The 54,847-nt window shown below is 71.9% G+C and carries 55 protein-coding genes and 1 riboswitch (2 of these 56 only partly in view); of the genes, 14 read left to right on the top strand and 41 right to left on the bottom strand.

The genetic code is table 11. The features are described from left to right. Positions 1-311, top strand: the end of a protein-coding gene (locus KHU32_RS22635; protein WP_213672458.1) for an NAD-dependent succinate-semialdehyde dehydrogenase. Its footprint begins 1,123 nt before the window's first position; only the last 311 of its 1,434 coding nucleotides appear in the window; its start codon lies off the left edge, out of view; the stop codon is at positions 309-311. Next, on the top strand, positions 308-1,585 hold the full coding sequence (locus KHU32_RS22630) for a DUF2325 domain-containing protein (RefSeq protein WP_213672457.1): 1,278 nt from the start codon (positions 308-310) through the stop codon (positions 1,583-1,585). Before KHU32_RS22635 ends, KHU32_RS22630 begins: the two co-directional genes overlap by 4 nt. A gap of 4 nt (positions 1,586-1,589) precedes the next feature. Here the strand turns inward: KHU32_RS22630 and KHU32_RS22625 are convergent, their stop codons facing one another. The 6 genes from KHU32_RS22625 to KHU32_RS22600 all read right to left on the bottom strand — a co-directional run bounded on the left by KHU32_RS22625 (position 1,590) and on the right by KHU32_RS22600 (position 9,363). Continuing rightward, a complete protein-coding gene (locus KHU32_RS22625) occupies positions 1,590-4,067 on the bottom strand; it encodes a PepSY domain-containing protein (RefSeq protein ID WP_213672456.1) in 2,478 nt (825 codons plus the stop codon). 217 nt (positions 4,068-4,284) lie between these two features. Beyond that, positions 4,285-4,533, bottom strand: a complete 249-nt coding sequence (locus KHU32_RS22620; RefSeq protein ID WP_213672455.1) for a hypothetical protein — start codon at positions 4,531-4,533, stop codon at positions 4,285-4,287. A gap of 163 nt (positions 4,534-4,696) precedes the next feature. Next, on the bottom strand, positions 4,697-5,455 hold the full coding sequence (locus tag KHU32_RS22615) for an SDR family NAD(P)-dependent oxidoreductase (RefSeq protein WP_213672454.1): 759 nt from the start codon (positions 5,453-5,455) through the stop codon (positions 4,697-4,699). Between the two features lie 41 nt (positions 5,456-5,496). Then, complete coding sequence (locus tag KHU32_RS22610; RefSeq protein WP_213672453.1) at positions 5,497-6,507, bottom strand: Bug family tripartite tricarboxylate transporter substrate binding protein; 1,011 nt, start codon at positions 6,505-6,507, stop codon at positions 5,497-5,499. A gap of 94 nt (positions 6,508-6,601) precedes the next feature. Further along, the gene (locus KHU32_RS22605; protein ID WP_213672452.1) at positions 6,602-7,633 is read right to left on the bottom strand and encodes a zinc-dependent alcohol dehydrogenase; all 1,032 of its coding nucleotides are present in this window, start codon (positions 7,631-7,633) and stop codon (positions 6,602-6,604) included. 2 nt (positions 7,634-7,635) lie between these two features. Next, entirely contained in the window at positions 7,636-9,363 is a 1,728-nt protein-coding gene (locus KHU32_RS22600; protein WP_213672451.1) for an acetolactate synthase catalytic subunit, read from the bottom strand. Between the two features lie 87 nt (positions 9,364-9,450). On the opposite strand from KHU32_RS22600, the gene KHU32_RS22595 reads away from it, so the two are divergent. The 3 genes from KHU32_RS22595 to KHU32_RS22585 all read left to right on the top strand — a co-directional run bounded on the left by KHU32_RS22595 (position 9,451) and on the right by KHU32_RS22585 (position 12,844). Next, entirely contained in the window at positions 9,451-10,158 is a 708-nt protein-coding gene (locus KHU32_RS22595) for a GntR family transcriptional regulator (RefSeq protein ID WP_213672450.1), read from the top strand. A gap of 70 nt (positions 10,159-10,228) precedes the next feature. Beyond that, positions 10,229-12,016, top strand: a complete 1,788-nt coding sequence (locus KHU32_RS22590) for a flavin-containing monooxygenase (protein ID WP_213672449.1) — start codon at positions 10,229-10,231, stop codon at positions 12,014-12,016. Positions 12,017-12,151: 135 nt separating this feature from the next. After that, entirely contained in the window at positions 12,152-12,844 is a 693-nt protein-coding gene (locus KHU32_RS22585) for a Crp/Fnr family transcriptional regulator (protein ID WP_347265590.1), read from the top strand. A gap of 13 nt (positions 12,845-12,857) precedes the next feature. On the opposite strand, the gene KHU32_RS22580 is transcribed toward KHU32_RS22585, so the two are convergent. The 13 genes from KHU32_RS22580 to KHU32_RS22520 all read right to left on the bottom strand — a co-directional run bounded on the left by KHU32_RS22580 (position 12,858) and on the right by KHU32_RS22520 (position 23,976). Beyond that, positions 12,858-13,361: a hypothetical protein gene (locus KHU32_RS22580; RefSeq protein WP_213672447.1), complete on the bottom strand. Its 504-nt coding sequence runs from the start codon at positions 13,359-13,361 to the stop codon at positions 12,858-12,860. An 80-nt stretch (positions 13,362-13,441) separates the two neighbouring features. Next, on the bottom strand, positions 13,442-13,639 hold the full coding sequence (locus KHU32_RS22575; protein ID WP_213672446.1) for a hypothetical protein: 198 nt from the start codon (positions 13,637-13,639) through the stop codon (positions 13,442-13,444). Continuing rightward, the gene (ccoS, locus tag KHU32_RS22570; protein WP_213672445.1) at positions 13,615-13,791 is read right to left on the bottom strand and encodes a cbb3-type cytochrome oxidase assembly protein CcoS; all 177 of its coding nucleotides are present in this window, start codon (positions 13,789-13,791) and stop codon (positions 13,615-13,617) included. The genes KHU32_RS22575 and ccoS overlap by 25 nt, the downstream gene beginning before the upstream one ends. Continuing rightward, positions 13,788-16,148: a heavy metal translocating P-type ATPase gene (locus KHU32_RS22565; RefSeq protein ID WP_213672444.1), complete on the bottom strand. Its 2,361-nt coding sequence runs from the start codon at positions 16,146-16,148 to the stop codon at positions 13,788-13,790. Before KHU32_RS22565 ends, ccoS begins: the two co-directional genes overlap by 4 nt. Next, positions 16,145-16,621 (bottom strand): FixH family protein, encoded by a 477-nt coding sequence (locus KHU32_RS22560; RefSeq protein ID WP_213672443.1) that lies wholly within the window; start codon positions 16,619-16,621, stop codon positions 16,145-16,147. The genes KHU32_RS22565 and KHU32_RS22560 overlap by 4 nt, the downstream gene beginning before the upstream one ends. Beyond that, a complete protein-coding gene (gene ccoG, locus KHU32_RS22555) occupies positions 16,618-18,111 on the bottom strand; it encodes a cytochrome c oxidase accessory protein CcoG (RefSeq protein ID WP_213672486.1) in 1,494 nt (497 codons plus the stop codon). Before ccoG ends, KHU32_RS22560 begins: the two co-directional genes overlap by 4 nt. A gap of 19 nt (positions 18,112-18,130) precedes the next feature. Continuing rightward, positions 18,131-19,009, bottom strand: a complete 879-nt coding sequence (gene ccoP / locus KHU32_RS22550) for a cytochrome-c oxidase, cbb3-type subunit III (protein ID WP_213672442.1) — start codon at positions 19,007-19,009, stop codon at positions 18,131-18,133. Between the two features lie 12 nt (positions 19,010-19,021). Continuing rightward, complete coding sequence (locus tag KHU32_RS22545; RefSeq protein ID WP_213672441.1) at positions 19,022-19,174, bottom strand: cbb3-type cytochrome oxidase subunit 3; 153 nt, start codon at positions 19,172-19,174, stop codon at positions 19,022-19,024. An 11-nt stretch (positions 19,175-19,185) separates the two neighbouring features. Then, the gene (gene ccoO / locus KHU32_RS22540; protein ID WP_213672440.1) at positions 19,186-19,920 is read right to left on the bottom strand and encodes a cytochrome-c oxidase, cbb3-type subunit II; all 735 of its coding nucleotides are present in this window, start codon (positions 19,918-19,920) and stop codon (positions 19,186-19,188) included. Between the two features lie 13 nt (positions 19,921-19,933). Beyond that, on the bottom strand, positions 19,934-21,424 hold the full coding sequence (gene ccoN / locus KHU32_RS22535; protein ID WP_213672439.1) for a cytochrome-c oxidase, cbb3-type subunit I: 1,491 nt from the start codon (positions 21,422-21,424) through the stop codon (positions 19,934-19,936). Positions 21,425-21,484: 60 nt separating this feature from the next. Further along, on the bottom strand, positions 21,485-22,198 hold the full coding sequence (locus KHU32_RS22530; RefSeq protein ID WP_213672438.1) for an urease accessory protein UreH domain-containing protein: 714 nt from the start codon (positions 22,196-22,198) through the stop codon (positions 21,485-21,487). Positions 22,199-22,331: 133 nt separating this feature from the next. Continuing rightward, a complete protein-coding gene (locus KHU32_RS22525; RefSeq protein WP_213672437.1) occupies positions 22,332-23,093 on the bottom strand; it encodes an ABC transporter ATP-binding protein in 762 nt (253 codons plus the stop codon). 4 nt (positions 23,094-23,097) lie between these two features. After that, positions 23,098-23,976 carry an ABC transporter permease gene (locus KHU32_RS22520; protein WP_249681537.1) on the bottom strand — a complete coding sequence of 293 codons (879 nt, stop codon included), beginning with the start codon at positions 23,974-23,976 and terminating at the stop codon, positions 23,098-23,100. Between the two features lie 291 nt (positions 23,977-24,267). On the opposite strand from KHU32_RS22520, the gene KHU32_RS22515 reads away from it, so the two are divergent. After that, positions 24,268-24,465: a 2-hydroxymuconate tautomerase gene (locus KHU32_RS22515; RefSeq protein ID WP_213672436.1), complete on the top strand. Its 198-nt coding sequence runs from the start codon at positions 24,268-24,270 to the stop codon at positions 24,463-24,465. Between the two features lie 20 nt (positions 24,466-24,485). Here the strand turns inward: KHU32_RS22515 and KHU32_RS22510 are convergent, their stop codons facing one another. Next, the gene (locus tag KHU32_RS22510; RefSeq protein ID WP_213672435.1) at positions 24,486-25,007 is read right to left on the bottom strand and encodes a Dps family protein; all 522 of its coding nucleotides are present in this window, start codon (positions 25,005-25,007) and stop codon (positions 24,486-24,488) included. Between the two features lie 197 nt (positions 25,008-25,204). Between KHU32_RS22510 and KHU32_RS22505 the strand changes: the two genes are divergently transcribed. From KHU32_RS22505 to KHU32_RS22495, 3 genes are all read left to right on the top strand, one after another. Continuing rightward, positions 25,205-26,461 carry an aminopeptidase gene (locus KHU32_RS22505; protein WP_213672434.1) on the top strand — a complete coding sequence of 419 codons (1,257 nt, stop codon included), beginning with the start codon at positions 25,205-25,207 and terminating at the stop codon, positions 26,459-26,461. 93 nt (positions 26,462-26,554) lie between these two features. Then, positions 26,555-27,862, top strand: coding sequence for a dicarboxylate/amino acid:cation symporter (locus KHU32_RS22500; protein WP_213672433.1), 1,308 nt, complete (start codon positions 26,555-26,557; stop codon positions 27,860-27,862). Continuing rightward, a complete protein-coding gene (locus tag KHU32_RS22495; RefSeq protein ID WP_213672432.1) occupies positions 27,859-28,752 on the top strand; it encodes an amino acid ABC transporter substrate-binding protein in 894 nt (297 codons plus the stop codon). Before KHU32_RS22500 ends, KHU32_RS22495 begins: the two co-directional genes overlap by 4 nt. A 58-nt stretch (positions 28,753-28,810) precedes the next feature. On the opposite strand, the gene KHU32_RS22490 is transcribed toward KHU32_RS22495, so the two are convergent. Genes KHU32_RS22490 through KHU32_RS22470 form a run of 5 tightly spaced genes read right to left on the bottom strand, consistent with a single transcriptional unit; the run spans position 28,811 to position 33,113 of the window. Beyond that, positions 28,811-29,635 carry a CmcJ/NvfI family oxidoreductase gene (locus KHU32_RS22490; protein ID WP_213672431.1) on the bottom strand — a complete coding sequence of 275 codons (825 nt, stop codon included), beginning with the start codon at positions 29,633-29,635 and terminating at the stop codon, positions 28,811-28,813. Further along, positions 29,628-30,734 carry an LLM class flavin-dependent oxidoreductase gene (locus tag KHU32_RS22485; RefSeq protein ID WP_213672430.1) on the bottom strand — a complete coding sequence of 369 codons (1,107 nt, stop codon included), beginning with the start codon at positions 30,732-30,734 and terminating at the stop codon, positions 29,628-29,630. The genes KHU32_RS22490 and KHU32_RS22485 overlap by 8 nt, the downstream gene beginning before the upstream one ends. Before the next feature lie 14 nt (positions 30,735-30,748). Then, positions 30,749-31,720 carry a Bug family tripartite tricarboxylate transporter substrate binding protein gene (locus KHU32_RS22480; protein ID WP_213672429.1) on the bottom strand — a complete coding sequence of 324 codons (972 nt, stop codon included), beginning with the start codon at positions 31,718-31,720 and terminating at the stop codon, positions 30,749-30,751. Next, positions 31,717-32,910: an acyl-CoA dehydrogenase family protein gene (locus tag KHU32_RS22475; protein WP_213672428.1), complete on the bottom strand. Its 1,194-nt coding sequence runs from the start codon at positions 32,908-32,910 to the stop codon at positions 31,717-31,719. The genes KHU32_RS22480 and KHU32_RS22475 overlap by 4 nt, the downstream gene beginning before the upstream one ends. Continuing rightward, positions 32,901-33,113, bottom strand: coding sequence for a hypothetical protein (locus KHU32_RS22470; RefSeq protein ID WP_213672427.1), 213 nt, complete (start codon positions 33,111-33,113; stop codon positions 32,901-32,903). Before KHU32_RS22470 ends, KHU32_RS22475 begins: the two co-directional genes overlap by 10 nt. A gap of 751 nt (positions 33,114-33,864) precedes the next feature. On the opposite strand from KHU32_RS22470, the gene KHU32_RS22465 reads away from it, so the two are divergent. Both KHU32_RS22465 and htpG read left to right on the top strand, forming a co-directional pair. Continuing rightward, positions 33,865-34,863, top strand: coding sequence for a Bug family tripartite tricarboxylate transporter substrate binding protein (locus KHU32_RS22465; protein WP_213672426.1), 999 nt, complete (start codon positions 33,865-33,867; stop codon positions 34,861-34,863). A gap of 106 nt (positions 34,864-34,969) precedes the next feature. After that, positions 34,970-36,796: a molecular chaperone HtpG gene (htpG, locus tag KHU32_RS22460; RefSeq protein ID WP_213672484.1), complete on the top strand. Its 1,827-nt coding sequence runs from the start codon at positions 34,970-34,972 to the stop codon at positions 36,794-36,796. A gap of 34 nt (positions 36,797-36,830) precedes the next feature. On the opposite strand, the gene ilvD is transcribed toward htpG, so the two are convergent. From ilvD to KHU32_RS22430, 6 genes are all read right to left on the bottom strand, one after another. Beyond that, complete coding sequence (gene ilvD, locus KHU32_RS22455) at positions 36,831-38,687, bottom strand: dihydroxy-acid dehydratase (RefSeq protein WP_213672425.1); 1,857 nt, start codon at positions 38,685-38,687, stop codon at positions 36,831-36,833. A 69-nt stretch (positions 38,688-38,756) separates the two neighbouring features. Then, positions 38,757-39,509, bottom strand: a complete 753-nt coding sequence (locus tag KHU32_RS22450) for an ABC transporter ATP-binding protein (RefSeq protein WP_213672424.1) — start codon at positions 39,507-39,509, stop codon at positions 38,757-38,759. Further along, entirely contained in the window at positions 39,502-40,470 is a 969-nt protein-coding gene (locus KHU32_RS22445) for a FecCD family ABC transporter permease (RefSeq protein ID WP_347265589.1), read from the bottom strand. Before KHU32_RS22445 ends, KHU32_RS22450 begins: the two co-directional genes overlap by 8 nt. Beyond that, complete coding sequence (locus KHU32_RS22440; protein WP_213672423.1) at positions 40,467-41,366, bottom strand: ABC transporter substrate-binding protein; 900 nt, start codon at positions 41,364-41,366, stop codon at positions 40,467-40,469. Before KHU32_RS22440 ends, KHU32_RS22445 begins: the two co-directional genes overlap by 4 nt. A gap of 1 nt (position 41,367) precedes the next feature. Continuing rightward, entirely contained in the window at positions 41,368-43,557 is a 2,190-nt protein-coding gene (locus KHU32_RS22435) for a TonB-dependent receptor (RefSeq protein WP_213672422.1), read from the bottom strand. Continuing rightward, positions 43,557-44,336, bottom strand: coding sequence for a hypothetical protein (locus KHU32_RS22430; protein ID WP_213672421.1), 780 nt, complete (start codon positions 44,334-44,336; stop codon positions 43,557-43,559). Before KHU32_RS22430 ends, KHU32_RS22435 begins: the two co-directional genes overlap by 1 nt. Before the next feature lie 55 nt (positions 44,337-44,391). Beyond that, positions 44,392-44,630: riboswitch (cobalamin riboswitch) on the bottom strand. 106 nt (positions 44,631-44,736) lie between these two features. Between KHU32_RS22430 and KHU32_RS22425 the strand changes: the two genes are divergently transcribed. Continuing rightward, the gene (locus KHU32_RS22425) at positions 44,737-45,153 is read left to right on the top strand and encodes a DUF1636 family protein (protein ID WP_213672420.1); all 417 of its coding nucleotides are present in this window, start codon (positions 44,737-44,739) and stop codon (positions 45,151-45,153) included. Here KHU32_RS22425 and KHU32_RS22420 read toward each other — a convergent pair. Genes KHU32_RS22420 through KHU32_RS22405 form a run of 4 tightly spaced genes read right to left on the bottom strand, consistent with a single transcriptional unit; the run spans position 45,125 to position 48,769 of the window. Then, positions 45,125-45,694 carry a histidine phosphatase family protein gene (locus KHU32_RS22420; protein WP_213672419.1) on the bottom strand — a complete coding sequence of 190 codons (570 nt, stop codon included), beginning with the start codon at positions 45,692-45,694 and terminating at the stop codon, positions 45,125-45,127. The genes KHU32_RS22425 and KHU32_RS22420 overlap by 29 nt on opposite strands. After that, the gene (gene cobS, locus KHU32_RS22415; protein ID WP_213672418.1) at positions 45,691-46,452 is read right to left on the bottom strand and encodes an adenosylcobinamide-GDP ribazoletransferase; all 762 of its coding nucleotides are present in this window, start codon (positions 46,450-46,452) and stop codon (positions 45,691-45,693) included. The genes KHU32_RS22420 and cobS overlap by 4 nt, the downstream gene beginning before the upstream one ends. Then, positions 46,449-47,447 (bottom strand): nicotinate-nucleotide--dimethylbenzimidazole phosphoribosyltransferase, encoded by a 999-nt coding sequence (cobT, locus tag KHU32_RS22410; protein WP_213672417.1) that lies wholly within the window; start codon positions 47,445-47,447, stop codon positions 46,449-46,451. Before cobT ends, cobS begins: the two co-directional genes overlap by 4 nt. Continuing rightward, positions 47,444-48,769, bottom strand: coding sequence for a cobyrinate a,c-diamide synthase (locus tag KHU32_RS22405; protein ID WP_213672416.1), 1,326 nt, complete (start codon positions 48,767-48,769; stop codon positions 47,444-47,446). The genes cobT and KHU32_RS22405 overlap by 4 nt, the downstream gene beginning before the upstream one ends. 47 nt (positions 48,770-48,816) lie before the next feature. Between KHU32_RS22405 and KHU32_RS22400 the strand changes: the two genes are divergently transcribed. Further along, complete coding sequence (locus KHU32_RS22400) at positions 48,817-49,881, top strand: cobalt-precorrin-5B (C(1))-methyltransferase (RefSeq protein ID WP_213672482.1); 1,065 nt, start codon at positions 48,817-48,819, stop codon at positions 49,879-49,881. On the opposite strand, the gene cobM is transcribed toward KHU32_RS22400, so the two are convergent. From cobM to cbiE, 3 genes are read right to left on the bottom strand one after another with little or no spacing between them, the layout of a single operon-like run. Then, positions 49,851-50,603 carry a precorrin-4 C(11)-methyltransferase gene (gene cobM / locus KHU32_RS22395; protein ID WP_213672415.1) on the bottom strand — a complete coding sequence of 251 codons (753 nt, stop codon included), beginning with the start codon at positions 50,601-50,603 and terminating at the stop codon, positions 49,851-49,853. The two genes, KHU32_RS22400 and cobM, sit on opposite strands and share 31 nt — an antisense overlap. Next, positions 50,600-50,971, bottom strand: coding sequence for a cobalamin biosynthesis protein (locus KHU32_RS22390; RefSeq protein WP_213672414.1), 372 nt, complete (start codon positions 50,969-50,971; stop codon positions 50,600-50,602). The genes cobM and KHU32_RS22390 overlap by 4 nt, the downstream gene beginning before the upstream one ends. Beyond that, entirely contained in the window at positions 50,968-52,185 is a 1,218-nt protein-coding gene (gene cbiE, locus KHU32_RS22385) for a precorrin-6y C5,15-methyltransferase (decarboxylating) subunit CbiE (protein WP_213672413.1), read from the bottom strand. The genes KHU32_RS22390 and cbiE overlap by 4 nt, the downstream gene beginning before the upstream one ends. Between cbiE and KHU32_RS22380 the strand changes: the two genes are divergently transcribed. Continuing rightward, positions 52,184-52,939, top strand: coding sequence for a cobalt-precorrin-6A reductase (locus KHU32_RS22380; protein ID WP_213672412.1), 756 nt, complete (start codon positions 52,184-52,186; stop codon positions 52,937-52,939). The genes cbiE and KHU32_RS22380 overlap by 2 nt on opposite strands. On the opposite strand, the gene KHU32_RS22375 is transcribed toward KHU32_RS22380, so the two are convergent. The 3 genes in view from KHU32_RS22375 to KHU32_RS22365 are tightly spaced (each overlapping or abutting the next) and all read right to left on the bottom strand, a layout consistent with a single transcriptional unit that may run on beyond the window. Continuing rightward, positions 52,912-53,664 carry a precorrin-3B C(17)-methyltransferase gene (locus KHU32_RS22375; protein ID WP_213672411.1) on the bottom strand — a complete coding sequence of 251 codons (753 nt, stop codon included), beginning with the start codon at positions 53,662-53,664 and terminating at the stop codon, positions 52,912-52,914. The genes KHU32_RS22380 and KHU32_RS22375 overlap by 28 nt on opposite strands. Further along, a complete protein-coding gene (locus tag KHU32_RS22370; RefSeq protein ID WP_213672410.1) occupies positions 53,661-54,383 on the bottom strand; it encodes a precorrin-2 C(20)-methyltransferase in 723 nt (240 codons plus the stop codon). The genes KHU32_RS22375 and KHU32_RS22370 overlap by 4 nt, the downstream gene beginning before the upstream one ends. Beyond that, positions 54,380-54,847: the 3' portion of a precorrin-8X methylmutase gene (locus KHU32_RS22365; protein WP_213672409.1), read on the bottom strand. Its footprint extends 159 nt past the window's final position; 468 of the gene's 627 nt are visible here — the last part of the coding sequence; its start codon lies beyond the right edge, outside the window; its stop codon occupies positions 54,380-54,382. The genes KHU32_RS22370 and KHU32_RS22365 overlap by 4 nt, the downstream gene beginning before the upstream one ends.

The raw sequence follows: 54,847 nt of genomic DNA, 5'->3' as shown, positions 1-54,847 counted from the left end.
TGCAGGAGGAGCCCTTCGGCCCGCTCGCCCTCATCAGCCGGACGCAAAGCATCGGCCAGGCCATCGAGAAGGCGAATTCCCTGCCCTTCGGCCTCGCCGCCTATGCCTTCACCAACTCCGCGCCGAATGTCGAAGCTCTGTCGGACGGGGTGGAGGTCGGCAATCTCTCCATCAACCACCTCACCGCCTCCATCGCGGAGACGCCCTTCGGCGGCGTGAAGGACAGCGGCTACGGCCGCGAGGGCGGCTCCGAGGGCCTTGCCTGCTACACCGTCACGAAGAACGTCTCCCACCTGGTGGCCGCCGCATGAGCGGCGCGGGCGCCCGGCGGGTCGTGCAGGAGGCGTGCGACTGCGCGATCCGAATGCCCGGCCAGCCGGCGCCCGCGCTCCCCGGCCTCGCGGCCTTCATGGCGAGCGCCCCGCCACCCGCCAAGGCCGCGCTCCCGCCGGCGCCCGCCGTGCCGCGCCGCCGCCGGATCTGGGACCTCGACGGCACCTTCCACTGCTCCATCATCGGCACCTGCCTCTCGTCGGACGAGCTGCGCCGGCTGCTGCGCAAACTCGACCTCGCGCCGGCCGATGCCACCGACCATGACCTGCATGGCCGCGGCGTGGGCCTGGCCGGGCGGGACGACCATCGCGGCAAGCTGCTGAACAAGGCGCTGGACGACCGCCACGCCGCGCCCATCCACCGCTTCAGCGCCGCACGCGACGTGGAGGCCTTGCGCGCCCTCTGGCGCGAGGCGCTCGAGGCCGGGGACATCCCCGGCGCCTACTGGGCGGTGCTGACCCATCCCGCCCTGGACAGGGTGCTGATGCGCGAGGCCTTCGGGGCCGTGCACATGCTCTCGCACCTCGTCGGCGCGGCCAATCGCGCCGATATCCGCCGGCTCGTCGCGCAGGACCGCGAGCTCGCCGAGCAGCGCGAGACGATCGACCGCCAGCGCGCCCGCCTGCAGGAGCTGGTGGAGGAGCGGACCGCGGCCCAGGAGGCCCTGGCCGCCCAGCGCCTCGCCCAGGTCGCGGCGCCCGCGCCTTCCCCTCCCCCTGTCGCGGAGCTTCAGCGCCGGCTGGAGGCGGCCGAGCAGCGCGCCGCCGCGCTGGAGGAGCGACGGGCCGAGGCCGAAGCCGCCGCCCTCCGCGCCGAGGACCGGGCCGCCGCGGCGGAGGCCAGCGCGGAAGCTGCCCTCGCCCGCGTCGCGGAGGCCGAGGCGAGCCTGGCCCTCCTGGCGCCCGAGACCGCGGCGCTGGCAGCAGAAGCCGCTGCCCTTCCCGGGACCGTCCTCTATGTCGGCGGCCGCGCCCACCAGGTGCCGGCCCTGCGCGAGGGCGCCGCGCGGCTCGGCGTCGCGCTGCTGCACCATGACGGGGGGCTGGAGGCGAATGGCAGCCAGCTGCCGGGGCTGATCGGCCGCGCGGAGCTCGTGGTCTTCCCGGTCGATTGCGTGAGCCACGAGGCGGCGCTGGCCGTGAAGCGCCTTTGCAGGGCGGCCGGACGGCCTTTCCGGCCGCTCCGCTCCTCGGGCGTGACGAGCTTCCTCGCCGCGCTGGCCCAGCCGGACGGCGCGGTCGCGCCCGGCTGACGCCTCAGTAGATATCCCGCCGGTAGCGTTCCTCGGCGGCCAGCTCGTCCAGGCGATCCTCGCCCAGCGCCTCGGCCAGCACGGCGTGCACGGCCGGGGCCATGCCCTCGGCGCTGCCGCAGACGAGGATGGCCGCCCCTGCCTCCACCCAGGCCCGCAGCAGGGGCGCGGCCTCGCGCAGGCGGTCCTGCACATAGACGCGCTGCTCCTGGTCGCGGGAGAAGGCGAGGTCCAGCCGCAGCAGCACGCCCTGGGCCCGCCAGCCCTCCACCTCGGCGCGATGGTGGAAGTCGTGCGCCGCGTTGCGCTCCCCGAAGATGAGCCAGTTGCGGCGGTGCCCGAGCTTCGCGCGGCGGCGCAGATGCGCCCGCAGCCCGGCAAGGCCCGTGCCGTTGCCGATCAGGATCAGCGGCCGGTCGTCCTCCGGGCCGTGGAAGCCCGGATTGCCGCGAAGCCGGAAGTCGAGACGGTCGCCGATCGCCGCACCGGTCCCGAGCCAGCCCGAGGCCAGGCCGGGCCGGCCGTCCGGATAGCGCATGCCGCGCACCAGCAGGTGAAGGCGGCCATCCTCCTGCACGGAGGCGATGGAATAGTCGCGCGGCGCGAGGCCGGTGACGGCGGGGCGCGTCGCGAGTTCCGCATCCCCCTCGGCCTCGGCCTCGCGCGCCTGATCCTGCGCCGCCACGGCCTCCGCCGGGACGTGGAACTCGGCGATGTCGCCAGCCTCCCACTGGGCCGAGGTGCCGGGCTCCGGCTCGAATTCCAGGTGATAGACGGGCCAGCCCACGCTGCCCGGGTTGAGATGCCGCCTTGCCGCGAGCCTCCAGGCCTCAGGCCTGGCTTCCGTCCAAGCCAGGGCGGCCTCGCGCGCCGCACCGAGGGTGGACAGGGCCTCCTGCCAGCGGGCGAGAGCCTCGGCATCCTCGCGCCCGGCCTCGACGGTGCCGAAAAGCGGCTTGGCGCCGCGCCGCTGCAGCGCGGCTTCCAGCGTCCGGCCGAAGCCGCAGAAATGGGCGTAACTGCGGTCGCCCAGGCTCAGCAGCCCGTATTCGACGCCTTCCAGCGCGCGGTCCTCCGCCGCCATCCGGCGCGCGAAGGCGCGGGCGGCGTCCGGCGGCTCGCCCTCGCCGAAGGTGCTGACGACGAAGAGCACGCGCCCGGCCGCCACGAGGTCGGGCGCGCCCAACGTCGCGACGGAGGAGACCTGCACCGGCACGCCGGCGGCGCGCAGCGAGGCCGCGCTCCGCCAGGCCAGGGCCTGCGCCGTGCCGCCCTGGGTCGCGAAGGCGATCAGCAGCGGCGGTGCCGTGGCATCGGCCAGGACGGGGAACTGCTTCGCCAGCGCCTTGGCCGCCCGCTTCTGCCGCCGCCGGCCCAGATAAAGCAACCAGCCCGTCACGCCGAAAAGCGGCATGAGGAGGGAGGCGACCATCATGGCGATGCGCCCGCCGAGGCCGAAATATTCGCCCGTGTGCAACGCCAGCCGGCTGAAGACGAGGCGGTGCCCGGCAGGCAGGGCCTCGAAGCGGGTATGCTCGGCCACGCGGCCGTCGGTGCCGATGGTGATCTGGTTCATCGCCACGCTGTTGGGCGGATGGGGATCGAGATAGCTGACGCGCAGCGGCTGGCCCGGCTGGGCAGGGAGCCGCAGGATCGCCCGGCTGTAGCCATGCGGCGCAGCCTCGACGAAGGCCGTCCAGGCGGCGCCGAGGTCGAGGGCCTGGCCCTGCGGCCGTGCCCGGGGCACGCCACCCGCAGCGCCGCCACCACCGCCGGCAGGCGGTGCGCCGGCCCGCTGGGGGATCGGCACGCCGGCCAGGGCCCAGACCGCGTCGCGATACCAGTTGTAGGACCAGGTGAGCCCGGTCAGAGCGGCGAGCAGGTAGAGCGGCAGCACCCAGGTGCCCAGCACCGAATGCAGCTCCCAGAAGAGGGCCCGCCCCCGCAGGGCGAGGCGCATCGCGAACCAGTTGCGCCAGTCCAGCGGCCGGCGCGGCCAGCGCAGATAGAGGCCGGTCGCGGCCAGGATGACGAGGCAGATGGCCGAGCCGCCGGTGATCGCCCGGCCGATGTCGCCCCAGGCGAGCCAACGATGGATCTCGCGGATGAAGCGGAAGGTGGCTTCGCCCCGCGCCGCACCCAGGAGCGTGCCGTCATAGGGATCCAGATAGATGGCGCCGCCCCGCCGCGCCGAGGTCTCGCCCGGCGGCACGACGAAGGCGCGCGCCGCGCGGCCCGGCTCGGCCTGGACCATGAGGAAGGCGGGGCGGCCCGGCACCTGCCGGGTCAGCGCCGCGACCAGCGCATCCGGCGCCAGGGCCGGCTCGGCCCGCGCCTCGACCGTCATGACCCCGCGGTTGAGCTGCAGCAGGATCTCGTCCTCGAAGGACATGAGGGCGCCGGTGACGCCCACCACCATGAGCACCGTGCCCGCGGTGATGCCGATGAGCCAGTGCAGCGTGAAGAGGATGGAACGGATCATGGCATCCAGCGGATGATGGCGAAGGGCTCGGCCTTACTAAGAATGATTCTTAGTTGCTGCATCGCAGCACGGCAAGCCGGATCGCCTTCCCTGGATCATCCCATCGCGCACAGCTCCGCATACCCGGAAGCATGCCTCCCAGGGCTGGCGCGATGGGTCATCTGCCGGGCCCGGACCGGCGGCTCGGGCTCCCGCCCGTCCGCCCGTGGCGCGCTCGTCAGTCCTCTTCGGGTGGAACCGCGACCAGGGTGGCCGGCCCCTCCTCGGGCTCCGGCGCTTCCTTCTCGATATCGGTGCCCGAGACGCCGGTCGGATTGCTGGTGGTGATCGGCCCCGTCCCGACGCCCGGCGGGTTCTCCGGCGCCGACAGCGGCGAGTCGTCGTGCGGCGCGGATTTGTCCTTGTGCGGTTCCGTCCCCGACGGCTTGGGCGACGGCGCGACGGTCCTGGATTCGGGATTCGCCATGTCTTAGGCCTCCCTCCTTGCTGATGCCGCTCCCGATGCGGGACGGCTCCGCTTCAACCCTCCAGCCGCGCCGGAAGTTGCCGCCCCCGATGCCGGCGCCGGAAACGAAAAAGGCCCGGCACGGGTTTCCCCGGGCCGGGCCCTGCGCAACGGCGAAAGGCCGTTACGGCATGAAGCTGCCGCCGCCGACGTCGATCGTCGTCCCGGTGAGGTAGCTGGCCGCGTCGGAGACCAGGAACTTCACCACCTCGGCGACCTCCTCCGGCTCGCCGAGGCGGCCGAGGGGGATGCGCTGCAGGAAGGCTTCGTTCATCCCGGGCGCCGCGCCCGCCACCATGTCGCTCTTGATGCGGCCGGGGGCGATGCTGTTCACCGTGATGCCGAAGGCGCCGAGCTCGCCCGCGAGATTGCGGGCGAAGCCCATCAGGCCGGTCTTCGAGGCGCCGTAGTAGGAGCCCGTGATGGAGCTCGGCACGCGCGCCGCCTGGCTCGTCATCATGATGATGCGGCCCCAGCCGCGCTTCTTCAGCACGGGGATCGCCTGGCGCGAGAGCATGAACGGGCCGGTGAGGTTCACGTCCATCACCCGGCGCCACTCTTCGGTGGTGATGTCCTCCACCATGACCTTGCGGCCATCGACCTTGGGCGAGATGCCGGCGTTGTTCACCAGCACGCCGAGGCGAGGCCACCAGTCGCCCAGGACCTCCGGCAGGGCGGCGATGGCCGCCTCGTCGGCAACGTCGAGGCGGATGGCGCGCGCCTGGTGCCCGGCGGCCACGATCTCGGCCGCCGTGGCCTCGACGCCGTCGAGCACGTCGGCGAGGACCACGGGATGGCCCTCAGCCGCCAGCGCGCGCGCGATGGCGGCGCCGAGCCCGCGGGCGGCTCCGGTGACGAGGGCGACGCGATCGGCATTGCTCATGGCTGTTTCCTTGTTTGATTCGGACATGTCGGCTCGCCCGATCAGCCGTCGACGCTGATGCCGAGACGCTGCACGAGCGCCCGCTCGCGCGCCGTCTGCTCGGTGACGTAGCGCGTATAGCCAGCCGGATCGTAGTAGGCGAGCTGCAGGTCGAAGCGCTCACGGATGGCGGCGTTCTCCGCCGTGAAGAGGCCTTCCTTGAACGCGTCATGCAGGCGCGCCACGATCTCGGGGTCCATGCCCTTCGGGCCGCTGATGCCGTAGGGCGCGACGGAGGTGAGGTCGATCCCCAGGTTCTTCAGCGTCGGCACCGACGGGAAGCGCGGCGAACGCTCCGGCGACCAGACGTGCAGGGCCCGCATATCGCCGGAATCGACGAAGGGCGCCCAGGCCGCACTGTCGCTGACCATGTCGACATGGCCGCCCATGGTGGCCGTCATCGCCTCGGCGCCGCCGCGATAGGGCACATGGGTCAGCTCGATGCCCAGCTTCTCCTGGATCTCGACCATGGTCAGGTGCGGCGAGGAGCCCGCTCCGGTGGCGCCGTAGGTCAGCTTGCCCGGGTTGGCGCGCGCCTCGGTGACCACGTCCTCCCAGGTGCGGAAGCGGCTGTCGGCCTTGACCACCGTGCCGAAGAGCCAGCCGGCGAGGCCCATGACATGCGTGAAGTCCGCCACCGGATCCCAGCGCGGCGTGCGCGTCATGAAGGGCCAGCGGATCACGGTGTGGTGCATGATCGTCAGCGTGTAGCCATCGGGCCGCGACTGGGCCGCGACCTGCTGCGGGCCGAGCGTGCCGGCGACGCCGGGGCGGCTGTCGATGATGACGGGCTGGCCGAGCACGCGGCTGGCCGTCTCACACATGCCGCGGATCTGTGCGTCAGCCGAGCCGCCCGAGGGCCAGGGGAAGACGAGACGGACCGGGCGGTCCGGGAAGCGCGGCTGGGCGAGCGCGGGCGCGGTAAGGGCCAGGCCGCCAAGTCCGAGGGCCGTGCGGCGCGTCAGGCCGGGACCCGCAATGAAGGGCTTTTGATGTGCCGTGTCCGACATCATTCGATACTCCCAGATCGTTATTGTTCATGCGGCTGCGCGCCGACCCACGAGAGGCCGGCGCGCAGGGTTCGTGGCGCGGAAGAAGGCCCGCGCCTCAGGGCATCAGCATCACCTTGCTGGCCGCGCGCTGGCGCGAGAGCTCGAAGCCCTCCAGCCCGCGGTCCAGCGGCAGGCGATGCGTGATCATCGGCCGGAAGCCTTCCGGATCGCGCGCGAGCAGCGCGATCACGCGCTCCCAGGTCCGGTGCTCGGAACCGTGGGAGGCGCGCAGCTGGTGCCGGTTGCGCACGAAGGTAGTCAGCGGAAGGTTGAGCGGCGCGGCATGGATCCCCGCCGCCACCAGCACGCCCTCGCGCTTCAGCACCTGCAGCGCATCGATGATGGAGGGCGGATAGCCGGTCGCCTCCAGCACCACGTCCACAGGCTTGCCGCCCGTGATCGCGAGCACCTGGTCGACGAGCGGCCCCTCTCCGACATCGACGATGTCGTTGAAACCGAGCTGGCGCAGCACGTCGTAGCGCGGCTGGTCGCCACGGCCGGTGATGATCACACGGCCGGCGCCGGCTGCCCGCGCCATCAGCGCGAGCCCCTGCCCGATCGTCCCCGGCCCGAGGACCAGCACGGTGTCACCGATGCCGACCTCGCCCACGAGCACGGCATCGGCCGCAACGGCCAACGGTTCGACGAGGGCACCGAGCTCGGCGTCCACGGCTTCCGGCAGCGGCAGGGCATTGCCCGCCGCCACGTTGAGGAAGCGCGCGAAGGCGCCGTCGGCGGTGAGGCCGAGGCTGCGCCGCGCCACGCCCGGGCGGGGACCGCCCGGCCAGGCGATCTGCCCGTCGCCGCTATAGACGCGGGGATGCACGGCAACGCGCGTCCCCTCGGCCATCGCGACGCCGGGCCCGACGGCCACGACGCGGCCAGCGAACTCGTGGCCCATCGTCACCGGCAGGTACGGCACCATGTGCTGGTAGCCGTCCGTCCACTCATAGGCATGGACGTCGCTGCCGCAGATCCCCACCGCTTCGACGCGGATCTGGACTTCGCCGGCCGCCGGGGCGCCGGGATCGGGCACCTCGAGCGCCTCGATCCCAAACGCCGCCTCCGTCTTGCGGAGAGCCAGCATGTTCAGAACGGTTCCGGGTAGAACGTGCTGTAGATGCCCAGCGGCGGCTTGCCGTTCGGGTCGGTGATGACCTCGATCAGCGTCGGCTTGCCGGAGGCGAAGGCCGCGTCGAGCGCGGGGCCCACATCCTCGCCACGCTCGACCCGCACGCCGGCGATGCCGCAGGCGCGCGCGATCGCGGCATGGTCCACCTCGGCGAAGTCGCAAGCCACCGTGTGATCGCCGTACTTCGCGTCCTCGGCGTGCTTCTGGAAGCCCAGGATGCCGTTGTTCAGCACCACGACCGTCAGCGGGATCTGCAGGCGGCGCAGCGTCTCGAGCTCCGCCCAGGAATGGCCGAAGCCGCCGTCACCGCAGAGCACCACGACCCGCTTGTCCGGCGCAGCGACCTGCGCGCCGATGCCCAGCGGCACGCCCCAGCCGAGGCCGGCCAGGCCGCGCGGCGTGAGGAAGCGCTGACCCGCGCGGCGCGCCGTGATGTAGCCCGTGATCCAGTTGGACGAGTAGGAGGCGTCCGCGCAGACGATGCCGTCGACGGGGAGGCGCTTGTCGATCTCGGTCGCGACGCGCTCGGGGCGCACCGGGCCGCCATCGCGGGTGGTGACACCGGCGATCAGCTGGCGCCAGTTCTCGACGGCCTTGGCGATCTGCGCCTCGACCTTCGGGCGGGCGGCGGCACGGGTGGCCAGATCCTGCCGCAGCAGGGCCTCACGCAGCGCGACCAGCGTCAGCTTGGCGTCGCCCGTCAGGCGCAGCGCCTCGTAGTTGCGGCCGATCTCCGAGGGATCCGGGTCGAGGTGGATGAAGCGGGCGCCCTTGGGATACAGCGTCCAGGAATCCGTGCCGTTCTGGTTCGTGCGGTTGCCCACGAGCAGGACGACGTCGGCCTCCGTCACCATCGAACGCAGCTCATGCGTGCGCGCGCCGCGGCCCATGGTGTTGCCGACCACGCCGACGGAGAGCGGATGCGTCTCGTCGACGCTGCCCTTGCCCATGAAGGTGGTGGCGACGGGCAGGCTCGCATCCTGCTGCAGCGCGGCCAGCTCCTGGGCGGCGTCGGAGATGTGCACGCCACCGCCGGCGATGATCAGCGGGCGCTCGGCCTTGGCGAGCAGCGCCGCGGCTTCCTCGATGCGGACGGGATCGGCCAGGGTGCGGTCGAGCGGGAAGGTGCCGAGCGAGGCGCGGCGCTGCGAGGCGGCGGCCGCCTTCTCCAGCAGCAGGTCGGCCGGCAGCAGCAGGACGGCCGGGCCCGGGCGGCCCGAGGTGGCGGCCGTGAAGGCCATGTCCACGTAGTCCTCGAGGCGATCGGCGCGGTCGATGCGGCGGATGAACTTGGCCACGCCCTCGAACAGCTTGAAGTGGTCGAGCTCCTGGAAGGCGTTCTTGTCGACGGCGTCGCGCGTGACTTCCTGCACCAGCGCGATGACCGGAACGCTGACCTTCAGCGCCTCGGCGAGCGGCGCCACCAGCAGCGTGGCGGCCGGGCCGTTCTGGGCCGTGACGACGCCCACCTTGTGGGAGATGCGGGCGTAACCGTCGGCCATCGTGCCGCCCATGTTCTCCTGCCGGTAGACCGTCTGGCTGATGCCGGCATGCGGCGCCGCGAGATGGAAGGCGGAGGGGAGGCTCTGACCGAAGGTCGTGGTCACGCCATGGCGGGCGAAGGCCTCGGCCAGCCGAAGGGCGACCGTGACATTAGGGGTAGCTGAGGAACCAGCTTCAGGCATTTGTGGCGTCTCCATCGCGATATGATGTTTGCAATATCAAATCGCCACTTCCTTGACAGGTCAACCTCCCCTGGGAAGATTGGCTGGGTGACAGCCGAAACGACCTTTACGCCCGTCGACCGGGAAGAGACTCTGACCGAGAAGGTCTATGGACGCCTGAGGGGCGCCCTGGTGGGGGGCAGGCTCGTGCCCGGCCAGAAGCTCGTTCACCGGCAACTGGCGAGCGAGCTCGGCGTCAGCCCCACACCGGTGCGCGAGGCCCTGCTGCGCCTGGTGTCGGAGGGCGCGCTGGAGCTGGATGCCCGGGGCATCGCCTGGGTGCCGCGGCTCCAGCCGGAGCGCTACCTGGAGATCATGGACCTGCGCGTCGAGCTGGAAGGCCTCGCCGCCGCGCGGGCCGCGACGCTCGCCACGCCGGCCGACGTCCGGCAGTTGCGCGACATCCATTCCCGGCTGCTGCAGGCACGGCAGGACAATGACGTAGCGGTCGGGCTCGAGGAGAACGAGCGCTTCCATTTCGGCGTCATCGCCATCGCCCGGATGCCGGTGCTGCAGCGCGTCGTCGAGCATCTCTGGACCCAGGCCGGCCCCACCATCAACCTCGTGCTCTCATCGCCCCGCCCCGCCTGGCTCGAGGGCCATCCACACGACGAGCTGCTGAACGCGCTCGACGCCCACGATCCGGCCCGTGCCCGCGCGGCGATCGAGCGCGACCTTCGCGTCTACGCGAAGATCGTGGCGCCGCAGCTCACCAAGGCGCCCGAGCCCCCTCGCCGCGGCCGCCTCGTCGGCTGAGCGCTCCCCCCGGTTGCGGCCGGGCGGGGGATGGGCTGCTCTTGTCCCGACAGGACCGAGGAGGACGCCCGTGCTTCAACTGACCGCCGAGAATCAAGCCCGATCCTGGCTCGCGAGGCTGGAGGCGGCGCTGGCCTCGGCGGAGGCGGCCTCGGTGGCGGCGCTCTTCCTGCCCGACGGCCGCTGGCGCGACCTGCTCTGCTTCACCTGGTCGATCGTGACGCTCGACGGCCGCGAGGAGATCGCGGCCCTGCCCCGGGACCGCCTGGCCGGCGCCAAGGGCTTCGAGATCGAGCCCGGCACCGCGCGGGAGGCCGACGGCATCGTCGAGGCCTGGTTCGGCTTCGAGACGGCGCAGCTGAAGGGCCGCGGCCATCTCCGGCAGAAGGACGGCGCGGCCTGGACGCTCCTCACCGCGGCGGCCGGCATCAAGGGCCATGAGGAGCGCACCGGCCCCCGCCGCGAGATGGGCGTGGACCACGGCGCGAAGCGCGGACGGCCGACCTGGGTCGAACAGCGCCGCGCGCGGGAGGAGGCGCTCGGCGACACCACCCAGCCCTATTGCCTCATCGTGGGCGGCGGCCAGGGCGGCCTGGCGCTGGCGGCGCGGCTGAACCGGCTCGAGGTGCCGGTGCTGGTGGTGGACAGCCTGGAGCGGCCCGGCGACGCCTGGCGGCGGCGCTACCGCTCGCTGCACCTGCATGACCCGATCTGGGCGAACCACCTGCCCTACATGCCGTTCCCGCCGCATTGGCCGGTCTACATCCCGAAGGACCGCATGGGCGACTGGCTCGAAGCCTATGCGGAGATGATGGAGGTGCCGGTCTGGAGCTCCACCACCGCGCGCGGCGCCAGCTACGACGCAGCCACCGGGGAATGGACCGTGCAGGTGGAACGCGAAGGGCGGCCCGTGACGCTGCGGCCCAGGCAGCTGGTCATCGCCACCGGCCTGTCCGGCGCGCCCGCCATGCCGCGCCTCCCCGGCGCCGAAAGCTTCCGCGGGCACCAGTGCCATTCCAGCGCCTTCACCAGCGGCGCGGCCTATGCGGGCCGGAAATGCCTCGTCGTCGGCTCCAACAACTCCGCGCACGACATCTGCGCCGACCTCTGGGAGCACGGGGCCGAGGTCACCATGCTGCAGCGCTCCTCCACGCTGGTGGTGCGCGCCGAGACGCTGTTCAAGTTCTTCACCAGCAAGCTCTTCTCGGAGGAGGCGCTGGCCGCCGGCATCACCACGGAACAGGCCGACTACATGGCCGCCTCCCGCCCCTATGCGATGGTGGCGGAGCTGCAGCGCAGCACCTATCCCGCGCTGCGCGCCCATGACGCGGCCTTCTACGAGCGGCTGGAGAAGGCCGGCTTCCTGCTGGACTTCGGCGACGACGAGACCGGCCTCTCGATGAAGTACCTCCGCCGCGCCTCCGGCTACTACATCGACGTCGGCGCCTCCGAGCTCGTGGCCAATGGCGAGATCGGGCTGCGCAGCGGCGTCGAGGTCGCACGGCTGCATCCGGAGGGCGTGGAGCTCACCGACGGCACGCGGCTGGAGGCGGACCTCATCGTCTATGCGACGGGCTACGAGCCGATGGAGAGCTGGATCGCGCGGCTGATCTCGCCCGAGGTGGCGGCGCGCGTCGGCCATGTCTGGGGCCTCGGCTCGAACACGCGGATGGATCCGGGGCCCTGGGTCGGCGAGCTACGCAACATGTGGAAGCCGACGCGGCAGGAAGGGCTGTGGCTGCAGGGCGGGAATCTGCAGCAGGTTCGGTTCTACTCGCGCCTCCTGGCCCTGCAGATCCAGGCCCGCATGCTCGGCCTCAAGACGCCTGTTTACGATCCCAAGGCCTTCGCCCCCTAGCCGGAAGCCCGGTGCGGGCGGGGCCGCCTTGCGCGGGGGGCGGCGCTGCGGCCATCGCGAACTTCGCGCATTGGGGCTATCCTGGGGTAACAGGTGACCAGGGGAGCCGCCCATAAGGGCGGCGGAGAGAAGGCTGTGGCGCAGATCTGCACCGAATGCGTGGTCCGGGACCAGTCGCTCTGCGGCAGCCTGACCGATTCGGAACTCACCACACTCAACAGCATCGGGCGCTCCCGCCGCCTCGGCCGGGGCGAGACGCTGGTCTGGGCGGGGGATGACGCCGTCGTCTGCGCCAACCTGCTCTCGGGTGTGCTGAAGCTCAGCGCCTCCACCGCAGATGGCCGCGAGCAGATCGTGGGCCTGCTCTACCCCGCCGATTTCGTGGGCCGCCCCTTCGCCGAGGAGGCCGAGCACAGCATCACCGCCCTCACCGAGGTCGAGCTCTGCGTCTTCCCGCGGAAGGGCTTCGAGGCGGCGCTCGAGAACCATGTCCATCTGGAGCGGCTGCTGCTGCGCCGCACGCTGGCCGCGCTGGACGAGGCGCGCGCCCGCATGCTGATGCTGGGCCGCAAGACCGCCGAGGAGAAGGTCGCGAGCTTCCTGCTGGACATGGCCGACCACCTCGCGCGGAACGCGCCGCCCTGCCGGACGGAGTTCGAGCTCCCCCTCACCCGCTCCCAGATCGCCGACGTGCTGGGCCTCACCATCGAGACCGTCAGCCGGCAGCTGACCAAGCTGAAGCGCGACGGGCTGATCGACCTGCCTTCGGGCCGCCAGGTGGCGATCCGCAACCGGGTCGCGCTGAAACTGAGGGCCGAGGCCGCCTGAGCGGCCCCACCGTTCAATCCACGCGGGCGGTCCGCGGGGCGAGGCCCTCGCCGATCGCCGCGATGAGCTCCGGCGGAGCCTCGCCGCCGAGATGCAGCAAGGCCAGCGCCTCGAAGGCCAGTGCGCGGCGGGAGCCGAGGAAGAAGCAGCGCAGCATGTAGCCCAGCTCCGGCAGGGCACCCGGCTCGGGCTCCATCAGCACGGCGCCAAGATCCTGCGCATGGACCAGATCCGTCACATGCTGGCTGCGGATCCGCCCGGCCAGCGCCCGGCGCAGCGCGCAGGGATCGTCCTCCGCCGCCAGCGTGTCGAGCAAGGCGCCGATGCTGCGCTGATGGGCGGGCAATAAAGTGAGCAAGCCTTCGACGAGGTCATGAACGATCGCGGGCGGCGGCATCGCCGGAAGCCCGTCTGCCACCGCCTCCAGCCCGTCGCACAGCGCGCGCAGCCGCGCCTGCCCGTCCAGGAAATGCCCGGGAAGGCGGAGCTGCCGATCCTGCTCGATATCCTGCTGCAATTCCCGGCTCCCCCTTCTTCCTGTATCGCGCATGGGATGCGGGCGCGTGTTGACCTCGATCAACCCGGCCACGCCCGCGCTCACTCGCCGTAGAGCGAGTCGGCGCCGCGCTTCACGATGAAGAGGCCGAAGCCGATGCTGACGAGGGTCAGCCCCGTGCCGAAGAGCGTCATCCCCACATCTTCCGCGCGCGCGATGGCGAAGAGGCCGAGGATGGCCAGCAGGAAGGAGCCGGCGAGGTAGACGAAGCGGCTCAGCGTGAATCCGATGTCGGGCATGGCGGGGTCTCCTGGTTGTCGTCGAAAAGAATGCGGGCGGCGGCGCCGTCGGGGTCCTCGTACTGGCCGTCGCGCAGGGTCCAGGCGAAGAACAGCAGAGCGAGAAGCCCGAGGCCGAGGGCCAGTGGCACCAGCAGCGCGAGGGCGTTCATGCGGACCTCCCGGTACGAAGCGCGTTGAGGATCACCACCATCGAGGAGGAGGCCATCACCACCGCGGCCAGCAGCGGCGTGACGAAGCCGAGCACGGCCATGGGCACCGCCACGACGTTGTAGGTGAGGCTGAAGGCGATGTTCTGGCGCGCCGCCGCCTGCGCCCGCCGCGCCGTGCGGATGGCGGCCGGCAGGCCGGAAAGGCCTTCGGCGCGCAACACCAGGTCGGCCGCCGCCTGGGCGAGGTCGGTGCTGCCTGCGGGGCTGGCCGAGGCATGGGCGAGCGCCAGCGCCGCGGCATCGTTGATGCCGTCGCCGAGCATGAGCGGCCGCCGGCCCTGGGCGCGGAGCTCCTCGATGCGCGCGGCCTTGTCGGCGGGCGAGGCGCCGGCACGCCATTCGTCGATGCCGAGGGAGGCGGCCGCCCAGGCCACGGCGGCGGGCGTGTCGCCCGACAGCAGCTCGACCCGCAGGCCGAGGCGGCGCAGCTCCTCGATCGCCTGGCGCGCATCGGGGCGCAGCGGATCGGCGAAGCGGAAGACCACGGGCGCCGAGGCCGCGTCGGCGCGGTACCAGAGCGAGGGCCCGGCCTCCCCCGCGCTTTCGGCGCCGCAGAAGCCGGCGCTGCCCAGGCGCTCCACGCCGCGCATCAGCCCAGCACCCAGGACCTCGACGACCTCGCCGGCCGCACGCACGGGCAGCGGGCAGGCCGCGACGAGGGCGCGGGCCAGCGGGTGGCGGCTGCTGGCGGCCAGGGCCGCCGCGGCCTCCAGCGCGCCAGCCGGGCGCGCCGGGTCGGGCAGCAATTCGGGATGGCCGGTCGTCAGCGTGCCGGTCTTGTCCAGCACCGCCACGTCGCAGGCGGCCAGCCGCTCCAGCGCCGTGGGCGAGCCCACCAGCACGCCGCGGCGGAACAGCGCGCCGACGGCCACCACCTGCACGGCCGGCACCGCGATGGCGAGGCCGCAGGGGCAGGTCACGATGAGCGCGGCCACCGCCGGCACCAGCGCCACCTGCCAGGGCATACCGACGCCGAGCCACCAGCCGAGAAAGGTCGCGAGCGCCACGGCATGCGCGACCGGCACGTAGATCCGCGCGGCGCGATCGGCGATGGAAACGTAGCGGCCGCGCGCCTGCTCCGCGCGCTCCAGCAGGCGCGACACGGCGGCGAGCGAGCCCTCGGCGGCCGCGGCGGTCACGCGCTGAACGAAGGCCGCGCCGAGATTGACGGCGCCCGCCGGCAGCGCCTCGCCGGCCGGGAAGGCGCGCGGCAGGCTCTCGCCCGTGGTGGCGGCGGTGTCGAGCAGGGCCTCGCCCTCCTCCAGCACGCCGTCCAGCGACAGGCGTTCCCCGGTCGCGATCAACAGCCGTGCGCCGGGGCGGACCTGCTCGGCGCCGAGGCGGCGGGAGGTGCCGTCGGGCGCCAGCTGGGTCACCTCGGCCGATTGCAGGGCGATCAGCTCGGCGCAGGCCTGGCGGGCGCGGCGGCGCGCCGCACGGTCGAGCACGCGGCCGGCGAGCAGCAGCGCCAGCAGCGCCGTGGCGCCATCGAACCAGGTATAGGGGCCGTCGCGCAGCGTCTCGGACAGGCTCATCGCCGTGGTCGCGAGCACGCCGAGCGAGACGGCCATGTCCATGTTCACACGGCCCGCCCGCAGCGCCGCATAGGCCGAGCGGTAGAAGGGCATGCCGGCGACCAGCACCACCGGCATGGCGATGAGCGCCGCAAGCCAGTGCATCAGCTGGCGCGTGGCGTCGCCCATATCAGTGCCGACCCAGACGGCGACCGAGAGCATCATCACGTTGGAAGCGCCGAAGGCCGCGAGGCCGAGGGCGCGGATCAGCGCCTTTTCCTCGGCATCCTCGGCCGCGCGCAGGCAGGCCGCCGACCAGGGCGCGACCCGGAAGCCCAGCCGCGCCACGATGCCGGCCAGGGCCTCGGCGCGATCGGCCGGGCCGCGCCAGACGACGGTGAGCCGCCGGGCCGAGAGGCTGGCGCGTGCCCGCATCACCTCGGGCTCCGCGGCCAGGGCCTGCTCCACGAGCCAGACGCAGGCGCCGCAGGTGAGGCCCGCGACCATCAGCTCCAGCCGCTGTTCCTTCCCGTCCCGCAGCGGCACCGCGCGGGCGGCGAAGTCGACGGGGGGCAGCGGTACGGGGCGGAGATCGGCCGTCGCGCCCTCGCGCCGGAGGTAGAAGGCATCGAGGCCGAGGCCCGAGATGAGCGCGGCCGCGCCCTCGCAGCCCGTGCAGCAGAAGCGTCCCGCGCCGGGCGCGACCGGCGCGCCACAATGCGCACAGGCCGCGGCCGAGACGCGCGGCGCTTCCGCTTCGAGACGGGCCGGAAGAGCGTTCACGGGAAGGTCAGCCTCTCGCGCAGCTCGAGCCGTTCCTCGCCGCGCCGCACGGTCAGCACGGCCTCCCACGCGCCCGGCGCGGGCGCCTCGGCCGAGGCGCGCCAGACGCCAGGTGCCGAAGGCTGGAAGACCAGCGGCATGGTCGTGCGCTCCAGCGGCCGCTGCAGGAAGCCGGTGACGGTGGCATCGGCGGGCAGCGGCGCGCCGTCGGGCTGCCGGACGGCGATCTGCACCGCATCGCCCGACCTGACGACCGCCGCGCGCCAGCCCAAAGCGCGCTGCCGCTCGGCCTCGGCCAGGACGGCGCCGTAGCCGCGCCCGCGATCATAGGCGCCGACCGTCGTGGTGCCGGTGAAGGTGGTCACCGCCGCCGTGATGAGCACGGCATTCACCGCGATGACGACGCCGAAGCCGGCGACGAAGACCCAGGGAATCCAGCGGCTGCGCCGGATGGCGGGCGAAGCGGAGCTCATGGGCGGGGCCTCAGGAAGCTGGTGGTGGAAGCGGCGCGGATGGCGTGGCCCTGCCCGAGCAGGCGGACCGTGATCGGCGTGCCCTCCTCCTGCGGAAGGGCATGCACCGGCGCGGTGACGAAGAGGCGGTACTCGGCCACGCCGTCCGGCCGGGTGGTGACGAGCGGGTGGCCGGCCTCGTCCTCCTGCGCGACGCCCAGCACCTGCCAGGCCGCGCCGGCGGGAAGGCCATCCACTTCGAGCGCCAGCGTCTCGGGCTCGGACCGCCGGTCGGAGAGCTTCAGCGTGTAGCTGTTGCGGATGCCGCCATCGGCGAGGCGCACGAAGAGCGGCGCGCGGTCGCGCAGCACCTCCAGCGAGACGGGCTGCCGCACCGCGAGCCCGGTGATCATCGACAGCACGATCGCGGCCATGGCGGCCGCATAGACCCAGGTCCGCGGCCGCAGCAGCCGCACCGGCCGGCGCGCCTCCATCCCCACCGCGCAGCGCCCGCGCCCGGGCGGCAGGGGGGCGACGGCCGCCTCGGCCACGGCGAGGTTGCCGATGGTCTCGAAGGCGATGAGGCCCTTGGGGCGGCCCAGCTTGTCCATGATGCCGTCGCAGGCATCGATGCAGAGGCCGCAATTGATGCAGGCCATCTGCAGGCCGTCGCGGATGTCCACGCCCGTGGGGCAGACGTTCACGCAGGCGCGGCAATCCACGCAGTCGCCGGCGCCGGCGTCATGTGCCTTGCCGCGCGGCTCGCCCCGCCAGCTGCGATAGGAGACGGCCAGGCTGTCGGGGTCGAGCATCGCCGCCTGGAAGCGCGGCCAGGGGCACATGTAGGTGCAGACCTGCTCCCGCGCCCAGCCGGCCAGCACATAGGTCGTGAGGGTGAAGAGGCCCGCGAAGCCCAGCAGGGTGGTGGAGACGTTCAGTGCCAGGAGGTCCCGCGCCAGCGTCGGCGCGTCGGTGAAGTACATCACCCAGGCACCGCCGGTGGCCGCCGCGATCGCCAGCCACGCGGCGTGCTTCGTCACCTTGCACGCGCAGTCGCTCGCGCTCCAGCGCGCCTTCTGGTCGCGGCGCATGCGGGCGTTGCGGTCGCCCTCGATCCAGCGCTCGACCAGCATGAAGAGGTCGGTCCAGACCGTCTGCGGGCAGGTGAAACCGCACCAGACGCGGCCGAACAGCGCCGTCGCGGCGAAGATCGCGATGGCGCCGAGCAGAAGCAGGCCCGTGAGGTAGTAGACCTCCTGCGGCCAGATCTCGAGGAAGAAGAAGAACAGCCGCCCGCGCTCCAGGTCCACGAGCGCCGCCTGGTCGGGCTGGCCCGGCCCGCGGTCCCACCGCAGCCAGGGCACAAGGTAGTAGAGCCCGAGGCAGACGATCAGGATCACCCATTTCGCCCGGCGCACCGGCCCCTGCACCGCCTGCGGGTAGACCCGCACGCGGTCGGCATAGAGGGGCTGGTCGCGGTCGTCGGGCGCGAAGGCTTCGGGCTTGTCCATCTTGCTCACTGCGCGTTGCTCACGGAGCCGCGGCCTCGGTGCCGCCCAGGCTGTGGAGGTAGATGACGAGCATGCGGATGGTCGCCGGATCGAGGCGCGACTCCCAGGCCGGCATCACGCCGCCGCGCCCCAGGGAGACGGTGCGCAGGATGCTCGCGCGGTCCCCGCCGTAGAGCCAGACGCGGTCGTCGAGGCGGGGCGCGCCCATCTCGCGGTTGCCCTGCCCGCGCTCGCCATGGCAGCTCGCGCAGTTCTCGGCGAAGAGCGCAGCGCCGCGCGTGGCTGCCGCCGCATCCGTCGCGCGCCCGGTCATGGCCAGCACATGCTCGGTCACGTCGCTCGCCTGCGCGGTGGTGAGCATGCCGTCGGCCACGAAGCGCGGCATGAGCGAGTTGTGCGTCGCGTCGTCGTCGGGCGCGCGGATGCCGTGGCGGATCGTGCGCTCGATCGCCTCGAGGTCGCCGCCCCAGAGCCACTCGTCATCCGCCAGGCTCGGGAAGCCGGGCGCGCCCTGCCCGCCCGCGCCGTGGCAGCCGGCGCAGGTATTGGCGAAGGCCACGCGGCCACCCGCCATGGCATAGGCGCGCAGGTCCGGATCCGCGAGGATCTGCGCGGGCGTCGCCGCGCGCAGCCGGGCGAGCATGGGCTCGGCCGTGGCCGCCTGCTGGGCGCGGTCGCGCTCGGCATCGCCACGGGTGGTGTGGCCGAGCAGGCCCGTGGCGCCGGTGAAGGGCAGCGCGGGATACAGCACCACCCAGACCGCCGCGAAGGCGATGCAGGCGTAGAAGGTCCAGAGCCACCACTTGGGCAGCGGCGTGTTGAGCTCGCGGATGCCGTCCCACTCGTGGCCGGTCGTGGTCCGGCCGGTGACGGGATCGAAATTCGAATGATCGTCCATCTTGCCGATCCCCTATTCAGTGTCGCGCAGCGGGATCTGGCGCGCGGTCTCGAAGCGCTCGCGCCGTGACGGCCGGAAGGCCCAGACGACGATCCCCGTGAAGAGCACGAAGAACCAGATGACCCAGGCGGTGGTCAGCAGGCTGTGGAATTCGTGGATGTCCATCTCGCCCTCCCCTACTGCTGCCGCAGTTGCTCGGGCGTGACCTCGGAGAAGTCCACGAGGGTGCCGAGCATCTGCAGATAGGCCACGACCGCATCCATCTCCGTGACGACGCGCGGATTGCCGTCAGGGTCCATCTGGCGGGCGCGGGCGTAGCGGGCGGCGAAGGCGCTGCCGTCCTCGGCCGGGCGCGCCTGCGCCTCGAGGTCGGCGACGGCGTTGGTCACCATCTCCTCCGTGTAGGGCACGCCCAGGCGCCGCAGCGCCGCGAGACGGTCGCGCATGTTGGCGTAGCTCAGCGGCCGGTCGAGGAAGGCGTAGGCCGGCATCACGGTCTCGGGCACCAGCGCCCGCGGGTCGCGCAGGTGCAGCACGTGCCATTCGTCCGAATAGCGGCCGCCGACGCGGGCGAGGTCCGGGCCCGTGCGCTTGCTGCCCCACTGGAAGGGCCGGTCGTACATGCTCTCGGCCGCGAGGCTGTAGTGGCCATAGCGCTCCCGCTCGTCGCGGAAGGGGCGCACCATCTGGCTGTGGCAGGTGTAGCACCCCTCCCGCACGTAGATGTCGCGCCCCGCGAGCTCCAGCGGGGTATAGGGGCGGATGCCGCCGACGCGCTCGATCGTGCTCTCGATGGTGAAGAGCGGGATCACCTGGACGAGCCCGCCGATCGAGATGGTGATCAGCGTCAGCACGCCGAGCAGGATGAGGTTCCGCTCGATCTTGCTGTGGCTGAAGCGAATGCCGAACATGCGATGCGTCTCCTCAGGCGGCCACGCGCGCGGCGGCCGGGAGGATGCCGTGCGGCTCCTCCTGGGGAGCCCGCACGCTGCGGTACAGGTTGTAGGCCATCAGCAGCGCGCCGATGAGGTAAAGCACGCCGCCCATGGCGCGGATCACGTAGTAGGGGTGCATCGCCGCCACCGTCTCCACGAAGGAGTACTGGAGGAAGCCCAGGTGATCGTAGGCGCGCCACATCAGGCCCTGCATGATGCCCGACACCCACATCGAGGTGATGTAGAGAAGGATGCCCAGCGTCGCGATCCAGAAGTGCCAGTTGGCCAGCTTGGTCGACCAGAGCGCGGTGCGGCCCCAGAGGCGCGGCACGAGCCAGTAGAGCACGCCGAAGGTGATGAAGCCGTTCCAGCCCAGCGCGCCGGAATGCACGTGGCCGATCGTCCAGTCGGTGTAGTGCGACAGCGAGTTGACGGCGCGGATCGACATCACCGGCCCCTCGAAGGTCGCGATGCCGTAGAAGCCCAGCGCGGCGACGGAGAAGCGCAGCCCCGGATCGGTGCGCAGCTTGTCCCAGGCGCCGGAGAGCGTCATCAGCCCGTTGATCATGCCGCCCCAGGAGGGCATCCACAGCATGATCGAGAACACCATGCCCAGCACCTGCGCCCAGTCGGGCAGCGCGGTGTGGTGCAGGTGGTGCGGGCCCGCCCAGATGTAGAGGAAGGTCAGCGCCCAGAAGTGCACGATCGAGAGGCGGTAGGAGTAGATCGGCCGCTCGGCCTGCTTCGGCACGAAGTAGTACATCATCCCGAGAAAGCCCGAGGTGAGGAAGAAGCCCACCGCGTTGTGGCCGTACCACCACTGGATCATGGCATCCTGCACGCCGGCCGCGGCGCCGTAGGACTTGGCGCCGGCGAAGGAGACCGGCAGCGCCATGTTGTTGCCGAGATGCAGCACGGCGACGGTGATAATGAAGGCAAGGAAGAACCAGTTCGCGACGTAGATATGCGGCTCCTCGCGCCGCAGGATCGTGCCGCCGTAGATGACCAGGTAGGCCACCCAGACGAAGGTCAGCCAGAGATCGGCATACCATTCTGGCTCGGCGTATTCCTTGCCCTGCGTGACGCCGAGCAGGTAGCCGGTCGCCGCGATCACGATGAAGAAGTTGTAGCCCCAGAAGAGGAACCAGCCCGCATCGTCACCGCCCAGGAGCCGCGCGCGGCAGGTGCGCTGCACGACGTAGAGGCTCGTCAGCATCAGGGCATTGCCGCCGAAGGCGAAGATCACCGCCGAGGTGTGCAGCGGGCGCAGTCGGCCGAAGGTCGTGTATTCGAGGCCGAGGTTCAGCGCCGGGAAGGCCAGCTGAAAGGCGATGTAGACGCCGACGAGGAAGCCCGCGATGCCCCAGAAGATGGTGGCGACCGCGAAGGCCCGCAGGGGCGCCTCGACATAAAGGGGCTGCGCGCGTGGGGTGTGGCGCGCCAACGGCGCGTCCGCCGCCGCGATCACGTTATCGTGCATGAGGAACTCCTGGCATGGAGGTCTGATCGGACATCCCGGCGCGAGGGGCCTTGATTTGAATCAAGCCTCGGCCACGACGCGCAGGGCGAGGGCGAGGAGCAGGGCTGCGTTCACCAGGAGGGCGAGCGCGCCGAACAGCCTCAGCCGGGCGCCGAAACGCCGGCCAAAGAAGCTGCCGAGGACGGAAACGCCGGTGAGGCCCGGCACGGTGCCCGCGACGAAGGCCAGCATGGCCAGGGCCCCGGCCAGCGCACTGCCACTTGCCGCGGCGGCCGCCAACGCGGCGTAGAGGAGACCGCAGGGCAAGGCCGAGAGCATCAGCCCCAGCAGGAAGCGCCGCCACGGGCTTGGCGCCCCTTGCGACAGAAGGCCCCTCATCAGCCTTGGCACCGGCAGCGTGGGCAGACGCCAAGGCAGCGAAAGCCCTGGGACGGCCTGGACCAGCATGAGAAGCGCGGCCAGGACCAGCGGCACGGCGAGCAGGGATCGCGACAGGCCAAGGGAGGCCAGCCCCACGGCAGCGCCGGCAGCACCGCCGAGCGCGACATAACCCGCCGCGCGGCCGAGTTGGTAGGGAAGAAGATGAAGCCCGGTCAGCCGCGCGAGGCGGCCGGAGGGCAGGCCCTGCACCGTCTGGGCGATGACGAAGGGCCCGCACATCCCCGCGCAATGGGTCACCCCGCCGGCGAGCCCGGCCAGGAACATGGCCCCCGCCAGCGCGAGGGCGCCATCGGCGCCCAGGGCCGTCAGGCTATGCAGGCAATCGGACAACATGGCCGCCGCATGGCATGCGGCAGGGAGACGTTCCTTGATTCAGCGCAAGGCGGGCAGGCGCGGGCCCTGCCGATCGGTCACCGGAAGATCAAGCGGCGGGGGCAGGTTGAATCCTGGCCCCGCCACGCCCGGTTCAGGCGACCGACGGGGCGGTCTCGACCTCGTCCGCCTCGGGCGCCGGACGGGTCAGGGGAACGTCGTCCACGATCCGCCCCCCCTCCATATGGATCGCCCGGGTGCACCACTTGTTCACGATGTCCATGGAGTGCGTCGCGATCACCAGGATCTCGGCCTGGCCGACAAGCTCGCCGAGGCGCTGGTCCGCCTTCTTCATGAAGTTCTGGTCGCCCGCGGCCAGCCACTCGTCCATCAGCAGGATGGCCGGGGCCTTCGCGGTCGCAAGGGCGAAGCCCAGGCGGATGTTCATGCCGGCCGAGTAACCACGGATCGGCAGGTCGATGAACTCGCCCAGATCGGCGAAGGAGACCGCATATTCGGTGAAGCGTTCCGCCTCTTCGCCCTTCAGGCCGCGATACAGGCAGTGAAGGGCGATGTTCTCCCGCCCCGTCAGCAGCGCGTTGACGCCGGCATTCGGATCGATGAGCGAGGCGATGGTCCCCTGGAGGGTCAGGCGACCGCCGGCCGGCTCGTAGATGCCCGCCAGGGCCCGCAGCAAAGTGGATTTTCCGGCACCGTTCGGGCCGATGAGCGCAACCCGCTCGCCTCGTTCGATAACGAAGTCGAGGCTGCGCAACGCGGCCACGGCCACCGTGCTACCGCTATCCGCCTTCAGCCGTCCGGGCCCATTCCCCAGCAGGCGCTTCTTCAGGGAGCGCCCGTTATGGTGATAGAGCGGATAGTCGATGGACAGGCCCTGGGCCTCGATGCGTGCCATCTCTTCAGACCCAGAAAGCGATGCGGTTGCGGAAGCGCGCAAAGAGCGCGAAGGCGGCCACGCCCAGCAGGCCCGAATAGACCAGCGACGCCACCCATTCGATCAGGGGGAAGGGCCTGCCCAGCAGCGGCGCGCGGACGATCTCCATCATCGAATAGAAGGGGTTGAGCGGCAGCCAGGGCTGCCAGTGGCCCACCAGTTCCGGCTTCCAGATGATCGGCGTCATGAAGAAGGCGATCTGCATGATGGAGGCGATGATCGGGGGGATGTCGCGAAAGCGCGCGCAGACCGCGCCGAACAGCAGCCCGGCCCAGAAAGCGCAGAAGGCCAGCAGGATGAGGCCAGGAATGGCCATCAGGGCTTCCCAGCCCGGCATTATCCCGAACAGTGCCAGCACAATGAGAATGAGGGGCAGGTTGTGCGCGGCGACCAGGGCGTTGCGAAACACCGCCCGCAGGGCGTGGAGCGTATAGGGCAAAGGCATCTGCCGGATGACGCCCTCCGACGACGTCATGGTGATACAGGCGTCATTGACGCTTTGCAGGAGCACTCCCCAGATGACCAGGCTGGCCGAAAGCCAGGGCAGGTAGGAGGCCAGGTCGATCCGGAACAGCTTGGCGTAGAGCACGCCGAGCATGCCCAGCATCAGCGCGGTCGAGAGGGTCAGCCAGAGCGGCCCCAGCACCGAGCCCCGATAGCGCTCCTTGATGTCGCCGCTCGCCAGCGCCCAGGCCAGGCGCCAGAGGCCGAAGCCCGAGCTCAGATCGTCGACGGCGCGCTGGAGGCGCTGCGGATTTCCGGCGTCGTGCATGATCACGGGCTCGCCGATCGCCTCGCCCTCGGTGCGGTCAGGGCCGCAGGCAGCCATGCTGGTCCTGGTCATCAATCAGATCATCTCGCTGTGGAAAGTCCCGAAGCGGCCCCACCTCGACCCGGTCTTGCCGCGGTTCGCAAGGTGCCCGTCCTGGTCGAAGGCCCTGTGCGTTTTACGCCCCCTTGAGGGGCGGCGAAAGCCCAGGATGCCGGCACCCGCCCGCGAGGGGCGCAACCCAGCCTCCCTGGCTCCTCCCAGGCCGCGCAACGGCCGCCGCGGCGCCTTGCCGGGACGGCCCGACCGCCCGATCCTGCACCCCATCCCCCTCGCCGCCTGTCGCGGCCCATCGGAGAAACGCCCATGCCCATGATCCAGGTCCAGATGTATGCCGGCCGCAGCCCCGACCAGAAGCGCGCCCTCGTGAAGGCCCTCACCGAGGCCTTCGTGACCACGGCCGGCGGCACGCCGCAGGCCGTTCAGGTCGTCCTCCAGGAAGTCGAGAAGTCCGACTGGGCCACGGGCGGCGTCCTGGCCTCAGAGACGCCGCCCAAGGGCTGAGCCCTGCCGGAGGGCCTGGATCAGGACTCGCCGCCGCGGGTCGCCTCGAAGAGGAACCAGGCCCTCCGCTCCGTCTCGTCGATCCAGTTCTCGATGAGGCTGGCGCTCGCCACGTCGCCATGCTCCTCGCACACCTCGTGCGCGGCGCGGAAATGGTCGGTCAGTACCGTATTGTCCTGGCGCAGCTCGGCCAGCATGTCCTTCGGCGTGACGAATTCAGCGTCGTTGTCGGACAGGCGCTGGGTGCGGGAGATATGGCCGATGGAGCGCAGCGTCGTGGCGCCCACCTTGCGCACCCGCTCCGCCAGCGGATCGGTCATGGCGAAGATCTGGTCGCTCTGCTCGTCCAGCATCAGGTGATAGTCGCGGAAATGCGGGCCGGACATGTGCCAGTGGAAATTCTTCGTCTTCAGGTAGAGCGCGAAGACATCGGCCAGCGCCAGGTTCAGGGCGGCGGCGAGGTCCCTCTGGGCATTGTCGGAATAGCCGGCCGGGGTGGCGAGCGGCGCGGTGCGAGGGTCGCGCTTGGGCGTCTTGGCCATCAAAGGTCTCCTTCTGTTGCGCTGCTCAGCCTGGCAGCCTGCGGTACATGGGTACGGCATCTGGACGCGGCAATTCGTCTCGATCGCGGAAAGCATGCCACCGTTTTGCCTGCCCCGTCCGCCGGCGCGGTGTCTGGTCGCTGAGAGGCCGGAGGGCTAGCCTCAGGAAAGAGCCTCATCGCGGAGCCTACCGCCTCATGAACCAGATTGCCCCTTCCTCGTCCGTCGGGACGCCGGATTCCCTCGCGCGCCTGGCGGAGGTCGCCGTCCGTGTCGGCCTGAACCTCCGCCCGGGCCAGGAGGTCCTCATGACCTCCTCCCTCGACGCGGTGCCGCTTGCGCGCCTCATCACCGACGCCGCCTACAAGGCCGGCGCCAGCCTCGTCACGACGCTCTATTCCGACGACCAGCAGACCCTGTCCCGCTTCCGCCATGCGACGCCGGAGAGCTTCGACCACACGGCCGGCTGGCTCTACGAGGGCATGGCCGAGGCCTTCCGGCGCGGCGCCGCGCGCCTCGCCATCGTGGGCGAGGACCCGGCCCTGCTGGCCGCGCAGGATGCCGGGCTCGTCGCCCGCGCCAACCGTGCCCGCGCCCAGGCCTATCGCCCGGCGCTCGAACTCATCACCACCTCGGCCATCAATTGGAGCCTCGTGCCCTACGCCTCGCCGGCCTGGGCGCGCGCCATGTTCCCCGAGCTGCCGGAGGCCGAGGCCCTCGAGAAGCTCTGGGCCGCGATCTTCGCCGCCACCCGGGTGGACCAGGCGGATCCCATCGCGGCCTGGGCGGCGCACAACGCCGTGCTGATGCGCCGTCGGCAGAAGCTCACCGACCGCCGCTACGCCGCGCTGCGCTTCCGCGGCCCGGGCACCGACCTCACCGTGGGCCTGGCGGACGGGCATGCCTGGATGGGCGGCCAGTCGACCGCGCTCAACGGCATCACCGGCAATCCGAACATCCCGACCGAGGAGGTCTTCACGACCCCGCACGCCGCCCGCACCCAGGGCCACGTCGTGGCGACGAAGCCGCTGGCCTATCAGGGCACGCTGATCCGCGACATCCGCGTGCGCTTCGAGAACGGCGTTATCGTCGAGGCCTCGGCCAGCACCGGGCAGGAGGTGCTGGAACGCATGATCGGCAGCGACGACGGCGCGCGCCGGCTGGGCGAGGTCGCCCTGGTCCCCGCCTCCTCGCCGATCTCGAAGAGCGGACTGCTCTTCCTGAACACGCTCTTCGACGAGAATGCCGCGAGCCACATCGCCCTCGGCCAGGCCTATTCGAAGTGCTTCGTCGACGGCGACACCATCACCCCGGACGACTTCACGGCGCGCGGCGGCAACACCAGCCTGATCCATGTGGACTGGATGATCGGCTCGGCCGAGATCGACGTGGACGGCATCGACGCACAGGGCCAGGCGGAGCCGGTGATGCGCGCGGGGGAATGGGCGGCCTGACCGAAGCCAGGATGGCCGGCAAGATGGAGCATTTATAACGATATCGTATTGCATTCCATGACATCTTTTTGACTCCGTCATGGAGGCACCCACATGCGCCGCCAGTCCCTGACCACCTGGATCATCATCGCGATGCTGCTCGGCATCGCGGTGGGCTACATGTGCCACGAATTGTGGCCCGACCCCGTGATCGCGCGTTCCATCGCCGACTACATCTCGCTCTTCACCGACGTCTTCCTGCGGCTGATCAAGATGATCATCGCCCCGCTCGTCTTCTCCACGCTGGTGGTCGGCGTGGCGCATATGGGCGACGTGAAGGCGGTAGGGCGGATCGGCGGCAAGGCCATGCTCTGGTTCGTCTCCGCCTCGCTGGTCTCGCTGCTGCTGGGCCTGATCCTGGTGAACATCCTGCAGCCGGGCGCCAACCTGAACATGGCGATCCCCGAGGCCGGGACGGCCACCAATATCCGGGCGTCCTCGCTCTCGCTGAAGGACTTCGTAACGCATCTCGTGCCCGTCTCCATCTTCGACGCCATGGCGCGGAACGAGATCCTGCAGATCGTCGTCTTCTCGCTGCTCTTCGGTGTCGCCGCCGCCTCGCTGGGCGAGAAGGCACAGACGCTGGTGAAGTGGATCGAGGAGCTCTCGCACGTCGTCCTCAAGATCACCGGCTACATCATGGGGCTGGCGCCGCTCGCCGTCTTCGCCTCGATGGCCGCGATCATCACGACGCAGGGCCTCGGCATCCTCGTCACCTACGGCAAGTTCGTCGCCGAATTCTATTTCGGCCTGGCGCTGCTCTGGTGCCTGCTGACCTTCGTGGGCTTCCTCATCTTCGGCAGGCGCGTCTTCGAGCTGGTGTCGCTGGTGCGCCAGCCCTTCCTGCTGGCCTTCAGCACGGCGAGCAGCGAGGCCGCCTATCCCAAGCTCATGGAGCAGCTCGCCCGCTTCGGCGTCAGCCCCAAGGTCATCTCCTTCGTGCTGCCGCTCGGCTATTCCTTCAATCTGGACGGCTCGATGATGTACTGCACCTTCGCGGTGGTCTTCATCGCGCAGGCCTACAACATCGACCTCTCCGTCGGCACGCAGATCACCATGCTCCTGCTGCTGATGCTGACCAGCAAGGGCATGGCGGGCGTGCCGCGCGCCTCGCTGGTGGTGATCGCGGCGACCCTCTCCACCTTCAACATTCCCGAGGCCGGGCTGCTGCTGATCATCGGCATCGACCAGTTCCTCGACATGGGGCGGTCGGCCACGAACGTCATCGGCAACTCGCTGGCCGCCGCCGTCGTCGGCAAGTGGGAGGGCGACCGCGTTGCGGAGCCCGGCTCGGCCATCCAACCCGAGCCGCCCACCGGCACCTACGACCAGGCGGAGGGCGTGGAGGCCGCCAGGGCATGATCCTCCGCCTTCTCGTCGCGTCGCTGCTGCTGGCCCTGGCGCCGCGTGCCCAGGCCCAGGATTCCGCGCCGGCAGCGCTGACGGGCCTGATGCGCAAGGCCGCGGAGAGCCGGCGCATCGCGATCGGCTACCGCGAGGCGTCCCTGCCCTTCTCCTACCTCAACCGGCAGCGCCAACCGCTCGGCTACAGCATCGACCTCTGCCGGGAGGTGGTGGCCGAGCTGCGGGCCGAGACCGGGCGCGAGATCACCGTGGACTGGCGCCCGGTGACGCCGGAGACGCGGATCCCCGAGCTGCTCGCGGGCCATATCGACCTCGAATGTGGTTCCACCACCAGCAATGCCGAACGCGCCACGCAAGTGTCCTTCTCGCCGGTCTTCTTCGTGGCCGGCACGCGGTTGCTGGTCCCCAATGCAAGCGCGGTGCGCGGCCTGTCCGACCTTGCCGGCCGTACGATCGTGGTCACTGCCGGCACCACCAATGCCGAGGCGGTGCGCGGCCTGGCCGCACGGCAGCGCCTGCAGATCAACCTCGTCACCGAGCCGGACCACGCGCAATCCTTTGCGCGTCTCGCCGCCGGCAGGGCGGACGCCTTCGCGACCGATGACGTGCTGCTCTACGGCATGGTCGCGACCGCCCCCGGCGGCGACGGCTTCCGCGTCGCGGGCCCGCTGCTCTCCTACGAACCCTACGGGCTGATGTTCCGCCGCGGCGACCCTGCCTTCGCCAGTCTCCTCAACCGGACTTTCGCGCGGCTGGCCACCAGCGGGGAGCTCGGCGACATCTACGACCGCTGGTTCAACCGCCGCCTGCCGACGGGCGAGCGGCTGAACATCCCGATGAGCGCGCAGCTCACCGAGATCTTCCGCATGCTGGGCTCGCCCGACTAGGGCCTTTCCCGTCGGGATCCCCTCGCCCGATCAAGCCAGCTTGACCGGGCATCGTCGTTCAGTCCCAGAAGACCAGCGTCCGGGCCTCGATGCTTTCGCGTGGCGGCGCATCAGGCGGCGAGGAAGGGTCGTCGAAAGCGCCGTGGAAGGACAGTCGTGCCCGGCCGTCCGTCGCGCTGTCGTAGCACTTGATCAGCAACGCCTCGTTCGGCAGCTGGTATGGGAAATAGACCCAGGCGTGGCGCGGGCTGTGCCGCACGCTGAAGGTCTCCCCCACGCGATCGGCATAAACCAGCGAGGTGGGAACCAGGTCCTCCTCCGCGATGCTCGACCATTCGGCCAGCGCCAGCGGGCTTTCCTGCACCGGCTTCAGCGGCCGCCACAGGTTCACGATCGCGAAGCGGCCGGCCAGCAGGCGGTCGGCCTCCTCGGGCAGCAGGTCGCGCAGGCGCTGCGGGGCCGAGGCATAGGTATAGTCGTTGTGCACGCGCTTGGCCGGCTCGCGCAGGGCCGCATCGGCGGCGGCGCGGGCCGCGTTGCGGATGTTGTGGTCGAAGACCACCACGCGCGAGGCGCCGAGATGCGCGCGCAGGATGCTTGCCACCTCCGGGTAATAGTCCCGCCGGATCGCCGCCTCGTCATAGAGGTCGGGGACCTTGCTCGGCGCGTCGATCAGCGCGAAGCCATGGCCGTCCAGCGTGAATTCGTGCTGCCGGTGGCGCCCGTTCTCCACCAGCACGTCGCGCGGCTCGACCTCGATCGTGCTCACGGGAACGCCCGGCGGCGGGGTGGTGGCATAGCGCGTGGGCTGCTCGATCCCGTCGCGCAGATAGTTCAGCGGCGCCGTCTGCAGCAGCGGCGGGAGGACGTAACCGTCAGGCATGTGCGGGCTCCTTCGCGAGGTTCAGCGCCGCGACCGCGCGGCGCGTGGCCGGCAGGAGGGTGCGGCCGTAATCCAGGGCGTCTTCGAGCGGGTCGAAGCCGCGGATGAGGAAGGTCGAGACGCCGAGCGCGGCATAGTCGGCCAGCGATTCCGCCACCTGCTCCGGCGTGCCGACCAGCGCGGTGGTGTTCGCACCGGCGCCGACGGCGGCGGCCACCTCGGTCCAGAGGCGCTTGTCGCGCACGGCGCCGCCGGCGGCCGCGTCCAGCAGGCGCTTGCTGCCGATGCTCTCGGGCTTCGCGCCGCCCTTGCCGAAGTTGTCGCCGCGCAGCTCGCGGATGCGGTCCAGAATGTTCCGCGCCCGCGCCCAGGCGCGCTCCTCCGTGTCGGCCAGCACGGGCCGGACCGAGAGGCTGAAGCGGATGGAGGCCGGATCGCGGCCCGCGCGGGCCGCGCTGTCGCGCACGCGGGCGATGCTCTCGCGCGCCTGGTCAAGCGTCTCGCCCCAGAAGGCATAGACGTCGGCATGGCGGCCGGCGCTCTCGATCGCCACGTCCGAGGAACCGCCGAAGAAGACCGGGATATGCGGCTTCTGCAGCGGCTTCAGCTCGGAGAAGGCACGCTGGAGGCGATAGTAGGTCCCCTCATGGTCGAAGGGCTGCTCGCTGGTCCAAACGCGGCGCAGCAGGCCGACATATTCGTCCGTCCGCGCATAGCGCTGGGCGTGGTCGAGGAAGTCGCCATCCTGGCCCTGCTCGGCCGGGCTGCCGCCGGTGATGATGTGGATGGCCGCGCGACCGCCGCTCAGATGATCGAAGGTCGCGAACTGGCGCGCCGCCAGCGTGGGCGCGATGAAGCCCGGCCGGTGCGCCACCATGAAGCCGATGCGCTTGGTCTGCGCCGCGGCATGGCCTGCGATCAGCAGGGCATCGGGGCTTGTGGAATGCCAGGCCACGAGGATGCGGCCGAAGCCCGCCGCCTCATGCGCCTGTGCGAAGCGGGCGATATAGGCAGCGTCGAGGACGGGGCCGGTCGCCGGATGGATCTCGGACGAATGGCGGTGCGAGATCATGCCGATGAACTCAAGGGGGTGCGTCATGGCGATGCGATCCTTCAGGCGATGTTCAGGCGGCGTAGGACGCGGCCGGTGGCGGCGTGGTCGCGCGCGAGACGGGCGGTGAATTCGGCGGGGGTGACCTTCTCGGGGCGGAGGCCGAAACGCCGGAGCGCGGCATCCACCTCCGGATCGTTCAGGCCGGCGTTGAACTCACGGTTGATGCGCTCCACCACCGGCTCCGGCGTGCGGGCCGGCGCGAGAAGGCCGAACCAGCCGCCGGTCGGCCAGTCACGCCCGATGCCGTGCTCGCTGACGTTGGGCAGGTTGGGGAAGAGCGCCCAGCGGTCCGGGCCGAGGCTCGCCACGGCGCGGGCGCGCTCGGACACCACATGCGGCGCCAGGATGGGATCGATCATGAAGTGCACGTCGCCCGCCACCACCGCATTGGCGGCCGGGGCGCTGCCCGGGAACGGCACGTGGACGGCCTCGAAGCCGCCCGCATCGGCGAGCAGCGCGCCGCGCAGATGCCCCGCCGAGCCGATGCCCGCCGAGCCGTAGTTCAGGACACCCGGGTTCTGCCGGCCATAGGCGATCAGCTCCGGCAGGGTGCGCACCGGCAGCGAGGGCGTGACGGCAATCACGCTGTAGGACTCGCCCGCGATGGCGATCGGCGCGAAATCCCGCAGCGGGTCGTAGCCCACATTGCTCAGATGCGGCGCGATGGTGAGGTTGCCGGCCGAGGCGTTGAGCAGGGTCAGCCCGTCCGGCCGGCTTTCCGCGACGAGGCGCGCACCGACCGCACCGCCCGCGCCCGCGCGGTTCTCCACCACGACCGGCGTGCCCAGCCGCACCGAGAGCGCGCGGGACATGACGCGGGAGACGTTGTCGTTCGTCGCCCCCGGAGGGAAAGGGCAGATGTAGCGCAGCGGGCGCGCAGGAAAGACCTCCTGCGCGCGGCCGACGGCCGGCGCGGCGAGCAAGCCCGCCAGCAGGGCCCGGCGCGGCGCGAGCATCTTCACGGGGCTCATGCCGGAACCCCCGCGGTCAGGGCCGCGCGGCCGGCGCCGAGGAGCGCGGCGTCCTCCGTCGGCACATGCACGCGGGCGCATTGCACGTCGCGCCAATGCCGCTCGAGCGGGTTCGCGCGGTCGAGCGCGTGGTTGCCGGCCAGCGCCACCGACAGCTCCACGGCCTTGATCGCCTGGTTCGCGAGCAGCGCCTTGACCGCGCCGCTCTCGGCGGAGGACGGCACGCGTCCCGCCTCGACGTCGGCGGCCAGCGAGGCCGCGATGCGGCGGCTGGCGATGAGCTGCGCCTCGATCCCGCCCACCGCCTGCTGCACCTGCGGCAGGGCCGAAAGCGGCTGGCCGAGGCCCGAGGGGCGGCGATTGCGCAGGAAGTTCACCACCCAGTCGCGCGCGGCCTGGGCCACGCCCGTATAGACCCCGGTGACCAGCAGCGCGTTCCAGGCGGATTGCACCTCGTCATTGCTGATCCAGGCGCCGGCGGGCACGAGGCCAATGGCGTGGCTCTCGGGCACCGCCACGTCGGTCAGCAGCAGGTCGTGGCTGCCGGAGGCCCGCAGGCCCAGGTGGTTCCAGGCCTCGCGGGATTCGAGACCGGGCGTGCCGGCGGTCACGAGGAAGTTGCCGATGCGGGGCTCGTCCTCATCCGTCCGCGCCAGCACCTCAATGAAGCGCAGGCCGGGCAGGCCCGTGACGTAGCGCTTGTGGCCGGTCAGCGCCCAGCCGGTGTCGGTGCGCCGGGCGATGGTGCCCGGCAGGCCGCCGCGCGTGGGCGAGCCGAGCTCGGGCTCCACGCGGGCGGCGTTGATCAGCGCGCCCTCCGTCACGGCCAGGCGGCCCAGCCGCTCGCGCAGCGCCAGCGGCAGGGCCGCGTTGCGCGCCAGGCCCGCCTGCTTGGTGAGCTGCATGGCGAGGATCAGCGCCGTCGCCGGGCAGGCGGCGCCCACGCGCCGGACGGCCTCCGCGGCGAGGACGATCCCTGCCCCACCGCCGCCCAGCGCCGTCGGCACCGTCAGGCCGAGGACACCGGCCTCGCGCAGGCGCTGCAGGCTATCGAAGGGGAAGCTCGCCTCGCGGTCGTCCTGCGCGCCATTCGCCGCGATGGCGGCGATCAGCGCGGGGTCGTCCGGAAAGCGCCGCGGCAGCGGCGGCAGCCGGGACGAGAGCGACAGGGCCTGGGTGGTCACTTCCACGCCCCACCCCAGCTGCCGACGGGCGGGTGATTGCGGCGCAGATAGCCGCGGGCGGCGTCGCCGACTTCCGAGGCGGTCTCGAAATTCGCGCGGTCGAGCTCCTCGAGCCGGCGGTCGATGGCGATCAGGAACCAGCCGGCATCGCCCTGGGCGGCAACGGCGATGAGGGCTCCATCCTCGATGATGGGATTGGAAAGGCGCATGGGATTCTCCGGGGCCGCGGCGCGGCCATCAGGCGTCGTGAGGTCGGCTGGTCGATGGCGGCTCAGCCGCGACACAGGCCCCGACAGCGCGAAACCACCCGGGAACGGGGGAGGGAGACGGACGGGCGGGATATTCTGGCCATCACGGTTCCTCGTCGTCTTGAGCTCGGCCCGGCGCCGGCGGGGTGCCGGGCGGGGATTCATCGGATCAAAATCGTGCTTTGATCATTATACGCCGTGATGGTGATATTTCAACACGGATCGATGGAGAATGCATCGATTTACATGCCGCGCATATTTTCCATTTGCTATCATATGATTGATGGGAAAAATCTACCCTGCTCCGTCGTTCAGGTTAGGGGCAAGGCCCCTGCCGCGGGCAGAGCGGCCGCTTCATTCCGACAGCACGCAAATTTATATCGTGAAAATCGGATTGAACTTTTATGGCTAGTTTTATAGGTTTGCGGAGCGCGCCCCGTCCGGGGCCCTTGATCCGAGGTTTCCTTGCCGACCGCCGTCCGCCTTCACGTGAAGACATCCTTCCCGCGCTGTCGCCGCGCCGCCTGACCCGCCGGCCGCGCGCCTCGCCGGCCGCCGATCGGAAACCCCGATAACCCTGCCTTCCTGGAGCCCCGCCATGTCCGGCTCACCCCGTCCTCGCCCGTCCCCTGCCCTCCGGCCCCGCCATTTCTGTCGAAGCTCCGCTTCCCCGCTGGCCTGAACTCTTTTTCTTTTTCCGGAGCATTTCCCCATGACGACCACCCGCCGCGACGCGCTTCGCCTCGCCTCGCTTTTCTCCGTCGCCGCTGCGACGCCCGTCCTCGCCCAGGCAAACAATGGCGGCGCCTGGCCCAACCGGCCGGTGAAGATCATCGTGCCCTGGCCCGCCGGCGGCCCCGGCGACCTCTTTGCCCGCGCCCTGGCGCGCGAGTTCTCCCCGCGCTTCGGCCAGCCCTTCGTGGTGGAGAACCGCACGGGCGCGACCGGCACGGTGGGCATCCAGTACGTCGCCCGCAGCGCGCCGGACGGCTACACGCTGCTGCTGCCCAACCTCACCGCCTTCATCGGCAGCGTGGTGGCGCTGGGCGACGCCGTGCAGTTCGACCCGCTGCGCGACTTCACGTCGATCGGCATCTTCGTCGAATCCGCCAGCGTCCTCTGGGCCCATCCCAGCCTGGGCGTCGAGACCTTCGAGCAGCTGCTCACCCGCGCCCGTGATTCCAGCAAGCCGCGCGTGGCCTTCGGCACCACCGGCAGCGGCTCCGTCTCCGAGCAGTCGGTGGAGCAGCTGGCCCGCCATTATGCGCTGGACCTCGTGAAGGTGCCCTATCGCGGCACGGCGCCGCAGGTGACGGATCTCGTCGCCGGCCATGTGCAGATCGGCTCCTCCGACTTCCCGACGGCCGCGCCGCATTACCGCGACGGCCGCCTGCGCCCGGTGCTCATCATCGGCCGCCATCGCCTGTCGGAGCTGCCGGACGTGCCGACTTCGGCCGACCTCGGCCTCACCGAGCCCGACTTCACGATATGGAACGGCCTCTTCGCGCCCGCGGGCACGCCGGCGCCGATCGTGGAGCGCCTGCGGGAAGGCCTGGCCGCCGCCGTGCGCACCGAGGCCTTGCGCGCCCTCACGGACGGCAACGGCAACCGCGCGGTGCTGCAGAGCGGCGCCGAGGTGACGGCACGTCTTCAGCGGGAGCTGGAATCGCGCCGCGCCTTCGCCCGCGGCGTCGACGCCGTCTCCGGCTGACGGACGACACCCGACCCCCGGAGGTTCCTCGCGGGGCGGCGGTTGAAACATTCGCCCCCGCCCCGCATATCGCGCCGGTCGATATGAACCCCCGAGGGAGAAGATGATGGGCGAAGCCCTGGAACGGCATGAATTCGGCGCCGAGGTCGGGCGCCTTCTGGATCTGGTCGTGCATGCGCTCTACTCCGAGCGCGAGATCTTTCTCCGGGAGCTGGTGGCCAATGCCGCCGATGCCGTGGACCGCCGCCGCTTCGAGGCGCTGACCGATCACGCGCTGAGCCTGCCCGCCGACGCCAAGGTCCGCATCGTGCCGGACAAGGAAGCGCGCACGCTGACCATCACCGACCCCGGTACCGGCATGACCAAGGCCGAGCTGGCGCAGCACCTCGGCACCATCGCGCGCTCCGGCACCGCGGCCTTCGCGAAGTCCCTCGCCGATGCACCGGCCGGCGACAAGCCGAGCCTGATCGGCCAGTTCGGCGTCGGCTTCTACTCCGCCTTCATGGTGGCCGACCGCGTCGAGGTCACCTCGCGCCGCGCCGGTACCGAGGAGGCCTGGAGCTGGGCTTCCGAGGGCAAGGGCGACTACACCCTCGCCCCGGCCACGCGCGAGGAGGCCGGGACCGACATCGTCCTGCACATGAAGCCGGATGCCGAGGAGTTCCTCGAGCCCTACCGGCTGCAGACGATCATCCGCAAATGGGCGGACCACATCGCCATCCCGATCACCGTCGCGCGCGACGGCAATGACGAGCCGGCCAACGAGGGCACCGCCCTCTGGCGCAAGGCGAAGTCCGAGGTGACGGAGGAGCAGTACGCCGACTTCTACCGCCATGTCGCCCATGCCTTCGACACGCCCTGGGCCACGCTGCACTGGCGCGCCGAGGGGGCGATGGAATTCTCGGCGCTCCTCTACGTACCGGGGATGAAGCCCTTCCAGGCCGTGGAGGGCGAGCGCGAGAGCCGCGTGCGCCTGCACGTCCGCCGCATGTTCATCACCGACCAGGCCAACCTCCTGCCGCCCTGGCTGCGCTTCGTGCAGGGCGTGGTCGATACCGAGGACCTGCCGCTCAACGTCTCGCGCGAGATGCTGCAGTCCACGCCGGTGCTGGCCCGCATCCGCAAGGCCGTGACCAACCGCGTGCTGTCCGAGCTGAAGACCCAGGCCAAGGACGCCGCGAAGTACGAGGCCTTCTGGGACAATTTCGGCCCCGTGCTGAAGGAAGGCGTCTGGGAGGATGCCGAGAACCGCAAGGACGTCGCGGCGCTGCTGCGCTTCCGCTCCTCCGCGGTGGAGGGCTGGACCTCGCTCGCCGACTACGTCTCGCGCATGAAGGAAGGCCAGGAGGCCATCTACGTGCTGATCGGCGACGATACGGGCGCGCTGGCCAAGTCCCCGCAGCTTGAGGGCTTCCGGGCCAAGGGCGTTGAGGTGCTGCTGCTCGACGACAATATCGATGCCTTCTGGCCGGAGCGGCTCGGCACCTTCGAGGAGAAGCCGATCCGCAGCGTCACCCAGGGCACGGTGGATCTCTCCAAGGTCGCCGGCGGCGCCGAGGCTTCCGAGGCGGCCGACGTCACGCTGCTGCTGCCGCTGCTGAAGGACGCGCTGAAGGAGGATATCTCCGAGGTGCGCGCGACGGACCGGCTGGTGGACAGCGCCGTCGTGCTCGCCGCGCCGGAGCATGGGCCGGACCTGCAGATGCAGCGCATGCTGCGCCGGGCCGGACGTGGCGCAGGCGGCGGGTTGCCGGTGCTGGAGCTCAATCCGCGCCACCCGCTGATCCGCAAGCTGGCGGAAACTGCGGCGACCGACACGGCGCTCTTCGAGAAGGCGGGCCTGCTGCTGGACCTGGCCCGGGTGCAGGACGGCGACGTCCCGCGCGATCCGGCCGGCTTCGCGCGGCAGGTCGCCGCCGCGCTCGCCGTCTGAACAAGACCGAGGGGGCTTTCGCCCCCTCGCCGTCTCAGCGGCGCTTGAGCGCGCTGAGGTCGCGTACCGCGCCCTTGGCCGCGCTGCTCGCCAGCGCGCCATAGGCCTTCAGCGCCGTCGTCACATTGCGCTTGCGCTTCTCGGCCGGCTGCCAGGCGGCGTCGCCCTTGGCTTCCATGGCCGCGCGGCGCTCGGCCATCACCTCGTCGGAGACGGCGAGGTTGATGCTGCGCGAAGGGATGTCGATCTCGATCAGGTCGCCATCCTCCACGAGGCCGATGGGGCCGCCCTCGGCCGCTTCCGGCGAGAGGTGGCCGATCGAGAGGCCGGAGGAACCGCCCGAGAAGCGCCCGTCGGTCACCAGCGCGCAGACCTTCCCGAGGCCCTTCGACTTCAGGTAGCTGGTGGGATACAGCATCTCCTGCATGCCCGGGCCGCCGCGCGGCCCCTCGTAGCGCACCACCACCACGTCGCCGGCCTTCACCGCGCCGCCGAGGATGCCCTCGACCGCCGCGTCCTGGCTCTCGAAGACGCGCGCGGGGCCGGTGAACTTCAGGATCGCCGCATCCACGCCCGCCGTCTTCACGATGCTGCCATCGGCCGCGATGTTGCCGTAGAGCACCGCGAGGCCGCCATCCTTCGAGAAGGCGTGCTCCATGTCGCGGATCACGCCGTTCTCGCGGTCCATGTCGACCTCTTCCCAGCGCTCGGACTGCGAGAAGGCTACCTGGGTCGGCACGCCGCCGGGCGCGGCGCAGAAGAAGTTCGGCACCTTCGGGTCCTGCGTGCGGCGGACGTCCCAGCTCTCCAACGCCTCGGCCAGCGTCGGCGCGTCCACGCGGCTGACGGTGGTGTCGATCAGCCCGCCGCGCTCCAGCTCGCCCAGGATGCTCATGATGCCGCCGGCATGGTGAACGTCCTCGACATGCACGTCGGCGACCGAGGGCGCGACCTTGCACAGCACCGGCACGCGGCGCGAGAGCCGGTCGATATCGGCCATCGAGAACTCGACCTCGCCCTCATGCGCGGCCGCCAGCAGATGCAGCACCGTGTTGGTGGAGCCGCCCATGGCGATGTCCAGCGTCATCGCGTTCTCGAAGGCCGCGACGGTCGCGATGTTGCGCGGCAGGACCGAGAAGTCCTCCGTCTCGTAATGGCGGCGGGTGATCTCGACGATGCGCCGGCCGGCCTCCAGGAAAAGCTCCTTGCGGTCGGAATGCGTCGCCAGGACGGTGCCGTTGCCGGGCAGCGCCAGGCCCAGCGCCTCGGTCAGGCAGTTCATCGAATTGGCGGTGAACATGCCCGAGCAGGAGCCGCAGGTCGGGCAGGCCGAGCGCTCCATGGCCTCGACCTCCTCGTCGGTGACGCTGCTGTCGGCCGCGACGATCATGGCGTCGATCAGGTCCACCTTCCGCTTCTTGCCGCGGTGGATGACCTTGCCGGCCTCCATCGGGCCGCCGGAGACGAAGATGGTGGGGATGTTGAGGCGCATCGCGGCCATCAGCATGCCCGGCGTGATCTTGTCGCAGTTGGAGATGCAGACCAGCGCGTCGGCGCAATGCGCATTCACCATGTACTCGACCGCATCGGCGATGAGCTCGCGCGAGGGCAGGCTGTACAACATGCCGTCATGGCCCATGGCGATGCCGTCATCCACCGCGATGGTGTTGAATTCCTTGGCGACGCCGCCGGCCTTCTCGATCTCCCGCGCGACGAGCTGGCCGAGGTCCTTGAGATGGACATGGCCCGGGACGAATTGGGTAAAGCTGTTGGCAATGGCGATGATGGGCTTGCCGAAGTCGCCGTCCTTCATGCCGGTGGCGCGCCAGAGGCCACGGGCGCCGGCCATGTTGCGGCCATGGGTGGTGGTGCGCGAACGGTACTGGGGCATGAGGTTGAAGTCCTGTCGTGCGTCGTTCTTGGATCAGCCGCACAGATTAGCCATTTCCGGCCGCCAGGGCTATCCGGCCGGCGCCAGGACCATCCCCCCTTCGGGCAGGGCAACTCGTTGAAAACGAGTCGCAAAAACTCGGTCGAGCTCGGGCGAATTCAGCACCTCGGCCGGCCCGGCCTCCGTCACCGCCCGGCCGGCCTCCATCAGCAGCAGGCGGTCGCACCAGCGCGCGGCGAGGTTGAGGTCGTGCACCACCACGGCCACGGCGGCCCCGCCATCGGCCAGCTTCCGCAGCCGGGCCATCAGCGCCGCCGCCTGGCCGACGTCGAGCGCCGCCGCGGGCTCGTCGGCCAGGACCACCGGCGGGTCGGGCGCGAGGACCGCGGCGGTCAGCGCCCGCGCGCGCTCCCCGCCCGAAAGGGTGGACCAATGCCGCTTCAGGAGCGCGCCCAGGTCGAAATGCCCGGCCAGAACCTCCAGCGTCGGCGCGCCGCGCCCGGCACGGTCGAGGCCGAGGCGCAGCAGCTCGTCCACGCGGTAGTCCCAATGCGGCTCGAAATGCTGCGGCAGATGGCCGATCAGCGCCGCCCGCTCGCGGCGCGGCCAGGCGGCGAGCGGCCGGCCCATCAGCATCACCTCGCCCGCCTGGGGCGCCAGCTGGCCGACCAGCAGCTTGCCCAGCGTGGATTTCCCCGCGCCGTTGGGTCCGATCACGCCGAGCACCCGCCCGCGCTCCAACGCCGTCGAGACGCCCTGCACCAGCGGCGTGCCGCCGGCGGAAAAGGCGAGCCCCTTGCCCTCCAGCGCCACCTCAGCCACGCCGCACCTCCCGCGCCAGGATGAGCAGGAAGAAGGGCCCGCCGATCAGCGCCGTGACGAGGCCGAGCGGGATCTCGGCCGGCGGCAGCACCGCGCGCGCCAGCCCGTCGCAGAGCATCACGAGCCCCGCCCCGATCGCGGCCGCGCGCGGCATCAGGCCGCGATGCAGGGGCCCATGCCGCCAGCGCGCGATATGCGGCGCCATCAGCCCCACGAAGCCGACCAGCCCGCCCCAGACGGTCGAGACCGCGACGATGAAGGCCGCCGCCAGCACCGCCAGCGCCACGAAGCGGCGCACCGGCAGGCCGAAGCTTTCCGCCACGCCCTCGCCCAGCCCCAGCAGGTCCAGCCCGCGCGCCAGGGACTGCGCCAGGACCACCGCTCCGCCGGTCAGGGCAACCAGCAGGGCGAGCTCCCGCCAGGAGGGCGTCTGCACACCGCCCAGCGCCCAGGAGAGCACGGCCTGCAGGCTCACCGTCTCGTCCGACAAGGCGAGCATGAGGAAGGAGCGCATCGCCGCCAGCACCGCCGCGACGGCCACGCCCGCCAGCAGCAGCGCAGCGATGGAGCTCCGCCCCGTCATCCGCGCCATGGCCAGCACCAGCCAGGTCGCGCCCCAGGCGCCGAGGAAGGCCAGCAGCGGCAGGGCCAGCGTCGCGGAAAAGGGCAGCACGACCAGCAGGGCCACCGTCGCGCCCACCGCCGCGCCCCCCGCGCTGCCGAGCAGATAGGGCTCCGCCAGCGGGTTGCGGAACACGCCCTGGAAGATCGCCCCGCCCAGCGCCAGCAACGCGCCGACGCAACCCGCCGCTAGTACGCGCGGCAGGCGCCATTGCAGGACCAGGTGCGACATGGGGCTCGACGGATCGGCGACCAGCGCGAGGAATTCGGCCGGGCTCAGCATCTCGGCGCCCAGCAGCAGCCCGGCCACGAGCCCGATCGCCGGCAGCAGGAAGATCACGCGGGAAAGGCCTCCGGATGCAGGATGCGCGCGACGCTCTCCACCCCGTTCACCGCGCGCGGCCCGGGGATCAGCAGCTCGGCACGGGAGACGACATGCACGCGCGCCTGGCGGACCGCCGCGATGCCGTCGAAGCCGGGGCGCCGCGCCACTTCGGCCGCCTGGTCGGGCCGGCCGGCAACGAGATAGACGTCCGGATCCGCGCGCAGGATCGCCTCGCCCGAAACCTGGGCAGGCCCGGCGGCGGGCAGTGGCGGGAGGGCGGGGATGCCGCCTGCGCGGATCAGGATGTCCATCGTGTAGGTGTCCGGCCGCGGCGTGCCATAGGCGCCGCGCCCCGTCGAGGAGGTCTCCAGGAAGACACGGACGGGGGGCCGTCCGGCCAGCCGCGCCGACACCGCCGCAAGGCGCGCGGGCAGGCCCCGCAGCAGCTCTGCCGCCCGTTCCTCCGTGTCCGTGGCGCGGGCCAGCAGGTCGATATTGGCGAAGATGCGCGGCAGGTCGCTGTGCAGGACGACGAGGCAGGGGATGCCGAGGCGCGACAGCGGTTCGATCAGCAGATGCGCCGCCTGCCGCGCCGGCGTCATCACCACCAGATCGGGCTCCAGCCGCGCGATGGCCTCGGCCGAGAAGCCGAGGCGCCCGCCCACCTTGGGCAGGTTCACGACCTCGGGCGGGAAGCGCGTATAGGCCTCGATCCCCACGAGGCGGGGCACGAGGCCGAGCGAGGCCAGCATCTCCACATTCGAGGCGAAGATGCCGACGATGCGCCGGGGCGGGGCGGGAATGGCAACACCCCGCCCCAGCCCGTCCTCCAGCAGGCGCGGCCAGCCCTCCGCGCGCGCCGCTCCCGCCAGGGGCAGGAAGGGCGCGGCGAGGAGGATCCGGCGCCGCATCTCAGAAGGTGAACCGCACGCCGCCGATGAACTCCCGCCCCGGCGCCGAATTGCCGCGGCCGCCATTGGCGAAGCGCGAATCCCCGAGGAAGGGATTGGACGCCGTGGCGATGAAGAGCGGGTGGTAATTCTCGTTGAGCAGATTGTTGATCGCCCCGAAGACGCGGACGTTCGGCGCCCGCTCCGGCAGGGGCTGGAAGCTGCCACGAAGGTTCAGCACCCAGAAGGCGCCCTTGCGGTGGACGTAGTCGCGGAAGGGCTCGGCCTGCGGGATCAGCAGGTTCTCCTCCGTGTTGTAGTAGACGGGGCCGCGCAGGATGCCCTGCAGGGTCACGTCCCAGCGATCCTGTCCGACGGTGGTGCTGATCCCGGCCTGGTAGCGGTACATGCGCTCCACGTTGCGGGTATTGGCCGTCCGCGACGCGCCGTCGTCGCGCATGTCGAAGTTCCAGGAGGCATTGGCATTCGCCCGCCAGCGGAAGCTCTCGATGCCCAGGTGCCGGGCCAGATCCGCTTCGAGCTGCACCTCCAGCCCGCGGACCACGATGTCGCCCGGGTTGTTCGTGTAGTCGCTGGTGGTGCTGTCGCGCGGGCGCACCCGGGTGATGATGCGGTCCGAGATGGTGTTCTGGAAGAGCGCGAGATCGGCCCGGAAGCCCGAGCGGAAATAGGCCGCGCCGACCTCGTATTGCAGGTTGGTCTCGGGCTTCAGGTTGGCGTTGCCGAAGGTGCGGCCGCCGCCGAGCGCGGTGAAGTCGGCGGCGAGCTCCGTCGCCGTCGGCGCGCGGAAGCCCGTCGAGGCATTGGCGCGCAGCGCGACCGAGGTGATCGGCCGGTAGGAGGCGCCGACCGACCAGGTGGTCGCGTCGTAGTCCCGGGCGCCGGAGCGCTGCAGCGGCAGGTTGGGCGTGGGGTCGAAGGCCGTGTTGCCCCAGGTCTGCCGGACGCCGGCGCGCAGGGTCACGCGATCTTCGAAGAGCTGCTGCGAGAGCTCGGCGTAGAGGCCGGCATTCATGTCCGTCTGGTTGTTGTCCAGCGGCGCCACCTGCCCCGTCGGCCCGCCGGGCAGGCCGATGCGGTTGCGCGTGGAGCGCAGCACCGAGCGCTCGAGGTCGAGGCCCACCAGGATCTCGGCGCCCTGCCAGAGCCGCATCGAGGGCTGCAGGCGCATGCCGAGGATATCGAGCACGCGGCGGTTGTCGTCGCGGTCGGTGCCGGGCACGGGCAGGCCCGCCGCGCTGCGCTGGATGGGCGAGCGCCAGCGCAGGTTGTCGATGTCCCGCACCGCATAGCCCTGGAGGTTCCAGCGGAAGCGGGAATCCGCCGTCGCGCCCTCGAGGGTGATGTCCGCCGAATGGTTCGTGCGGTCCTCGTGGTTGGTGGTGTTCCAGGCCGAGCCGGTGAAGCCCGTATTATAGGTCCCGTCGGTCCGCGCGCTGATGCCGATGCGGCCGATATTGGTCTCGACGCCGAGCGCCGCCGCGCCGCCGGCCCGGTTCCACTCGGTGCCCTGGATGGTCGGCCCGTCGCCGCCGGCGCGATAGCTGTCGCGGCGGCCGCCGGAGAGGCCGACATACATGTCGCCGGCGCGGACGTTGTAGGCGGCCGAGCCCTCGGGCGCGACGGGCGCGTCGCGGAAGCTCATGCCGTAGCGCAGCCGCCCTTCGATGAGGCCCCAGGAGCCGACGCTGGTTTCGGCGAGGCCGCCCGGGGAGGAGCGGCCGTCGCGCATGATGAGGTTGATGACGCCGCCCATCGCCTGGCTGCCATAGACCACGCTGGCCGGCCCGCGGATGATCTCGATGCGCTCCACCTCGGCAGGGCTGAGCTTGGAGAGGTTGGCGGTGCCAGCCCGGCGCCCGTTCACCAGCACCAGCACCTGCGAGCGGAAGTCGCGCCCCTGGCCGTCGGAGGAGCCGCCGCGGATGTTGATGCTGGTCTGGCCCGGCGTCCATTCACTGAAGAAGCCGACCGCGTTCTCGGCCAGCAGGTCCGTCATGTTGCGCGCGGTGCTGCGGCGGATCGTCTCCTGGTCGATGACCTGGACGGTGCCGGCGAGGCTGGAGCGCGGCTCGGGACGGCCCGTGGCGGTCACCACCATCTCGTCCAGCGTGAGGGGGAGGCGGACCTCCTGCGCCTGCGCGGCGGCGAGGGGAAGGAAGGCGGCACTGGCCAGCAGAAGGCGACGCATCAGGCGAGATCCCAGATCAGAAGGGCGGAGAGTTTGGGGGCGGAAAGCTCGAAGCCGCCGTCGGGCAGCGGCTTCAGCGCGGTGCGCAGGTGGTCTTCCAGCGCGTCGCGCCGATCGTCGTCGGCACCCAGGCGAAGCTGCATCGCGCAATGCGCGAAGGCCTCCGCGGGCGAGGCGAAACGGGCGGAGAAGGTCCAGGGGAAGATCGCGCTGCGGCTGGGCTGCCGCTGCGGGCCCAGCGCGGCCAGGATGGCGGCGACGGCGGGGCGTTCGTCCTCCCGATGCAGATGGGCGGGCAACGCGCCGGAGAGGCACCAGCGCTTCGGCCCGCGCTGCGCCGGGACGATCCAGGCCACGGCGCGCGTGGCGCAGAAGCGCATCAGGCCCAGCAGCCGCTCCGGCGCCTCCTGCGGGCCGGAAGTATTGGCCGCGATGGCGATATCGACCTGCGGCAGCGGCGGCAGCTCCTGCCAATAGGCGTCGACCGGACGCAGCCCCGGGTGGCTGATGCGCGAGAGACGGCCGAGCCGCGCGCGCAGGTAGCGGCTGGGCTCGACGGCGAGCCAGCGCGTCCCCGGCTCGACCCAGCCCAGCATGGGGTGCCCCGCGCCGGCCCCGAGGTCGAGCAGGCTCTCCGGCCGGCCCAGGGCGGCGGTAAGCGCGGCCGAGGCCTGCGCGCCGTAATCGGAGCGGTCCATGCCGCGCGCGTAGAAGCGCGCCGCCCGATCGGGCCAGACGGGCTGGACAGGGGCGGGCTCGACGGTCCCGGGGCCACGCATCAGGTCACCTGCCCCGGTGCACCCCGCCCGGATCCTCGTCTGGTTGCGACCGCCTTGCGGCGGATCGGCAATGGCAGGTCTCCTGGCTCGCGGATCATCGATGCGGGCCCAGCCTTCCCACGGCTCGCGCCGCAGTGGCCCGCCCCGGAGCTTCGGGGCGGAAGGGCCAGCGTCTCCACGCTGACAGTTGCGGGGGCAGCTGCCGACTGGTCCGCTTCGGGGAGGATTCCCCTGGCAGACGCACGGCATTCCCTTTTCACCCGCTCGCGCGGGACCATTGCGGCTCCCATCTAGGCAAGGCCCGCCGCAGCCGGCAAGCCGGGGATATCGATTCTCGCGCCTCTCATCTCGATATGTTATGATATAACATTATTGACGCCTACCGCCTGGGAGACCCAGCTTGCATGAACCCCTGATCGGCCAGCTGCAGGTCTGCGCCCCCTGCACCCACCCGGACCGCGAGAAGCGCGGCCCGGTGAAGGCGGGGGAGCTCTTCGCCACGCGCCTCGCCGGCGAGGTCGCGGCTCGGCCGGAGCTCGCGGGGCTGCGCGTGGTGGCAACGCCCTGCATCGGCAATTGTGCCGCGCGCTGCCGCGTCTCCCTCGCGGGGGCGGGGCGGTGGAGCTGGCTGATCGGCGGGCTGGACCCGGACGCGCCCACGAACGACCTGCTGGACTTCACCCGCCATTGGCTGAAGGCGCCGGACGGCTTCGTCGGCAAGGACGACCGCCCCAAGCCGCTGCGCCCGCTGCTCCTGGGGCGGGTGCCCCCGCCCGAGCTGCCGGAGCTCAGGGAGCCGGCGGCTTCCACGGGCTGACCGCGCCGCCCGCGACCAGCAGCCCCTCGCCCGGCCTCGGTACCAGCGCGAGCCATTGCCGCGGCGCCTGACGGAGCAGCGTCCCGGCCAGCGCCGCAATGGGCCCGCCATGCGCCACGGCCAGCACCGTGGTATCGGCCGGCAGCCCCTCCCACCAGTCGAGGACCCGCGCCGCCAGCTCGGCCGTCGTCTCGCCGCCGCCCGGCCGGAAGCTATCCGGCGCGTCGATCATGCCGTCCATCGCATTGCCCGTGGCGTGCCAGATGGCGTTCCAACCCAGGCCTTCCCAGCTGCCGAAATCGCGCTCGGCCAGGCGGGGCTCGATCTCCAGCCTTTCGCCGGCCAGCAGCCCGCCGAGCCACCGCGCGCGGCGGGCCGGCGAGGCAAGAACGCGGTCGAAATCCCTGGCGAGCCCGGAAGCGGCCAGCCCTTGCGCCTGCGCGCGTCCGGCGCGGCTCAGCCCGACGTCGCTGCGGCCGTAGCAGCGGCCCGCCCAATGCGGCGCGACCTCGGTGTGGCGCAGCAGCAGCGCGCGCCTCATCGCTCCATCGCAAAAGCAAGCGTCGCGAGGACGATGCCGACATAGCCGGCCGCGCCGATCGCATCGCCCGTGCTGCCGCCCAGCCGCCGGCGCAGCAGCGCGCGGTACCAGAGCAGGAAGGCCCCACCGAGCGCCAGCGCGACGGCCATGGCCCGCGCATCGGCGAAGGCGCCCAGCAGCAGGGCCGGAGCGGCCAGCAGCGCGGCCAGGCCCACGCCCTTCCAACTGGCCGAGGGCGCGACGCTGGCGCCGAGGCCATCGCGCCCCGGCACCGGCGGCACCGCGGCCATCACCACCAACATCAGCAGCCGCCCCAGCGCCCCCGAGACGACGAGGACGATCATCGCCTGGGCGGGATCGGGCATCGCCATCAGCCCGCCCGCGCGCAGGGCGACGCCGAAGCCCAGGCCCAGGGCCCCAAAGGCGCCGATGCGGCTGTCCTTCAGGATGCGCAGCACATCCTCCGGCGTCCGTCCGCCACCCAGCCCGTCGCAGAGATCGGCCAGGGCATCCTCGTGCAGCGCGCCGGTCAGCCGCGCCTCGATGACCAGCGCCAGGATCACCGCCAGCGCGAAGGGCAGGACCAGATCGGCCAGCGCGAGCGCCAAGGCCGTCAGCGCGCCGATGCCCGCACCGACCAGCGGGAAGAGCAGCAACGCGCGCCGGATCTCGCGGGAGAAATCCTCGGCCGTCGCGGCGCCGCCCGGCACCGGCAGGCGCGTGAGGAACTGGATGGCGGTCGCGGCCGCCCGCATCATCCGCCCGTGACCTCGGCCAGCGTCGCGACGTCCCGCAGCAGGCTCCCGGCGGCGTCGAGCATGGGCAGCAGCAGCAGCGCGCCCGTGCCCTCGCCCAGCCGCATCTCCCAGTCCAGAAAGGGCTCGAGGCCGAGGCGTTCCAGCACCAGCGCATGGCCCGGCTCGGCGCTGCGATGCGCGGCGATGCAGGCCTCCATGGCGGCGGGGTCCAGCGCCTGGGCCACCAGCGCCCCAGCGCCGACGATGAAGCCGTCCAGCACCACGGTGAGGCCACGCCGCGCCGCCTCGGCGATACAGCCGGCGATGGCGGCGATCTCGAAGCCCGCCACCGCGGCGATGGCCGTACGCGGATCCTTCAGGGCTCGCGCACGCGCCACGGCCTCCGTCACCACGGCCTGCTTGCGGGCCAAGCTCTCCGCCGTCGCGCCTGCGCCGGGGCCGATGACCCGGGCAGGCTCCACCCGCGCCAGGAGGGCAGCGAGGCAGGCGGCCGGGGTGGTGTTGCCGATGCCCATCTCGCCCAGCGCCAGCACGCGAACGCCTGCCGCGTCGGCCTCCGCTGCGGCGCGGGCACCGACGGCCAGCGCGGCCTCGAATTCCGGCGCGCTCATCGCCGGCCCCTGCGCGAGATTGGCCGTGCCGCGCGCCACGCGCCAATCGCGATAGGCCTCGCCCGACAGGCCCTCGGCCTTAGAGCCGGCATCCACCAGCACCATCTCCGCGCCCGCCCCGCGCGCCAGCGCGGCCGAGCCGGCGCGGCCCTCCAGCATCAGGCGCATCATCGCGGTGGTGACGCTGTCCGGCCAAAGCCCCACGCCCTCGGCCACCACCCCGTGGTCACCCGCGAAGACGATCAGCCGGCGCGGCGCGGCCGAAGGGTCGACGCGACCTTGCGTCTCGGCAAGGCGGATGGCCAGCCGCTCCAGCCGGCCCAGGCTGCCCGGCGGCTTGGCCAGGGAATCGAGCCGCGCGCGGGTGGCCTCGGCGATGGTCATGGCGTGGGCTCCGCGAGGGCGATAGCGTGGAAGAAGCTGCCGCTGACGTGGCCCCGCCGGCCGCCGGCCGGGCCGATCTCCCGCCCCTCGCCGTCCTGGAGCAGCGCGAGCGCCGCGTCCTCGCCCGGCTGCGTGACGGTGGCGTAGTGGAATTCGTGCCCGCGCAGCACCGTGCCGGCGCGCCCGAGCACGCCGTCGGCGAGCAACCGCGCCTGGCGATAGCCGAGGTTCATTTTCCGTCGCGCGAAGCTGGTGGAATGGCCGAGCAGCCCGGCCATGGCGTGGCGCTCCCCGCCGGCGTCCTCGATGCCCTCGCCCAGCACCATGTGGCCGCCGCACTCGCCATGCACCGGTCGCGTCTGCGCGAAACGGCGCAGCCCTTCCAGGAACCGCGTCGCGCCGGAGAGGCGTCCGGCATGCAGCTCGGGATAGCCGCCGGGCAGCCAGCAGGCATCGGCGCTCTCCGGCGGCGCCTCGTCCGCCAGGGGCGAGAAGGGCAGCAGCTCGGCGCCCGCGCGGCGCCAGGCGGCCAGCACATGCGGGTAGGTGAAGCTGAAGGCCGCGTCCCGGGCGAGGGCGATGCGCTGGCCGGGCGGCGGCAGGGCCAGCCCGTCCATCCCGCCCGGCGCGACGCCGAGCGGCGCGGCCAGCCTCTGCACCGCCTCGAGGTCGACGTGCTGCGCGATGTGCTCGCCCAGCGCCGCCATGGCCGCCTCCAGCGCCGGATGCTCCTCCGCCTGCACGAGGCCGAGGTGCCGCTCCGGCAGCGCCGGCGGCGCATTGCGCGGAATGGCGCCGAGGACGGGAATGCCCAGCGGCGCCGCCGCGTCGTTCACCATGCGCAGGTGGCGCGCGCTGCCCACGCGGTTCCAGACGACGCCGCCGATGCGCACCGCCGGATCATGCGTGGCGAAGCCGCGCAGCAGGGCGGCATGGCTCTGGCTCGCGCCCGACACGTCGACCACGAGCAGGACGGGCAGGCCGAGGCGCGCCGCGAGGTCGGCCCCCGCGCCGCTGCGTCCGGGCGGGGCGTTGATGCCGTCGAAGAGGCCCATGGCGCCCTCCACCAGCAGCAGCCCGGCCTCGCGGGTCGCCTCGGCGATCAGCGCATCCACCAAGGCGGGCGGCATGGCCCAGGAATCCAGGTTCACCCCGGGCCGGCCGGTCGCTGCCGCGTGGAAGGCGGTATCGATATAGTCCGGCCCCGCCTTGGCGGCGTTCACGGCCACGCCGCGGGCGCGCAGCGCCGCCAGCAGGCCGAGCGTCAGGGTCGTCTTGCCCGAGCCGGAACGCGGCGCCGAGATGATGAGGCCGCGCGCCATCAGGCCCTCGCGTGACGTGGGGCCGCATCCGCGATACGCCCTCCGGGATGGAGACCGAGGATTGCCCGGGACCGAACCTTCGCCGCGGCTGGACCACGGGCGCCTGCGCCACGGCCGCCGCCAAGGCGGCCATGACGGCGCTCGCGACGGGGGATTTCCCCGATCCCGTGACCATCGCCCTGCCGGGCGGCGAGCGCCCGGCCTTCGCCCTGGCCCAGCAGGCGCTGGACGAGCACGGCGCCATGGCCGCCATCGTGAAGGATGCCGGCGACGACCCGGATGTCACCCATGGCGCGCTGATCCGCGCCACGCTGCGGCGGCTGCCACGGGGCGCCGGCCTGGTCTTCCGCGCGGGCGAGGGCGTGGGCACCGTGACTCGGCCGGGCCTGCCCCTGCCGCCCGGCGAGCCTGCCATCAACCCCGTGCCGCGCCGCATGATCGCCGCCGCGCTCGCCGAGGTGGAGCAAACGCCCGACGTGGAGGTGACGATCTCCATCGCGGGCGGGGAGCGGCTGGCGCAGCGCACGCTGAACGGGCGTCTGGGCATCGTCGGCGGCCTGTCGGTGCTGGGCACCACGGGCATCGTCGTGCCCTATTCCTGCGCGGCCTGGATCGACAGCATCCATCGCGGCATCGACGTGGCCCGCGCCATGGGCCTGCCGCACATCGCCGGTAGCACCGGCTCGGCCAGCGAGGCCGCGGTGCGGCGCCTGCACGACCTGCCCGAGGTCGCCCTGATCGAGATGGGGGACTTCGTGGGCGGCATGCTGAAATACCTGCGCCGCCATCCAGTGCCCCGCATCACCATCGCCGGCGGCGTCGCGAAGATGACCAAGCTGGCGCAGGGCCGGCTGGACCTGCACTCCAAGCGCGGCACGGCCGACATGGCAGCACTGGCCGAGCTCGCCGGCATGCCCGAGCTCGCCGCGTGCAACACCGTGGCCGAGGCCTTCTCCCGCGCCGGCGACGGCCTGGGCGACCTCATCGCCGCGCGCGCCCGGGACACGGCCGCCGAGGTCCTGCGCGGCACCGATATCGCGCTGGAAGTCGCCGTCTTCGATCGCGAGGGACGGCTGGTCGGTCATTCGCCGCCCCTGAACCGGCGGCGGTAATCGGCGGAATAAAGCGCGCTCTCGCGGAAGCCGCTCGCCGCCAGGGCCGGGCCGACCAGGATCAGCGCCGTGCGCTCGATGCCCTCGGCCTGCTGGGCGATGTCGGCCAGCGTGCCGCGCAGCACGCGCTCCTCCGGCCAGCTCGCCCGCGCCACCACGGCCGCCGGGCAATCGGCGCCATAGAAGGGCGTCAGCTCCGCCACCACGCGCGCGATGGCGTGGATGCCCAGATGGATGGCCAGGGTGGTGCCGCTCGCCGCGAAATTCGCGAGCGTCTCGCGCTCCGGCATCGAGGAGGCGCGGCCGCCCATGCGCGTCAGCACCAGCGACTGCGCGACCTCAGGGATGGTCAGCTCCTGCCCCAGCGCGGCGGCGGCCGCGGCGAAGGAAGGCACGCCGGGCGTGAGCGTATAGGGGATGCCGCGCGCCTTCAGCCGGCGTACCTGCTCGGCCACGGCGGACCAGACGGAAAGGTCGCCCGAATGCAGCCGCGAGACCTCCTGCCCCGCCGCCTGCGCCGCGACGAACTCCGCCTCGATGGCGTCGAGGTCGAGCGGCGCGGTGTCGACGATGCGCGCGCCCGGCGGGCAATGCTCCAGCAGCGCCTTCGGCACCAGCGAGCCGGCATAGAGGCAGACCGGGCAGCGGGCGATGAGGTCGCGGCCACGCAGCGTGATGAGGTCGGCCGCGCCGGGGCCGGCGCCGATGAAATGGACGGTCATGCGGCGGTCTCCGCGAGCGCGCAGGTGGCGCGGCCCGTGCTGCTGCGGGGCGCCAGCAGGCGCGCGCCGACGCCGGCCGCCGCCAATGCCGCCGCCTCGGCGACCGAACCGAGGCCCGCCGTCGCGCGCGAGCAGCGGCTTTCCGTCAGCACTTCCACATCGCCGGCATCGGTCACGATCGTCACCTCGATGCCGAGCTGCGCCGCCGCCTCGGCAATGCCGGGCTCCCCGGCCTTCAGCGGAATGGTCGCGAGGCGCGCCACGGCTTCACGTGCGCGCCCCGTCTCCGCCAGCGCGGCATCCAGGGCGGCGATCACCTCCTCGGCCGAGGCGCCGCGACGGCATCCGATTCCCGCGATCAGATTCATAGCGGCTTGTCCCATATCCATTGCGTCACCGGCATCGCCGCGCGCCAGCCGGTGAGGCCGCCCACCGGCGCGGCGCGCGAGACGGCGAGGCGGATCATCTCGCCGCCCAGGCCCGCATGGCGGGCGAGCAGCAGGGCTTCGGTCTCCAGCGTGACGGCATTGGCGACGAAGCGTCCACCCGGCTTCAGCGCCGCGAGCGCCGCTTCGAGCGCCTCGCCCGCCCCGCCACCGAGGAAGATCGCGTCGGGCGGCTCCAGCCCGGCCAATGCGGCAGGCGCCTCTCCCTCCACGACGGAGAGCCCGGGCACGCCGAGCGCCACCGCATTGCGTCGAAGGCGTGCCGCGCGGTCGGGCCGCGTTTCGATCGCGATGGCGCGCAGCGAGACGTCGGCCAGCATCCATTCGATGCCGATGGAGCCCGCCCCGGCGCCGATATCCCAGAGCAAGGCGCCCCGCTTCGGCGCGAGCGCCGACAGCGTGACCGCGCGGATCTCCCGCTTGGTGAGCTGGCCGTCATGCTCGAACCAGTCGTCAGGCAGGCCCGGCGCACGGGCCAGGACGCGCGCGCCCGGCTCGGCCTCGACCTCCAGCGCGACGAGGTTCAGCGGCGCCACATCGGCCAGCGCGAAGTCGCCCGCCACCGTCGATCGGATGCGCTCCCTCGGGCCACCCAGCGCCTCGAGCACGGTGAGACGCGTGCGGGAAAATCCGTCGCGCAGCAGGGCGGCGACGGCGGCCGGGCCGTCGGCATCGCTGGTCAGGGCCAGCAAGCGCACGCCCGGATGCAGATGCGGCCGCAGCAGCTCCACCGGTCGTCCGTGCAGCGAGAGCGTCACGACGCCCTCCAGCGGCCAGCCCAGTCGCGCGGCGGCCAGGCTGAAGGCGGAGGGCGCAGGGACCACCAGCGCCTCTTCGGGCGGCAGGCGGCGCAGCAGCGTCGCGCCCACGCCGTGCAGCATGGGATCGCCCGAGGCGAGCACCACCACCCGTCGCCCCCGCGCGGCCAGCACGCCCGAAACGTCGAAGGGCGAGGGCCAAGCACGCGCCTCGCCGCGGATCAGCCCGGCCGCCAGCTCCAGGTGGCGCCTGCCGCCGAAGACGATCTCCGCGCCCTCGATCAGCCCACGCGAGAGGGGAGGCAGGCCGGCCACGCCCTCCTCGCCGATCCCGAGGATGGACAGCCAGCGCGTCACGGCCGCAGTTTCGGCGAGCATGACCTCACCCCTCCTGATTCTCGGCGGCACCACCGAGGCGCGCGAGCTCGCGGCCCTGCTGGCCGCGCGCGGCGCCGATGCCGTGCTGTCGCTGGCCGGCCGCACGGCGAAGCCGGTGGCCATGCCCGTGCCGGTGCGGATGGGCGGCTTCGGCGGGGTCGAGGGACTCGTCGCGCATCTGCGGGAAGCCGGCATCCGCGTCCTGATCGACGCCACGCATCCCTATGCTGCCACCATGTCGCGCCACGCGGCCGAGGCGGCGGCGCGGCTGGGCCTGCCCTTCCTCGCGCTGCGGCGCCCGCCCTGGCAGCGTGCGCCCGGCGACAACTGGACCGAGGTGGCCGATGCCCGCGGTGCCCTCGCCGCGCTGGGCACCGCGCCGCGCCGCGTCTTCCTGGCGCTGGGCCGGCAGGAGCTGGCGCCCTTCGTGGAGGCGCCGCAGCACGACTATCTGATCCGCAGCGTCGATCCCATCGAGCCGCCGCTGGCCGTGCCGCATGCCCGCTACATCCTGGCCCGCGGCCCCTTCCCCGAAGCGGCCGAGCACGCCCTGCTGCGCGACGCCCGCATCGAGGCGATCATCTGCAAGAACAGCGGCGGCAGCGCCACCTACGGCAAGATCGTCGCCGCGCGCGCATTGGGCATCGAGGTGCTGCTGCTGCGCCGCCCGCCCCTGCCCCCGGCGCCCGAGGTCGCGACGGCGGCCGAGGCCATGGCCTGGCTCGATCAAGCCGGCGCCCTCCGCGGGGTATAGACCAGCGGCGGCAGCGCGGGCCGCGCGATCACCCGCGTCTCGGCCGTGCCGATGATCAGGCAGGTCGACATATCCGCCTGCGCGGGATCGGCCTCGGCCAGCGTCGTGAAGCGGATCTCCTCATCCTCGCGCATCACCGCGCGGCCGAAGATCACCGGCGTCTCGCCGGGCAGATGCGCGCGCAGGATGTCGAGCCCCGCGCCCAGCTGCCAGGGCCGCGCGCGACTGATCGGATTGTACAGCGCCATGGCGAAGCCGGCCTGCGCGGCGGCGGCGAGGCGGCGCTCCACCAGCGGCCAGGGCTTGAGGTTGTCGGACAGCGAGATGGCGCAGAAATCATGCCCCAGCGGCGCGCCGATACGCGCGGCCAGCGCCAGCATCGCGGTGATGCCCGGATGGACCACGATCTCGATGGCGCGCCAGGCTTCAGGCCCCAGCTCCACCGCCTCGCAGACCGCGGCCGCCATGGCGAAGACGCCCGGGTCGCCGCCCGAGACCATGGCGACGCGGCCCGTCTCCGCCGCGCCCAGCGCCGCGCGCGCGCGGTCCAGCTCGACGCGGTTGTCGGAAGGATGGCGCGCCTGGTCCGCACGTAGCGGCACGCGGTCGAGATAAGGGCCGTAGCCGTAGATCGCCGCCGCCGCTTCCAGCGCGGCGCTCGCCTCGGGCGTGACCAACCCCTGGCGGCCCGGCCCCAGCCCGACGATGTCCAGCCGCCCGCTCACCGCCAGCCCGGCACGAGCACGAGCGAGAAATAGGGCGCGGGACGGTCGTCACGCGCGGCCAGCGGCTCCACGCCCCCATCGGCCCGCGTCGCGCGCTCCACGTAGAGCGCGCGGTCCATGCAGCCGGCGGCTTCGATGGCGCGGCGGATGCGCGGCAGGTTGCGCCCCACCTTCAGGATCACGGCGGCATCCACCCCGGCGAGGCGCCGCGCCAGCTCTTCCTCCGGCAGCGTGCCGGGCAGCACGGCCAGCACGTCGTCGCCCTGGGCGATGGGCGCGCCCGCCATCGACCAGGCGCCGGACATGCTGGTGATGCCCGGGATCACCTCGGTCGCGAAACGCGGCGCGAGGCGCAGGTGCAGGTGCATATAGGAGCCGTAGAGGAAGGGATCGCCCTCGCTCAGCACCGCGACGTCGCGCCCCGCTTCCAGGTGCCGGGCGATCTCAGCAGCCGAGGCCTCGTAGAAATCGGCGATCTTCCGCTTGTAGCAGGGGTCGTGCCGGTCGATCTCCGTCGTCACGGGATAGAGCAGCGGCAGCTCGACGGCGTCGGCGCGCAGCGGCAGGCCGCCCAGCGCGGCGCGGGCGTTGCTGGCATTCCCGCGCTTGGCGAAATGCGCGACCACCGGCACCGCGCCCAGCACGCGCGCGGCCTTGAGCGTCAGCAGTTCCGGATCGCCGGGACCGGTGCCGACGCCGTAGAGGCGCCCGGTGCTCACAGGCCGGGCCGGGCGATGGCGTTCACCGCCGCCGCCGTCATGGCGCTGCCGCCCAGGCGCCCGCGCACCACGGCCCAGGGAATGCCGAGGCCGCTCGCGCTCAGCGCCTCCTTGGATTCAGCGGCGCCCACGAAGCCCACCGGCATGCCGAGGATCGCGGCCGGGCGCGGCGCGCCGGCGGCCAGCATCTCCAGCAGGTGGAAGAGCGCGGTCGGCGCATTGCCGATGGCGATCAGCGATCCCTCCAGGCGATCCCGCAGCAGCTCGAAGGCCGCAGCGGAACGCGTGGTGCCCAGGCGCGCGGCGAGCTCCGGCACCTCGGGTCGCCGCAGGGCGCAGAGGACCTCGTTGCCGGCAGGAAGGCGCGCGACGGTGACGCCGCGGGCCACCATCTCGGCATCGCAGAGAATGGGCGCGCCCGCCGTCAGCGCCGCGCGCGCCGCCGTCACGAAGCCGGGCGCGAA

Origin of the sequence: Roseococcus pinisoli (assembly GCF_018413645.1) — a bacterium.
Lineage (GTDB): Bacteria > Pseudomonadota > Alphaproteobacteria > Acetobacterales > Acetobacteraceae > Roseococcus > Roseococcus pinisoli.
This window is presented reverse-complemented; position numbering and strand designations above follow the sequence as displayed.

Bases quoted from the DNA above. Each gene is read 5' to 3' on its own strand.
- KHU32_RS22630 (WP_213672457.1), top strand. From the start codon at position 308: ATGAGCGGCGCGGGCGCCCGGCGGGTCGTGCAGGAGGCGTGCGACTGC.
- KHU32_RS22625 (WP_213672456.1), bottom strand. From the start codon at position 4,067: ATGATCCGTTCCATCCTCTTCACGCTGCACTGGCTCATCGGCATCACC.
- KHU32_RS22620 (WP_213672455.1), bottom strand. From the start codon at position 4,533: ATGGCGAATCCCGAATCCAGGACCGTCGCGCCGTCGCCCAAGCCGTCG.
- KHU32_RS22615 (WP_213672454.1), bottom strand. From the start codon at position 5,455: ATGAGCAATGCCGATCGCGTCGCCCTCGTCACCGGAGCCGCCCGCGGG.
- KHU32_RS22610 (WP_213672453.1), bottom strand. From the start codon at position 6,507: ATGATGTCGGACACGGCACATCAAAAGCCCTTCATTGCGGGTCCCGGC.
- KHU32_RS22605 (WP_213672452.1), bottom strand. From the start codon at position 7,633: ATGCTGGCTCTCCGCAAGACGGAGGCGGCGTTTGGGATCGAGGCGCTC.
- KHU32_RS22600 (WP_213672451.1), bottom strand. From the start codon at position 9,363: ATGCCTGAAGCTGGTTCCTCAGCTACCCCTAATGTCACGGTCGCCCTT.
- KHU32_RS22575 (WP_213672446.1), bottom strand. From the start codon at position 13,639: ATGCCCGACATCGGATTCACGCTGAGCCGCTTCGTCTACCTCGCCGGC.
- ccoS (WP_213672445.1), bottom strand. From the start codon at position 13,791: ATGAACGCCCTCGCGCTGCTGGTGCCACTGGCCCTCGGCCTCGGGCTT.
- KHU32_RS22560 (WP_213672443.1), bottom strand. From the start codon at position 16,621: ATGAGCTCCGCTTCGCCCGCCATCCGGCGCAGCCGCTGGATTCCCTGG.
- ccoG (WP_213672486.1), bottom strand. From the start codon at position 18,111: ATGGACAAGCCCGAAGCCTTCGCGCCCGACGACCGCGACCAGCCCCTC.
- ccoP (WP_213672442.1), bottom strand. From the start codon at position 19,009: ATGGACGATCATTCGAATTTCGATCCCGTCACCGGCCGGACCACGACC.
- KHU32_RS22545 (WP_213672441.1), bottom strand. From the start codon at position 19,174: ATGGACATCCACGAATTCCACAGCCTGCTGACCACCGCCTGGGTCATC.
- ccoO (WP_213672440.1), bottom strand. From the start codon at position 19,920: ATGTTCGGCATTCGCTTCAGCCACAGCAAGATCGAGCGGAACCTCATC.
- ccoN (WP_213672439.1), bottom strand. From the start codon at position 21,424: ATGCACGATAACGTGATCGCGGCGGCGGACGCGCCGTTGGCGCGCCAC.
- KHU32_RS22530 (WP_213672438.1), bottom strand. From the start codon at position 22,198: ATGTTGTCCGATTGCCTGCATAGCCTGACGGCCCTGGGCGCCGATGGC.
- KHU32_RS22525 (WP_213672437.1), bottom strand. From the start codon at position 23,093: ATGGCACGCATCGAGGCCCAGGGCCTGTCCATCGACTATCCGCTCTAT.
- KHU32_RS22520 (WP_249681537.1), bottom strand. From the start codon at position 23,976: ATGACCAGGACCAGCATGGCTGCCTGCGGCCCTGACCGCACCGAGGGC.
- KHU32_RS22515 (WP_213672436.1), top strand. From the start codon at position 24,268: ATGCCCATGATCCAGGTCCAGATGTATGCCGGCCGCAGCCCCGACCAG.
- KHU32_RS22510 (WP_213672435.1), bottom strand. From the start codon at position 25,007: ATGGCCAAGACGCCCAAGCGCGACCCTCGCACCGCGCCGCTCGCCACC.
- KHU32_RS22505 (WP_213672434.1), top strand. From the start codon at position 25,205: ATGAACCAGATTGCCCCTTCCTCGTCCGTCGGGACGCCGGATTCCCTC.
- KHU32_RS22500 (WP_213672433.1), top strand. From the start codon at position 26,555: ATGCGCCGCCAGTCCCTGACCACCTGGATCATCATCGCGATGCTGCTC.
- KHU32_RS22495 (WP_213672432.1), top strand. From the start codon at position 27,859: ATGATCCTCCGCCTTCTCGTCGCGTCGCTGCTGCTGGCCCTGGCGCCG.
- KHU32_RS22490 (WP_213672431.1), bottom strand. From the start codon at position 29,635: ATGCCTGACGGTTACGTCCTCCCGCCGCTGCTGCAGACGGCGCCGCTG.
- KHU32_RS22485 (WP_213672430.1), bottom strand. From the start codon at position 30,734: ATGACGCACCCCCTTGAGTTCATCGGCATGATCTCGCACCGCCATTCG.
- KHU32_RS22480 (WP_213672429.1), bottom strand. From the start codon at position 31,720: ATGAGCCCCGTGAAGATGCTCGCGCCGCGCCGGGCCCTGCTGGCGGGC.
- KHU32_RS22470 (WP_213672427.1), bottom strand. From the start codon at position 33,113: ATGCGCCTTTCCAATCCCATCATCGAGGATGGAGCCCTCATCGCCGTT.
- KHU32_RS22465 (WP_213672426.1), top strand. From the start codon at position 33,865: ATGACGACCACCCGCCGCGACGCGCTTCGCCTCGCCTCGCTTTTCTCC.
- htpG (WP_213672484.1), top strand. From the start codon at position 34,970: ATGGGCGAAGCCCTGGAACGGCATGAATTCGGCGCCGAGGTCGGGCGC.
- ilvD (WP_213672425.1), bottom strand. From the start codon at position 38,687: ATGCCCCAGTACCGTTCGCGCACCACCACCCATGGCCGCAACATGGCC.
- KHU32_RS22440 (WP_213672423.1), bottom strand. From the start codon at position 41,366: ATGCGGCGCCGGATCCTCCTCGCCGCGCCCTTCCTGCCCCTGGCGGGA.
- KHU32_RS22435 (WP_213672422.1), bottom strand. From the start codon at position 43,557: ATGCGTCGCCTTCTGCTGGCCAGTGCCGCCTTCCTTCCCCTCGCCGCC.
- KHU32_RS22430 (WP_213672421.1), bottom strand. From the start codon at position 44,336: ATGCGTGGCCCCGGGACCGTCGAGCCCGCCCCTGTCCAGCCCGTCTGG.
- KHU32_RS22420 (WP_213672419.1), bottom strand. From the start codon at position 45,694: ATGAGGCGCGCGCTGCTGCTGCGCCACACCGAGGTCGCGCCGCATTGG.
- cobS (WP_213672418.1), bottom strand. From the start codon at position 46,452: ATGATGCGGGCGGCCGCGACCGCCATCCAGTTCCTCACGCGCCTGCCG.
- cobT (WP_213672417.1), bottom strand. From the start codon at position 47,447: ATGACCATCGCCGAGGCCACCCGCGCGCGGCTCGATTCCCTGGCCAAG.
- KHU32_RS22405 (WP_213672416.1), bottom strand. From the start codon at position 48,769: ATGGCGCGCGGCCTCATCATCTCGGCGCCGCGTTCCGGCTCGGGCAAG.
- KHU32_RS22400 (WP_213672482.1), top strand. From the start codon at position 48,817: ATGGAGACCGAGGATTGCCCGGGACCGAACCTTCGCCGCGGCTGGACC.
- cobM (WP_213672415.1), bottom strand. From the start codon at position 50,603: ATGACCGTCCATTTCATCGGCGCCGGCCCCGGCGCGGCCGACCTCATC.
- KHU32_RS22390 (WP_213672414.1), bottom strand. From the start codon at position 50,971: ATGAATCTGATCGCGGGAATCGGATGCCGTCGCGGCGCCTCGGCCGAG.
- KHU32_RS22380 (WP_213672412.1), top strand. From the start codon at position 52,184: ATGACCTCACCCCTCCTGATTCTCGGCGGCACCACCGAGGCGCGCGAG.
- cbiE (WP_213672413.1), bottom strand. From the start codon at position 52,185: ATGCTCGCCGAAACTGCGGCCGTGACGCGCTGGCTGTCCATCCTCGGG.